Source organism: Peribacillus frigoritolerans, from assembly GCF_001636405.1.
In the GTDB taxonomy this organism is placed as follows: domain Bacteria; phylum Bacillota; class Bacilli; order Bacillales; family DSM-1321; genus Peribacillus; species Peribacillus frigoritolerans.
Genome location: NZ_KV440950.1, coordinates 1,986,366 through 2,044,036, shown reverse-complemented (window position 1 = coordinate 2,044,036; position 57,671 = coordinate 1,986,366). Strand labels below are relative to the sequence as shown.

49 protein-coding genes, 2 pseudogenes and 1 riboswitch (1 of these 52 only partly in view) are annotated in these 57,671 nt (G+C 35.9%); of the genes and pseudogenes, 16 read left to right on the top strand and 35 right to left on the bottom strand.

Translation table 11 applies throughout. From position 1 onward, the window contains the following. From A6755_RS09940 to cymR, 9 genes are all read right to left on the bottom strand, one after another. Positions 1 to 124 carry the 5' portion of a hypothetical protein gene (locus A6755_RS09940; protein ID WP_034311361.1) on the bottom strand. 92 nt of this gene lie to the left of the window's left edge, so 124 of the gene's 216 nt are visible here — the first part of the coding sequence; its start codon is at positions 122 to 124; its stop codon lies off the left edge, out of view. Further along, positions 114 to 572 (bottom strand): PRC-barrel domain-containing protein, encoded by a 459-nt coding sequence (locus A6755_RS09935; RefSeq protein ID WP_063590574.1) that lies wholly within the window; start codon positions 570 to 572, stop codon positions 114 to 116. Before A6755_RS09935 ends, A6755_RS09940 begins: the two co-directional genes overlap by 11 nt. A 139-nt stretch (positions 573 to 711) precedes the next feature. Next, positions 712 to 1,479 (bottom strand): TPM domain-containing protein, encoded by a 768-nt coding sequence (locus A6755_RS09930; protein ID WP_063590573.1) that lies wholly within the window; start codon positions 1,477 to 1,479, stop codon positions 712 to 714. After that, positions 1,479 to 2,048, bottom strand: coding sequence for a LemA family protein (locus A6755_RS09925; protein WP_377307279.1), 570 nt, complete (start codon positions 2,046 to 2,048; stop codon positions 1,479 to 1,481). Before A6755_RS09925 ends, A6755_RS09930 begins: the two co-directional genes overlap by 1 nt. A gap of 82 nt (positions 2,049 to 2,130) precedes the next feature. Continuing rightward, entirely contained in the window at positions 2,131 to 4,536 is a 2,406-nt protein-coding gene (recD2, locus tag A6755_RS09920; RefSeq protein WP_063590571.1) for an SF1B family DNA helicase RecD2, read from the bottom strand. Positions 4,537 to 4,572: 36 nt separating this feature from the next. Continuing rightward, entirely contained in the window at positions 4,573 to 5,238 is a 666-nt protein-coding gene (locus A6755_RS09915) for a tetratricopeptide repeat protein (RefSeq protein WP_063592505.1), read from the bottom strand. Positions 5,239 to 5,359: 121 nt separating this feature from the next. Further along, positions 5,360 to 6,475, bottom strand: coding sequence for a tRNA 2-thiouridine(34) synthase MnmA (mnmA, locus tag A6755_RS09910; RefSeq protein ID WP_034308651.1), 1,116 nt, complete (start codon positions 6,473 to 6,475; stop codon positions 5,360 to 5,362). A gap of 30 nt (positions 6,476 to 6,505) precedes the next feature. After that, positions 6,506 to 7,651: a cysteine desulfurase family protein gene (locus A6755_RS09905; RefSeq protein WP_063590570.1), complete on the bottom strand. Its 1,146-nt coding sequence runs from the start codon at positions 7,649 to 7,651 to the stop codon at positions 6,506 to 6,508. A gap of 60 nt (positions 7,652 to 7,711) precedes the next feature. Next, on the bottom strand, positions 7,712 to 8,131 hold the full coding sequence (cymR, locus tag A6755_RS09900; RefSeq protein ID WP_034308657.1) for a cysteine metabolism transcriptional regulator CymR: 420 nt from the start codon (positions 8,129 to 8,131) through the stop codon (positions 7,712 to 7,714). A 325-nt stretch (positions 8,132 to 8,456) separates the two neighbouring features. Here cymR and A6755_RS09895 point away from each other — a divergent pair, with 325 nt between their 5' ends. After that, positions 8,457 to 9,728 (top strand): replication-associated recombination protein A, encoded by a 1,272-nt coding sequence (locus A6755_RS09895; protein WP_063590569.1) that lies wholly within the window; start codon positions 8,457 to 8,459, stop codon positions 9,726 to 9,728. Between the two features lie 525 nt (positions 9,729 to 10,253). Here the strand turns inward: A6755_RS09895 and A6755_RS09890 are convergent. Together A6755_RS09890 and A6755_RS09885 are read right to left on the bottom strand one after the other, a co-directional pair. Continuing rightward, the gene (locus A6755_RS09890; RefSeq protein WP_063590568.1) at positions 10,254 to 10,778 is read right to left on the bottom strand and encodes a hypothetical protein; all 525 of its coding nucleotides are present in this window, start codon (positions 10,776 to 10,778) and stop codon (positions 10,254 to 10,256) included. A 142-nt stretch (positions 10,779 to 10,920) separates the two neighbouring features. Further along, complete coding sequence (locus A6755_RS09885; protein WP_063590567.1) at positions 10,921 to 11,130, bottom strand: hypothetical protein; 210 nt, start codon at positions 11,128 to 11,130, stop codon at positions 10,921 to 10,923. Between the two features lie 702 nt (positions 11,131 to 11,832). Between A6755_RS09885 and tagU the strand changes: the two genes are divergently transcribed. After that, positions 11,833 to 12,762 (top strand): polyisoprenyl-teichoic acid--peptidoglycan teichoic acid transferase TagU, encoded by a 930-nt coding sequence (gene tagU / locus A6755_RS09880; protein ID WP_063590566.1) that lies wholly within the window; start codon positions 11,833 to 11,835, stop codon positions 12,760 to 12,762. A 1,072-nt stretch (positions 12,763 to 13,834) separates the two neighbouring features. Here tagU and A6755_RS27915 read toward each other — a convergent pair. Together A6755_RS27915 and A6755_RS25960 are read right to left on the bottom strand one after the other, a co-directional pair. Then, a complete protein-coding gene (locus A6755_RS27915) occupies positions 13,835 to 13,966 on the bottom strand; it encodes a YwzD family small protein (protein WP_255294649.1) in 132 nt (43 codons plus the stop codon). A gap of 898 nt (positions 13,967 to 14,864) precedes the next feature. Then, on the bottom strand, positions 14,865 to 14,993 hold the full coding sequence (locus A6755_RS25960) for an anti-repressor SinI family protein (protein ID WP_084737604.1): 129 nt from the start codon (positions 14,991 to 14,993) through the stop codon (positions 14,865 to 14,867). A gap of 18 nt (positions 14,994 to 15,011) precedes the next feature. Then, a riboswitch (cyclic di-GMP riboswitch) is annotated at positions 15,012 to 15,095 on the bottom strand. A 1,014-nt stretch (positions 15,096 to 16,109) separates the two neighbouring features. Between A6755_RS25960 and A6755_RS09870 the strand changes: the two genes are divergently transcribed. From A6755_RS09870 to A6755_RS09825, 10 genes and pseudogenes are all read left to right on the top strand, one after another. Next, entirely contained in the window at positions 16,110 to 17,285 is a 1,176-nt protein-coding gene (locus tag A6755_RS09870) for an acyltransferase family protein (protein ID WP_063590565.1), read from the top strand. 74 nt (positions 17,286 to 17,359) lie between these two features. Then, positions 17,360 to 18,103, top strand: a complete 744-nt coding sequence (locus A6755_RS09865) for a YveK family protein (protein WP_054400157.1) — start codon at positions 17,360 to 17,362, stop codon at positions 18,101 to 18,103. Continuing rightward, positions 18,093 to 18,713: a CpsD/CapB family tyrosine-protein kinase gene (locus A6755_RS09860; RefSeq protein WP_063590564.1), complete on the top strand. Its 621-nt coding sequence runs from the start codon at positions 18,093 to 18,095 to the stop codon at positions 18,711 to 18,713. Before A6755_RS09865 ends, A6755_RS09860 begins: the two co-directional genes overlap by 11 nt. Positions 18,714 to 18,817: 104 nt before the next feature. After that, positions 18,818 to 19,370: pseudogene (locus A6755_RS09855) on the top strand (sugar transferase). Positions 19,371 to 19,392: 22 nt separating this feature from the next. Continuing rightward, positions 19,393 to 20,385: an NAD-dependent epimerase/dehydratase family protein gene (locus A6755_RS09850; RefSeq protein WP_063590563.1), complete on the top strand. Its 993-nt coding sequence runs from the start codon at positions 19,393 to 19,395 to the stop codon at positions 20,383 to 20,385. A 17-nt stretch (positions 20,386 to 20,402) separates the two neighbouring features. After that, complete coding sequence (locus A6755_RS09845; protein ID WP_063590562.1) at positions 20,403 to 21,869, top strand: oligosaccharide flippase family protein; 1,467 nt, start codon at positions 20,403 to 20,405, stop codon at positions 21,867 to 21,869. Then, positions 21,850 to 23,069: pseudogene (locus A6755_RS09840) on the top strand (O-antigen ligase family protein). The gene A6755_RS09845 and the pseudogene A6755_RS09840 overlap by 20 nt, the downstream one beginning before the upstream one ends. Further along, a complete protein-coding gene (locus A6755_RS09835; RefSeq protein ID WP_063590561.1) occupies positions 23,047 to 23,850 on the top strand; it encodes a glycosyltransferase family 2 protein in 804 nt (267 codons plus the stop codon). The pseudogene A6755_RS09840 and the gene A6755_RS09835 overlap by 23 nt, the downstream one beginning before the upstream one ends. Positions 23,851 to 23,855: 5 nt before the next feature. Further along, entirely contained in the window at positions 23,856 to 24,902 is a 1,047-nt protein-coding gene (locus tag A6755_RS09830) for a glycosyltransferase family 4 protein (RefSeq protein ID WP_063590560.1), read from the top strand. A 105-nt stretch (positions 24,903 to 25,007) separates the two neighbouring features. Further along, complete coding sequence (locus A6755_RS09825) at positions 25,008 to 26,549, top strand: glycoside hydrolase family protein (protein WP_063590559.1); 1,542 nt, start codon at positions 25,008 to 25,010, stop codon at positions 26,547 to 26,549. A 171-nt stretch (positions 26,550 to 26,720) separates the two neighbouring features. Here the strand turns inward: A6755_RS09825 and A6755_RS09820 are convergent, their stop codons facing one another. The 18 genes from A6755_RS09820 to A6755_RS09735 form a co-directional block, all read right to left on the bottom strand. Then, complete coding sequence (locus A6755_RS09820) at positions 26,721 to 27,644, bottom strand: hypothetical protein (RefSeq protein WP_063590558.1); 924 nt, start codon at positions 27,642 to 27,644, stop codon at positions 26,721 to 26,723. A 259-nt stretch (positions 27,645 to 27,903) separates the two neighbouring features. After that, positions 27,904 to 28,437 (bottom strand): acyltransferase, encoded by a 534-nt coding sequence (locus A6755_RS27910; protein WP_284108474.1) that lies wholly within the window; start codon positions 28,435 to 28,437, stop codon positions 27,904 to 27,906. Positions 28,438 to 29,118: 681 nt separating this feature from the next. Beyond that, a complete protein-coding gene (gene wecB / locus A6755_RS09810; protein WP_063590557.1) occupies positions 29,119 to 30,261 on the bottom strand; it encodes a non-hydrolyzing UDP-N-acetylglucosamine 2-epimerase in 1,143 nt (380 codons plus the stop codon). 379 nt (positions 30,262 to 30,640) lie between these two features. Next, on the bottom strand, positions 30,641 to 32,152 hold the full coding sequence (locus A6755_RS09805) for a glycosyl hydrolase family 28-related protein (RefSeq protein ID WP_063590556.1): 1,512 nt from the start codon (positions 32,150 to 32,152) through the stop codon (positions 30,641 to 30,643). Between the two features lie 144 nt (positions 32,153 to 32,296). Beyond that, positions 32,297 to 33,802 carry a lipopolysaccharide biosynthesis protein gene (locus A6755_RS09800; RefSeq protein WP_063590555.1) on the bottom strand — a complete coding sequence of 502 codons (1,506 nt, stop codon included), beginning with the start codon at positions 33,800 to 33,802 and terminating at the stop codon, positions 32,297 to 32,299. Next, the gene (locus A6755_RS09795; RefSeq protein WP_063590554.1) at positions 33,792 to 34,976 is read right to left on the bottom strand and encodes a glycosyltransferase; all 1,185 of its coding nucleotides are present in this window, start codon (positions 34,974 to 34,976) and stop codon (positions 33,792 to 33,794) included. The genes A6755_RS09800 and A6755_RS09795 overlap by 11 nt, the downstream gene beginning before the upstream one ends. 31 nt (positions 34,977 to 35,007) lie before the next feature. Next, positions 35,008 to 36,447 (bottom strand): oligosaccharide repeat unit polymerase, encoded by a 1,440-nt coding sequence (locus A6755_RS09790; protein WP_063590553.1) that lies wholly within the window; start codon positions 36,445 to 36,447, stop codon positions 35,008 to 35,010. Positions 36,448 to 36,483: 36 nt separating this feature from the next. Next, the gene (locus A6755_RS09785; RefSeq protein WP_063590552.1) at positions 36,484 to 37,665 is read right to left on the bottom strand and encodes a glycosyltransferase family protein; all 1,182 of its coding nucleotides are present in this window, start codon (positions 37,663 to 37,665) and stop codon (positions 36,484 to 36,486) included. Further along, positions 37,662 to 38,750, bottom strand: a complete 1,089-nt coding sequence (locus A6755_RS09780) for a glycosyltransferase family protein (protein WP_063590551.1) — start codon at positions 38,748 to 38,750, stop codon at positions 37,662 to 37,664. The genes A6755_RS09785 and A6755_RS09780 overlap by 4 nt, the downstream gene beginning before the upstream one ends. 18 nt (positions 38,751 to 38,768) lie before the next feature. Beyond that, positions 38,769 to 39,890 (bottom strand): glycosyltransferase family 4 protein, encoded by a 1,122-nt coding sequence (locus tag A6755_RS09775; RefSeq protein ID WP_084737599.1) that lies wholly within the window; start codon positions 39,888 to 39,890, stop codon positions 38,769 to 38,771. A 1-nt stretch (position 39,891) separates the two neighbouring features. Next, entirely contained in the window at positions 39,892 to 41,082 is a 1,191-nt protein-coding gene (locus A6755_RS09770) for a LegC family aminotransferase (protein ID WP_063590549.1), read from the bottom strand. After that, positions 41,079 to 41,738 carry an acetyltransferase gene (locus A6755_RS09765; protein WP_063590548.1) on the bottom strand — a complete coding sequence of 220 codons (660 nt, stop codon included), beginning with the start codon at positions 41,736 to 41,738 and terminating at the stop codon, positions 41,079 to 41,081. Before A6755_RS09765 ends, A6755_RS09770 begins: the two co-directional genes overlap by 4 nt. After that, positions 41,739 to 42,362 carry a sugar transferase gene (locus tag A6755_RS09760; protein WP_244889656.1) on the bottom strand — a complete coding sequence of 208 codons (624 nt, stop codon included), beginning with the start codon at positions 42,360 to 42,362 and terminating at the stop codon, positions 41,739 to 41,741. It lies immediately after the preceding gene. Positions 42,363 to 42,537: 175 nt separating this feature from the next. Continuing rightward, positions 42,538 to 43,431 carry a UTP--glucose-1-phosphate uridylyltransferase GalU gene (gene galU, locus A6755_RS09755; protein WP_063590546.1) on the bottom strand — a complete coding sequence of 298 codons (894 nt, stop codon included), beginning with the start codon at positions 43,429 to 43,431 and terminating at the stop codon, positions 42,538 to 42,540. A 22-nt stretch (positions 43,432 to 43,453) separates the two neighbouring features. Next, positions 43,454 to 45,274: a polysaccharide biosynthesis protein gene (locus A6755_RS09750; RefSeq protein ID WP_063590545.1), complete on the bottom strand. Its 1,821-nt coding sequence runs from the start codon at positions 45,272 to 45,274 to the stop codon at positions 43,454 to 43,456. A 298-nt stretch (positions 45,275 to 45,572) separates the two neighbouring features. Then, the gene (locus A6755_RS09745) at positions 45,573 to 46,346 is read right to left on the bottom strand and encodes a tyrosine-protein phosphatase (RefSeq protein ID WP_343929281.1); all 774 of its coding nucleotides are present in this window, start codon (positions 46,344 to 46,346) and stop codon (positions 45,573 to 45,575) included. Between the two features lie 133 nt (positions 46,347 to 46,479). Beyond that, a complete protein-coding gene (locus A6755_RS09740) occupies positions 46,480 to 47,157 on the bottom strand; it encodes a CpsD/CapB family tyrosine-protein kinase (RefSeq protein ID WP_244889655.1) in 678 nt (225 codons plus the stop codon). Between the two features lie 38 nt (positions 47,158 to 47,195). After that, positions 47,196 to 47,876, bottom strand: a complete 681-nt coding sequence (locus tag A6755_RS09735; protein WP_063590542.1) for a YveK family protein — start codon at positions 47,874 to 47,876, stop codon at positions 47,196 to 47,198. Positions 47,877 to 48,352: 476 nt separating this feature from the next. On the opposite strand from A6755_RS09735, the gene A6755_RS09730 reads away from it, so the two are divergent. Next, on the top strand, positions 48,353 to 48,652 hold the full coding sequence (locus tag A6755_RS09730; RefSeq protein ID WP_063590541.1) for a helix-turn-helix domain-containing protein: 300 nt from the start codon (positions 48,353 to 48,355) through the stop codon (positions 48,650 to 48,652). A 117-nt stretch (positions 48,653 to 48,769) separates the two neighbouring features. On the opposite strand, the gene A6755_RS09725 is transcribed toward A6755_RS09730, so the two are convergent. Beyond that, a complete protein-coding gene (locus tag A6755_RS09725) occupies positions 48,770 to 49,603 on the bottom strand; it encodes an SGNH/GDSL hydrolase family protein (protein ID WP_063590540.1) in 834 nt (277 codons plus the stop codon). Positions 49,604 to 50,264: 661 nt separating this feature from the next. On the opposite strand from A6755_RS09725, the gene A6755_RS09720 reads away from it, so the two are divergent. From A6755_RS09720 to A6755_RS09715, 3 genes are all read left to right on the top strand, one after another. Continuing rightward, positions 50,265 to 50,456, top strand: coding sequence for a hypothetical protein (locus tag A6755_RS09720; protein ID WP_034308728.1), 192 nt, complete (start codon positions 50,265 to 50,267; stop codon positions 50,454 to 50,456). Further along, positions 50,446 to 50,613, top strand: a complete 168-nt coding sequence (locus A6755_RS27020; protein ID WP_174878706.1) for a hypothetical protein — start codon at positions 50,446 to 50,448, stop codon at positions 50,611 to 50,613. The genes A6755_RS09720 and A6755_RS27020 overlap by 11 nt, the downstream gene beginning before the upstream one ends. Positions 50,614 to 51,194: 581 nt before the next feature. Then, positions 51,195 to 52,397, top strand: coding sequence for a glycoside hydrolase family protein (locus A6755_RS09715; protein WP_063590539.1), 1,203 nt, complete (start codon positions 51,195 to 51,197; stop codon positions 52,395 to 52,397). 95 nt (positions 52,398 to 52,492) lie between these two features. Here A6755_RS09715 and A6755_RS09710 read toward each other — a convergent pair whose 3' ends face one another. From A6755_RS09710 to galU (A6755_RS09700), 3 genes are all read right to left on the bottom strand, one after another. Beyond that, positions 52,493 to 55,459, bottom strand: a complete 2,967-nt coding sequence (locus A6755_RS09710; protein ID WP_063590538.1) for a CDP-glycerol glycerophosphotransferase family protein — start codon at positions 55,457 to 55,459, stop codon at positions 52,493 to 52,495. Positions 55,460 to 55,608: 149 nt separating this feature from the next. Then, positions 55,609 to 56,205, bottom strand: coding sequence for a serine O-acetyltransferase (locus A6755_RS09705; RefSeq protein ID WP_063590537.1), 597 nt, complete (start codon positions 56,203 to 56,205; stop codon positions 55,609 to 55,611). A gap of 142 nt (positions 56,206 to 56,347) precedes the next feature. Continuing rightward, positions 56,348 to 57,232 carry a UTP--glucose-1-phosphate uridylyltransferase GalU gene (gene galU / locus A6755_RS09700; protein WP_063590536.1) on the bottom strand — a complete coding sequence of 295 codons (885 nt, stop codon included), beginning with the start codon at positions 57,230 to 57,232 and terminating at the stop codon, positions 56,348 to 56,350. Between the last annotated feature and the right edge of the window lie 439 nt (positions 57,233 to 57,671).

Sequence of the window (57,671 nt, the reverse complement as noted above, 5' to 3'; positions counted from 1 at the left end):
CTTCGGACAGAGTCATTTCAATAAAGCAATTCCAACAATAATATTGATTTACGCCAATCTTCCCAACATCTTTACTGCGGCAATTCGGACATTTAATTTCCAAAATGGACACCTCACTGTTCATAAACTGAAACAATGATGGTATCCTTCCCTAATGCAGGCGGCTGTTTTGATTCTATCACTGTCGACTCCGAGAAAAACCCATCCGTTGTTTCATACGCTATAATCGTGCCCATTTCTTCCTTGAAATATACATCCTGCAGTAAACCAAGTTCTTCGCCCATTTCTGAAAACAGCATGCGTCCCAATACTTCGTCCTTCGAAAGGCAAATGGAATCCGCAGGCACTTTCCTTAAGGTTGAATCTTGTTGGCTGATGACGATCCCATCTGGACCGAATGAAGAAATATCGTCAAGTTTCAAATGAAAAGCTCTTTTGAACAATGCTTGCTGATGAACGACCAAGCCCGTTACCTGTCCCATTTCAGAAATTGATAAATCGTGGACCGTGCCGATTCTTTCTCCTTTGATTGTGAAAACCGGCATTCCTTTCAATAAAGAAAACGTCCGCAAGGTCATCCCGCCTTTCCGAACATTTTTATTATCTCTTTACTACTGAAAATAGATGTGCTGAAAGGTTTTCCATTGTTGGTCCAACACAGGGGCCTACATAAAAAAAAGACCGGTTTCCCGGTCAGATACACGTGCTTTTTTACCAGCCCCTGCTGGCACCTCCGCCGCCGGAACTTCCTCCGCCGCCGCCCCGTGGACCGCCGCTTCCGCCTCCACGGCCGCCGCCGCGACTTATGAATATCAAAAGGATATTGATTAGCGTTTGAAGGAAAAACCCTTTAAAGAACTTGGCATCGAGGATGAATACGATGATGACGACGATGATAATGAGGAAAATCTGTAAACCTGATGGCTGAAAGGTTCCTGACTCGGGCTGAACGGAGAGATCTTGATAAAACTCGTCACCTAGGTTGTATTCTTTCGTGACGTCATTATATACAGCCTTATAGGTCTCCGTCAGGGCAACATCATATTTACCCTCTTTCAGCGCGGGGATAGCCACATCATCCAAAATTTGTCCGGATTTTATATCGGTGATGGCCCCTTCCAAACCGTACCCCACTTCAATACGGATTTTCTGTTCTTCCATGGCCAGCACGATGAGGACTCCATTGTTCAGCTCGGCATCACCAAGCTTGAATGACCTTAATGCCTCGACCGAGTACTCCTCGATCTCGGATCCTTCCATCGAATCAACCGTCAAAATGGAAATTTGTGCTTTTGTGGCATCATCCAATCGTTTCCCAAGTTCGATGAGTTCCGATTTTTCCTGATCATCCAGGACTCCGGCGAAGTCCTGAACATATATATCCCCCACTGGTTCAGGAATGTTAGGTTGTGCTGCGGCCACGTTTGCTAAACTGAACGTGAGAATGAAGAATAGCGCAAACACAGCGAGTTTTTTCATTATTTATCGCTCCCGAAATCAACCTTTGGCGTTTCTTTTTCTTGATCGGTCACTTCAAAATATGGTTTGGCATCGAACCCGAACGCTCCTGCCATCATATTCTTCGGAAAGCGTTTAATCATCTTATTATAGTTGGTAACTTCATCATTATAGTCTTTTCGTGCTACCGTCAGCCGATTTTCCGTGCCTTCCAAACTATCCATGAGGCCCTTAAAGTTCTCATTGGCCTTTAAGTCCGGATAGTTCTCGACAACAACCAAAAGACGGCTCAAGGCCCCGCTCAATTCTTGATCGGCTTCAATCGCATCTTCGGTCGAATTGGCACCTGCCAGCTTCGAGCGTGCATCACTCACCGCTTTAATGGCTTCCGTTTCATGAGCGGCATAACCCTTCACCGTTTCAACAAGATTCGGAATCAAATCCGCTCTTCGTTTTAATTGGTTATCCACCTGTGACCATTTATTATCGACATCTTCACTGGCACTAACAAGTCCGTTGTAGGAAGATGCGCCATAAATGACCAATAGAACGACAACGACTATTCCGACTATCCAACCTTTTTTCATCAAATCCCCCCTGCTCACATATAAGTTATATCCTTATTAGTTCCACCAAAACCATGAATTTTAAACAAAATCAATCAAAAAGAACCTACATAAAATCATATGGCGTGACATTTTCCATCCCGATCATCGGGTCGGCATGCATAAGAATATCAAGATAACTTGCCTCTTGATGTACCTCTCCCTTTTCAACCGGCATTCCTTCTTCACTCAAGATCTCCCGCAGCTTTTCACGCAAAGTCGTTTTCCGGCGCATCTCATCATTACGCTCGATCCCTAAACGGAATGCATCTTCTTCACCACATAGGATCAAGAAATTTTTACTGCGGGTAATCGCCGTATACAATAAATTACGGCGGAGCATCCGGTAATAACTTTTCACTACAGGTAAAATGACGATGGGGAATTCGCTTCCCTGCGACTTATGGATGGAGCAGCAATAGGCATGTGTAATCTGGTTCAAATCCTGCTTCGTGTAAGTCACTTCGATGCCTTCGAACGATATGATCACTTTATCGACAGAATCGGTATTTTCTTTAGCGAATAATATTGACACGATTTCCCCCATATCGCCATTAAAGACACCCTCTTCTGGCTGGTTCACCAGTTGAAGCACCTTATCTCCGGTTCTATATATCACGTCGCCGAATTTTATTTCCCGCCGCTTTTCATTCGCATTGCTATTGAACACTTCCTGAAGCATTTTATTCAGTGCATCAATCCCGGCAGGCCCTCTATACATGGGAGCCAGCACCTGTATATCTTTGGACGTGAAGCCTTTCGTCCTGGCATTGGCAACCACTTTCTCGATCACTTGGGGGATTTGATTGGTTTGGCAGCGAATGAACGATCGATCTTCCTGCTGTTTCGTGACATCATCCGGAAGCCTTCCTTTTTTGATTTCATGGGCCAATTCAATGATCGATGACCCATCAGCTTGACGATATATATGTTCGAGACTGACAGTCGGTACACAATTCGATGCAAGCAAATCCTTTAAAACCTGCCCAGGTCCAACAGATGGCAGCTGATCTTCATCACCAACCAAAATCACCTGGACATTTTCCGGCAGAGCTTTAAACAATTGATGGGCCAGCCACGTATCCACCATCGAAACCTCATCGATGATCACGATACGGCCATCCAGCTGATTATCCTCATCATGGGAAAAGCCTTCACTTCCGTTCCACCCCAGCAAACGGTGGATCGTGACTGCGGGGAGCCCCGTCGACTCGGCCATGCGTTTCGCTGCACGGCCAGTAGGAGCCGCAAGTACGAATGGAAAGGGATCGCTTCCTTCTTTTTTATAATCGTTAATGTCCATGGATACACCATGCAGCTCTGCATATAGCTCAACGATGCCTTTGATGACTGTCGTCTTACCGGTACCCGGTCCCCCCGTCAAGATCAACATCGGTGATTGCAGGGCTGTCTGGATCGCTTCCTTTTGGGCCGGGGCATAGGAAACGTCAAGCCGCTCTTCCAGATCCCCAAGTGCCAGCAAGAACTCCGATTCGGGGAACTGGTCCTCATACTCGGTTTGAGCAAGCAGCCGCTTGATGTTCATCACGATTCCCTTTTCCGAATAGAATAGCGAAGGCGGATAAATTCGTTGATCCTCGACAACGATTTTCCCCTCTTGCGTCAATTCGATTATTTCCGAGGAAATGTTGGTGAACTCAATGCGATCCCGTTTATTTTCCTCCAGCAGCCGTTTGACCGCTTCCAAAAGCTGCTCGGCTTCTATGTAGATATTTCCGTCCTGGAGGCATTGGGATTCAAGCGTATACAAGCACGCAGCCTTGATTCGGTCGGGGTGGCTGCCGGAAATGCCCAGCTGATGCCCAAGCTCATCCGCCCGTCCAAACCCAATCCCTTCTATATCCTCTACGAGCTTATACGGATTACCCTGAACCATCGTGATCGTATCCTGCTTATACATTTGATAGATTTTCATCGACAGCTGAGGACCGAAGCCATATTGATTCAAGGCGATCATCACCTGCTCCAGACCTTGATGTTCGACTAATGTATCATAGAGGCCCTTTGCCTTTTCCCCTGATAGCTTCGGGATATCATCAAGCAGCGAAGGCTGAGCCAGAATTTTTGAAATGGCCTTATCACCCAGTGTCTCAACAATGCTTTCGGCTGTTTTTTTCCCAATGCCCTTGAAAAGGTCACCTGACAAATAACTGACGATGCCTTCCTTGGATTGAGGCAGATCCTTGCGAAAATGCTCTACATGGAATTGAAGGCCAAAACGCGGATGTTCCTTCATGGCCCCATAAAAAATATAGATCTCATCCTCATGCATCCTTGGAAAATAACCTGTTACGACCGCTTCCTTCTCTTCATAATCCAGATTCGTTTCATGCACACGAATTCTCACAACCGAGTACATATTTTCTTCATTATGAAAGATCGTCACTAAATGACTGCCTTTCATGAACTTTTTCTCTTCTGAAAACAAATCCAACGAATCTTGCTGGCTCAACGCTTCTCCCCACCTTTCCATGCATATGCTTTTTATTTACTCAGCATTCATTTCTTCCAACAGTTTCTTACCGTGCGCAGCAAGCATATGGTCAGGCTGTGCTTCCAAAGCCTTATCAAAATAAACCATCGAGGCTTTCGCATCCTCACGATACCCTGCAAACGCAACGCCTAAATTATAATAAGCATCCGCATGATTCGGATCCTGTTCCACAACTTTATTCAGTTGATCGATCAATTCATCATACAATTCCGCATTAGCAAGACATAACGCATATTGGAATCTTGCATCAACATCCTCAGGGCTCAGCTCCACCGTTCTCTGCAGATAAGGCATCGCCAATTTCGGTTGATCCAATGCCATCAATGTCAATCCAAGCATGAAATAAGCATCGCTGTTATCCAGTCCCAGACGGATGGCCTTTTCAAACATATCCTTCGCTTCGACCAGTTTAGAATCGGATTCATAATATAAGTTTCCTAATGAATAGTAGGCCGCTGCTGCATTTTCATCCAGCTCGATCGCCTTTTTGTAAAACTTGACCGCTTTATCCGTTTCACCAACGGCAGTCAATACATTCCCAAAGTTTATGTAAGCAACAGGCTCATTCGGGTTTTCCTCGATCGCCTCATTAAAAACTTTCGCCGCTTCTTCGTATTTCCCTTGCTGCATAAATTCAATACCTTGTTGATTCTTATCCATATCCATTCACACTCCATTTTTATATTAAAAAGTATAGCATAAGCCAGTGGCCGAATTCAGGCGGTCACCCGCAATCCAAAAGAAGTCCCCAACCGCAAACACAGCTGGGGACATGATTATTTTACCCTACGTAAGTCAGTTTTTCACCTTTTTTAAATACTTCATCAATCGTACCGCCGCCAAGGCACACTTCACCATCATAGAAGACGACTGCTTGTCCAGGTGTGATTGCGCGGACGGGCTCGTCAAAGATGACTTCGACATCACCATTGTCCAAGACCTTCACCTTAACACCGCTATCGTCCTGACGGTACCTGAATTTTGCCGTGCATGTGAATTCATCGGCAGGCGCATGTTCCGCTACCCAGCTGACATTGACTGCACGAAGGGAATTGGAATACAGCACATCATTATCAAAGCCTTGACACACATACAGTACATTGCGCTTCAAGTCTTTTCCCGCAACAAACCAAGGATCGCCGCTGCCGCCAATCCCCAGACCGTGACGCTGACCGATCGTGTAATACATCAATCCGTCATGCTTGCCCATAACCTTGCCATCCATCGTGACCATATCACCAGGCTGTGCTGGGAGGTAATTGCTTAAAAACTCTTTGAAATTGCGTTCACCGATAAAACAGATCCCTGTAGAATCTTTTTTCGTTGCCGTGGCAAGACCCGCTTCTTTCGCAATTTCACGGACTTCCTTCTTATCAATATGTCCAAGCGGAAACATGACTTTTTCCAACTGTTCTTGAGTAAGCTGGTTCAAGAAGTACGTTTGATCTTTATTATTATCGACACCGCGCAGCATTTTGTATTCGCCATCCCGGTATTCAACCTGTGCGTAATGACCTGTAGCCACATAGTCGGCACCAAGGCTTACCGCATGTTCAAGAAAAGCCTTGAACTTGATTTCCTTATTGCACATTACATCCGGATTCGGGGTACGGCCCGCTTTATACTCATCCAGGAAATAAGTGAAAACTTTATCCCAATACTGCTTCTCGAAATTGACCGCATAATAAGGGATGCCGATTTGATTACAAACGGCAATTACATCATTGTAATCTTCGGTTGCCGTACAGACTCCGTTTTCATCTGTATCATCCCAGTTCTTCATGAAAATCCCGACCACATCATAGCCTTGATTCTTCAATAGCAGGGCTGACACAGAAGAATCCACGCCTCCTGACATACCCACGACGACGCGGGTGTCCTGTGGTGCTTTTCTCATTCTGTCACCTCATTTATTTTAAAGTAAGAATTATCTTCTCACTAATCTATTAACGATTTTAACGGTGGTTTCTGCCGCCTGCCTTACTTCCTCTTCCGTGTTGTTCAGACCGAAGCTGAAACGGATCGAATTCTTCGTCCGCTCCGAGTCCTTCCCGAACATCGCCACAAGCACATGCGACGGATCGATTGACCCGGCAGTACAAGCGGATCCGCTCGATACAGCAACACCTGCCAAGTCCATATTTACGAGCATCGATTCCACATTCGTACCCGGAAAACTAACATTCAGCAAATGCGGCAGCGACTGATCCATGGATCCGTTAATTTCATATTGTACATCCGCCTCATCAAAGACGGCAAGCAATACGTCTTTGAATCGCTTGTATTGCTCCTTTTTCTTTTCCATCGTGCTTTGTGCAATTAAAACAGCTTCTGAAAAACCGGCAATTGCCGGCACACTCTCCGTACCAGCACGGCGCTTGCGTTCTTGTTCCCCGCCATATAAATGCGGGTTCAGCTTCAATCCTTCACGAATATAAAGAAAGCCGATTCCCTTGGGACCATTGATTTTATGCGCGGTTACACTCAGCAAATCCACACCCAGCTCACGAACGTCGATAGAGATCAAACCATATGCCTGAACCGCATCCGTATGGAAAATGGCTTGATGACCCTTGAGCACCTGCCCTATCTCAGCAATCGGCTGGATCGTACCCACCTCATTATTGCCGAACATGACCGAAACCAAAATCGTGTCGTCCCTCAATGCCGCCTTTAAATCGGCAATTGAAATAAGCCCCGCTTCATTCACAGGTAAATATGTGACCTCAAAGCCAGACTTCTCAAGGTATTGGCAAGTATGCAAGACCGCATGATGCTCAATCTCCGTCGTAATGATGTGCTTCCCTTGTTCTTTATAAGCATTCGCAACACCAATGATCGCCGTATTATCAGCCTCGGTTCCGCCGCTCGTGAAAATGATTTCATTCCGCCCGACCCCGATGCTTGCTGCAATACTCGAACGCGCTTCATCCAAAACATGGCGCGCCTCCCGTCCAAAAGCATGAATGCTCGACGGATTTCCGAAATCATTGCTCATGACCCTCATCATCGTATCGATCACATCCGGATGCATCGGTGAAGTCGCAGCATGATCTAAATATATTCTGTCCACTTTTTTGTCGCCTCCATTAAAAAACGCAAGCGCCTACATAATAGGCGCATTGCTAATCAATTAAATATAGTACATATAAGAATCGATTTCACCCGTATCCTTGTAGCTCGCCAAATCCATAAGCGTCGTATTATCCAATACATCCTTCACGGCATCGCGAATCCTGATCCAAAGCTGACGCTTCACCGGCTCCTCATCCTCGATTCCCTCAACAGGCGTAATCGGCCCTTCCAATACACGAATGACATCACCTGAAGTAATCTCCTGAGGATCTTTGGACAGGACATACCCGCCATACGCACCGCGGACACTCTTCACCAACCCTGCATTACGAAGCGGTGCAATCAACTGCTCCAAATAATGCTCCGACAAATTATGCGTCTGGGCAATCGATTTCAAACTCTTCGGGCCTTCTCCATAATGTTTAGCAAGCTCGATCATGATCGTCAAACCATAACGGCCTTTAGTAGATATCTTCATACATATACACCTCAAATTATTTATCCGTTTCTAAATTCTTTTGAAATTATAGCATATTCCCGCCGGAAATGCATTCACCCGCCCTTCCTTTGTCAAATTATCCTAATTGGAGAGATAGGAAAAGTGAAAATAAAGAATGAAATGTAAACCGTTCGAGGGGTATGATCGAATTATTCGCTCGTGAGGCTGGGTCGATTGATAAACCCTACATCACATTAAATCCCCATAGAGACTGCCATAATAGGAAATCACCCTCTTTTTATAGCATAATCAGCGCATTTCCCCCATCAGTTGTGATACCTTATATAAAAAGGAGAGGTGCGCAATGAATATTAAACCGCTTGCTTTCCGGATGCGGCCTCGATCGATTGATGAGATCATCGGGCAGGAGCATCTGGTCGGTGAAGGAAAAATTATCGCAAGGATGGTAAAAGCCAAGCAGCTTTCTTCCATGATCCTGTATGGTCCGCCGGGAATTGGCAAGACATCGATCGCAAGTGCGATTGCCGGAAGCACGAAGTTTGCGTTCCGGACGCTGAACGCGGTGACCAATAATAAAAAGGATATGGAAATCGTGGCAGCCGAAGCTAAAATGTCCGGTAAAGTGATTCTGCTGCTTGATGAGGTTCATCGGCTCGATAAGGCGAAGCAGGATTTCCTATTGCCTTATCTTGAAAACGGGATGATCACCCTGATCGGTGCAACGACCAGCAATCCCTATCACGCCATCAATCCGGCCATCAGAAGCCGGTGCCAGATTTTCGAGCTCAAATCATTGGTAACCGAAGATATAACCAAAGCGCTGGAACGGGCACTTCATGATGAAGAGCGGGGACTTGGTGCATATGAAACCGAGGTCAGCCTTGATGCCCTTACCCATTTCGCGACTGCTTCGAATGGAGATGTCCGCAGTGCCCTTAACGCACTTGAGCTCGCCGTCATTTCCACCGAACCCGATGAGTCCGGAACCATTCATATAGATCTGCAAATTGCCGAGGAATGCATGCAGAAAAAAAGCTTCTCACATGACAAGGATGGAGATGCCCATTATGATGTCCTGTCGGCTTTCCAAAAATCAATTCGCGGAAGTGATGTGAATGCCGCCCTTCATTATTTGGGTCGCTTAGTCGAAGCCGGAGATCTTGTAAGCATCGCCCGCCGCTTGGTAGTCATCGCATACGAAGACATAGCTCTTGCCAATCCCCAGGCTGGCCCCAGGGCCCTCGCTGCAGTCGAAGCCGCTGAACGACTCGGTTTCCCTGAAGCCCGGATCCCACTTGCCAACTCAGTGATCGAATTATGCCTATCACCTAAATCGAACACGGCCATTGTCGCAATCGATGCAGCCCTATCAGACATTCGCAGCGGCCATAGCGGCGATGTACCAGATCATCTTAAGGATGCCCATTACAAAGGGGCCACCGAACTCGGCCGCGGCATCGACTACCTTTATCCGCATGACTACGAGAATGGCTGGGTGAAACAGCAATACTTACCGGACAAACTGCGCAGCAAAAAATATTACAAACCGAAAAAGAGCGGGAAATTTGAACAAGCACTTGCCTCGGTCTATGAAAATATCGAGAAAAAGAAATAACTCCGGATCACTTCAAATCCGGGGTTTTTTTATTGAAAACTTTCAGCATGCCTCATGGTGACAAAACTGCCTCCCCATTCATCATCTCAATGATGCCATCTTTCACCACACTGACCATCCCACTAATCTAACGGACGCAAACTAAATTGAGCACGAACCAGTTTTTTGGTTTGTAAACAGAAAAGTGTACAGCCACATTCCATTAAAACTTATTTCTATTAAAATCCCAACTCCATGAATTTTCCAAAGAGATCCATTCAATATATTGACCATTATCCCGTAAAAAACCACCAGTAAACCATTGTGCTTTAATCATCCATAGGCAATATGTACAATTGTCAGCCAAACACTCCGGCTAGGTCCTTAAGAAACCGCTTAAGCTAAATTCCCTTTGAATTGCCTTGCTTGGCCAATTTTTCTCGTATCTAGTAAATGGATTACAATCCTAGCGTCAATTATGAGTCTAGCGGCATGTCCTTTTACAAAAGAAGGCACAACAACTCTTTGGTTGCTGTACCTGTATGGTCAATCTTCGTCTTTATAGATACCCTTCGATGCTTTAATCATATTATCCAGCCACATTTTCTTAAATATATTCACACGACGAGGAGTGCCATTTTCCTCACCCTCAGCTGAATTTTCAGTTTCTTCTTCTGTGGCCTCGGAAAGGATTTCATTTGAATTGCCTTCATCTGATGAACTTTCCGTTGAACTGCTTTCATCTGAAGAACTTTCCGTTGAACTGCTTTCATCTGATGAGCTTTCCGTTGAACTGCTTTCATCTGATGAACTTTCCGTTGAACTGCTTTCATCTGATGAACTCTCCGTTGAGTCACTTTCATCTGATGAACTTTCCGTTGAATCACTTTCGTACGAGGAGCTTTCCGTTGAATCACCCTCGTACGATGAGCTTTCCGTTGAATCACTCTCATACGAGGAGCTTTCCGTTGAATCACTCTCGTACGAGGAGCTTTCCGTTGAATCACTCTCATACGAGGAGCTTTCCGTTGAATCACTTTCGTACGAGGAACTTTCCGTTGTATATTCCATTTATTCTTTAACCTCCAAAATTTATTTATCCTCTAGGGATATCCGTACTGCATATATATGTTCCTACTTTCTAATAGGGACTTTGCTTATCACCCATTTTGAAGTAAATCTTCGTTCTAATTTAACTAGTTGTTAAATCTGATTAGCTTTCAGTTGAACTACTTTCATCATCTGATAAGCTTTCCGTTGAATCACCCTCGTCCGATGAGCTTTCCGTTGAATCGCTCTCGTACGATGAGCTTTCCGCTGAATCACTTTCGTATGATGAACTTTCCGTTGAATTACTTTCGTATGATGAACTTTCCGTTGAATTACTTTCTTCGTATGATGAACTTTCAGTTAAATATTCCATTTGTGCTTAGCCTCCAAGATTTATTTATTCTTTAAGGATATCCGTATTGCATATATATGCGCCTTCTTTCATGGAGGGACTTTGCTTATCACCCATTTTGAAGTAAAACTTCATACACCTGGATATATTTGATTAATCCATTTCACCTGATCAAATTCATTAGAGTCATAGTTTTTCTCATTCCAAACAAAAAAATAACCTCGGACTTCCCGAAGCTACTTTATTATTCCTTCATATTAGCTATGATGTCCTTTTAGCCAACCGATCACTGATTTCCCACTAGATTCTCGAAGACCCTCGACATTTTCCTTGGAGATGATCTCGCCAACCTTAATCAGAATGAATTATCCATTGGCCCCTTACACCCCATAAATCTTCCCCGCTTCAAACATCAAGGGCAGCAAAGCTTGCTGTAAAATCATGATTACCCAAGTACAATATAAAAAAGATATGCAACTCTAATAATCGCGAATCTAAAAAAGAAATAAACACTAGGCCAAATTGCACAACTAATAACCAAAGAAGTGTAGATTTTCCGATCAGCCACTCCTTTAGCATTAAACCTTTAATTGAAGAATTGTTCTAGTTGAGTTACACCAAAATATGCCAAAGGTATTATAAAATAGCAAAATATACTATTCTTTTACTATGAAATTAAATATAATAGATGAAGTGGTTACAAAAAGAGGAAGGAAGTAAACTATGAGACATGAAAAAAAGAAGAAAAAGAAACGGACATGGCTGAAGGTAGTCGGGATAATTGTCCTACTTTTTATACTTGCTGGGGGAGCCTTTGCCTACTCCGTATGGAATTCATTGACTAAAACCGTTGACACGATGCATACACCAATAGACCGTACCACCGATAAACGAACGAAAGACCTTGCACTGTCAGATCAAGAGCCATTCTCGATGCTCATGCTTGGTGTCGATGAACGTGATGGCGACAAAGGCCGTTCAGATACTATGATTGTCTTAACAGTCAATCCACAAAAGAAATCGGTCAAAATGCTAAGCATTCCGCGTGATACACGGACCGAGATCGTCGGTCATGGAACACAGGATAAAATCAACCATGCATTTGCCTTCGGCGGCGCGAAAATGTCCATGGATACCGTTGAAAACTTCCTGGATATTCCAATCGACTATTATATGAAGATCAATATGGAAGGATTTAAGGATATCGTTGACGCAGTCGGCGGCGTGACCGTTCAAAACGATTTGGACTTCACATCCGATGGCATTCATTTTGCAAAAGGTACGCATACCCTTAACGGGAAAGAAGCCCTTGCCTATTCAAGAATGAGACATGATGATCCGAGTGGTGATTTCGGCCGTCAATCCAGACAACGTGCCATCATCGAAGCAGTCATTAAGGAAGGTGCAAGCCTTTCCTCCCTGACGAAATACGATGAAGTCTTCGATGCACTCGGTAATAATATCCAGACGAATTTGACGTTTGATGACATGATGGACATCCAAAAGAACTACAGGGACGCAAGCAAAAGCATTACCCAATCGTCCATAAATGGAAACGGAACGAAAATCGACGGCATCTACTATTATATTGTGTCAGATGAAGAAAAAGAAAAGGTTCAATCCGAATTAAAAGAACAATTATCCATAAAATAAGAAAAAATGAAAGAGCTGTCCGGACCCGCATCCTGACAGCTTTTTCATTTTCCCCGTCCAATATTCTGACAAAAAACGAACACCAAATGTAGAGATTTGTTGGAATTTTTGTTGTTTATTAGGCATGAAAAGACGGTATAATCTAATATGAGCTGACAATCCCATCTTCCCCTTGCCCCTTTCATCACTTGACACTATTATTCTTTGGACCCGGAATTCCATCAACCGTCATTCATCAACTATAATAAATGATCCTAAACAAAAGGAGTGGATTTAAATGAAAATCAAAGCAGGCAGCTGGGCTATGCTAAGCAAACAGGACAAAATGTTTATTCTGAAAGCCATCAGTGACCGTTCAAGAATGAAATATGTTTCATGAGAGGTAGATCTTTTCGGCATTATTATGAGAGCAGCGCCTCTCCCTTTTCAATAAAACGAACTTGAGCCTGAAAAAGGAGAGGAATCTATTCTAACTGATAATCCATAACAAACACCATTCACCTTTTTCCTTTACGACATAGCAATTTTGTTCCAAAATAAACACCCTATAGCGAGATTTGAAGACCTGTGTAGCTCTGGTATTTCATAGGCCGATTTATACTGCCTCCCAACCTAATCCAGACACTAGTTTTTCACTTTCTTAAATATCGACCAACATTATCATACTGAAAGGTCTCTACTTCCATATTGTAAAAGTACAAGACAACGATGTTGCACATATTCTGCGCGATTATATCGTAGCTTCGAAACGCTTTTCAAATGCGTGGCCAATGAAAAATGATACAAGCTCCTCACCAGAAGAATACTCGTTAAGATCTTACATTTATTCATCGCCTTCATAGGTTTACTTACATAAACGACAAAAAAGAAGCATGTTATGAACATGCTCCTTCATAATATGTAGCCCTATGAGTTCTTCAGATTTATTAGCGGCTTCTTCATTGAAACAAGAAAAGAAGATTCCTAGTAAACCGCCAATCGTGACCAGGATGATATCCTGCCATAAAGGGGACGACCACCGGTTAGTTTTCAATACCCAACACCAATAAGCCCAAGACCAATTATCTACAAATCATATACTATCGGGTTGTTCAATGATCCCGCTTAGTTTCTCCTTAATCTCTTCCACAAGTTCATTTACAGTAACATCTTGTCCAGACTCACCCTTGGCAAAAGTGTCTTTTAAAATATCAAAAAAATCCATTCGAAATTTCCACTCCAATATTTAATTGAGCCACCATTTCATACTGTTGTCCTAATATTTTTTCAAAAATAAGGAATATAGCTCATTTATTTGATAATCACATATATCGTAGGAATTGGCAAGCGGAAACTCGTTTATCATTAGATAATTCACAGAAAATTAACAATTACTAAACATTAGTAGAAAGGATTACTAGTAAAACTAACTTATTTATGTGATTTAAAGGAAAACAAAAAAGGACCGATTCCTCAGCCCCATCGACACCCCATATTATACTTATCCCATAAGATAAGTTATTAATGAAATTAAAACTAAAATAATAGTAATATAAATCCCAATAAAAATTTTCTTCCTTCTCTGTTTCTTTTCATAAACTTCCTCGAACGTAATGAATTTATTTTTTGTCATCAAATAATCTCCTTTTACTTTGATGGCAGCTATCTACATCGCCACTTGCGAAGTCCCTTTGCTTGATCTCTATAATTTAGTATCGGCACAAAACCAAAGACTTTTAGGTATTATTAACTATTTTTTATAGGTTATATCTCCTAAATCTGTAAAAGGTTGCGTCTAACGCATTATGTACATTAAAAAATTCTATGAAAACATTTCAAATCCTGCCTAGGTATCATTTTAATAATCTAAATCTTAAGCACTCACTTTATAAAATTGATGATTATTTTTATCCAACCGCAAAATGCCAACCATAACGGTACACTAAATACAGTTCCCCACATTAATCCCTTCAAAAAGGCAATAGGTACATCCATAATAAAAATCCCCCTCAATAAGGTTGCATTTTTTTATTATTATCGCCATGTTCTTTATTCTGGATACCTTTTACGTTAATGAAAATAAAAAAAAGAAGACTGTATAACAGCCTTCCCTAACGTAATTATTATCCCTGATTTGTTTTTTCCAGTTCATTTTCCTTCATGAACTCCCGCACATCTTCAATAGATAATCCTAGATTTTTAGCCTCTAACATTAAATAAACCCATTCTTCCCGTTCATTGTTAGCTTCCATGATAAACCCCACCTAGCTTGTGGTAACACAGCCGTCTTAGCATGTAGCCTTAGACCTGTAATTTTGCGTCCCTACTTTTCAATAGGTTTGCCTTTCTCAAGTATATTTCACATTATGATCTTCCTATTTTGGTTCATGGAGTTAATTTTTTCATTCTTTCTTTTTAAGAAATCGTAAAAGCCCATGAATTTTTTCACTAAGTATTAAATACTATATTCATGTTAATTATACGTAAAATCCTGTCCATTAATTAAAATACTTTTCGTTAATTTCCGCCATCATTCTACAATATTCTTAAAATAATAACTAGATATCTAGGAACTTTTATCAATCACAACAAGTTGAATAGGGATTAATATTAAAACAAAGCATTACGTTAACTTTCTTCGCCGTTTATTAAAAACTTTCATAAAAATACTTCCTTCTTCTGTTTTAAAAAACTTAACTCCAACTAATTTTAAAGGTGTCCATATTTCTCTCATTTGGTATAAAGGCATTAAAGATCATCCTTTCTTCTATAAATTATTAATTGAGCTTTTTCTTATAAAAATGACAGGTATATATTAAATAGTAACATCCATCATTTTACATTTTTTGTTCCTTTATTTTATATTCTTCGATAGAATTAACAGGTTATATAATTAACATAACAAACAAAACGTTCTTTATAACGAATAGTTAAATTGAATTACCATCTTTACATTATTATGTCAATTGGTTTCTTAAATTTATTCTATTTGCATATTTAGTAGTTTATTTCCCTCTTACAGGAATAATAAACATCACCTGTATGTCTAATCCACAACTTGCTAACTAATCCCCAAACTTCCATATCTCACATAAATTTATGGTAGTGGGAACTGGGTTTATCCATTGGCCAAAGTCTTGAAATCTCTTATTAAGGCATTTGTGTTCCGACTTTCAACTATGCTCCTTTTTATTAATTGACAAAAGTTTTAATCACCCATTAAACATTTCATAATTGAGCTTAAAAATTAGGATATGATAGTTAGTTTTGTATTTTTCTGTCTATTCTTGTCTGTTTTAAAGAACTAACTATACTTTATTGAGAACAAATGCTATATTATAAAAAAAACGATTCATATGGAGGAGGATATGACTAGATATGAGGAATTCGACTCATTAAGGGGTTTAGCCGCTCTCATTGTGTTAATTGGGCATTATTTGATGGTATACCCTTCATATGCTAATTATCAGTATGGTTCAAACAGCTCCTACATAATTTATTTATTCAAGGAAACTCCTCTACGCCTTTTTTTCAGTAGTGGAAATGAGTCTGTCATTCTATTCTTTGTATTGAGTGGTTTTGTTTTGTATTTATCAGTTAATAGTGCTAAATTCCACTATTCTACATACTTAATAAAACGAGTGTTTCGAATTTATTTACCATATTTAGTAGCAATAAGCATGGCTATATTGGCTAAAATGTTTTTAAGCCAAATTGATTTGCCCTTTATCACTGACTGGTTTAATAAATCTTGGACAGGGCCGGATACTCCTTCCTTATTAATAGAACATCTTTTGTTCATTGGGAAGTACAATACAGACGCCTATAACAATGTTATATGGTCCCTTGTACACGAAATGAGAATTTCAATTATATTTCCTTTACTGATTTTTTTATTTATACGAAAAAAGCTTAAAGACTCTTTATTATGCCTTTTTGTTTTAATTTTTTCATCGACTTTGTTTTTGTATTTGTTTGGTTCTAATGTGGATATAACAAGCATTCTTCTTAGTTTCCACTACAGTACTCTTTTTCTAATGGGAGCAATAATAGCTAAATATCGACATGGGCTTTTTTCCTACACCTTGAAAATGAAAAAACCTGTAAAAATCGCATTGTTGTTGGGTGCAATTATCTGTTTTATGTACGAAGGCATCATTGGTGAAGTGGATTTTTTAAACAATTATATTTTCAGGGATTATGTAGTCTCGTGCGGTGTTTGCATTTTTATTTTCATGAGCGTGTCTTCCCAGAAAGTTTCAAAGATCTTGAGGTCTAGAATGCTAACTCTTCTTGGGAAAATTTCATATAGCTTGTATTTGTACCATCTTATATCCTTATTCTCATTGATGTACCTTTTCTATAACAAGCTGCCTACCGGTTTAATATTGATCTTTTCCTTTTTCTTTTCTTTTTTACTGTCTACAGCTTCCTATCTACTCGTGGAAGAACCATGTATGAGGCTCGGAGCGTACTTCACAAGAAACAAACAAGAAAAAGTAATTTCCAAAGACCGCATAGGTTTAAAACGCAAAATAGGATAATTCCTACTATTATATAAAAATTCTTTGCAAGTTGTGAACGTATTCTTACTATCTCTAAAAAAGTGGTGAAATCGATGAATGAAAAAGTAAAAATTAAAGATTTTATACGAATCTTAAAAAAGCGAATATTTATCATTATTCTATCTACCCTTTGTATTACTGGTTTTATTATTTTTTCGTCCATGTACCTTATGAAACCAACCTATCAGTATTCCACTCAAGTTCTGGCAGGATCATTAAGCATGGATGAAAAGGAAGCCTCGATAAACAAGGTTCAAGAGAATAGACAGCTTGCCCTTTCGTATATGGACATCATTAAAAGTCCGCAGATCATGTTAGGAGTTAAAGAGGAATTGAATCTTAAGACTTCTAGCTATGACTTACTTAAGCAAGTTTCCATTACTAATCGAGATAATTCACAAATCATCACGATTACCGTCAAGGATTCAAATCCTGAATCCGCTAAAGACATCGCCCAAACTGTCGCGAGGCATTCGATATCTAATTTTAAAGACATTACAAACGTTAAACAGATTAGTATTCTGAATGATAATGAAATGGGACAAGCAGAACTGCTTTTCCCAAAGCCGAAATTCATCATAGCCATTTCAATCGTAATAGGCTTTTTTGCTGGAATAGGCTTAGCACTTCTTAGAGAGCATTTTGATGATTCAACCTACTCCGATAGGGAGCTTGAACTTCTTGGAATTCCATTATTAGGGAGGCTGGATTTGAATACCAAAAGAATAAACAGAAAACGTAAAACAACTTATAAAACCTTACCTTCCACAAAACGGGGTGAATATAGTGAGTATTAAATTCACAAGGAAACAATCCTTTTACCTAAATGAAATCAATAAAGAGCAATTTTATTCAATATGTAACAATATCGAGTCCAACCTTCATAAAGACGATTCAATATTAATGATTACATCTCTTTCACAGTCACAGAATATTGCAAATGCTACCGCGTACTTAGCACTTGCCTTTTCTGAGCAGCGTAAACGGGTGCTTGTAGTGGATGCTAATCTGCGACAGCCTTCGCTGCATCATGTGTTTAATATTGATAATTCGTTCGGTTTGACCAACCTGCTTTTAAATGAGACGCCCATTAACGATCATGCTATACATATTAAGGGTCATCTATTCTGTATACCTACAAGCGAAGCCATTTATGAACCAGCAACATTATTAACATTAGAGACCCTTCCAACTCTGATTGAAGAGTGGAAGAAGGATTTTGACATCATTTTATTCCATACGTCAGACAGTTTAAATAAACCTGATGCAAATATCATTGCTAAATATTGTGATGGGATAATATTAGCGATACAAGAAGGAAGAGATAAGTTAGAGAAAATTGCCGGTGTGAAAATGCAATTTGAACGGGCAAATCTTGAAATTTCAGGATCAATGATCATTTCTTAATTCAGGGAGGATAACCAGTGGATTCGAAAGTCAGAGTCGATAGGCAGGAAGAAATCCTGACAAAACCACTATCGACATCAGCTAATTTTAATATAAAGCGCACTATGGATTTAATCATCTCGTTTTTTATGCTTATACTTACAGCACCTATTTTACTTTTATTCTGCATTCTTATCCCTATTGATTCAACTGGCTCCCCTTTTTTTTATCAGCAAAGACTAGGCCTGGATGGGAAGCCCTTCAATATAATTAAGCTGCGTTCCATGGGCATCGATGCCGAAAAAAATGGACCTAAGTGGGCAAGTGCAAATGATTCCAGGGTGACTAGAATAGGAGCCTTTATACGAAAAACACGGATTGATGAAATCCCTCAACTTATTAATGTTTTAAAAGGAGATATGTCACTCATCGGGCCAAGACCTGAAAGGGAATATTTCTATAAAGAATTTGAAAAGTTTTTGCCTGGCTTTAAAAAACCGTTTATATGTAAAACCTGGAATTACTGGATGGGCTCAAGTAAATGGGGGTTATGATTTATCACCAAAAGAAAAGCTGCATTACGACCTATATTATATTCAACACCGGTCATTTGCTATGGAAATCAAGATTTTATTCCGAACATTGACCATAGTCTTTACTGGTAATGGAGCTAGATAATCAAAAAAAGGGGTAGTAAAAAATGAAAAAAGTGCTAGTAACTGGGGGCTTTGGATTTATTGGTTCTCATATTGTTGATACATTAATCCGTAATAATTATGAAGTGGCTATATATGATAACCTCTCTACCGGATCTATTGGGAATGTCCAGGCCAAAGTCACTCCCTTCTTTGGAAATGTTGAAGATGAGGTCCTGCTTGAAAATGCTATGGAGACATTTAGGCCTGACTATGTCATTCATCAGGCTGCACAAGTAAGTGTACAACAATCCATTTCGGATATTACGAATGATGCACGAATCAATATCATGGGAACGATAAACATCGCTAAGCTTTCTCACAAGTATGCCATAAAAAAAATCGTGTTTGCTTCATCTGCGGCTGTATATGGAGATGCTGATGTCATGCCAATCACATTATCACATCTTACCTCTCCATTATCACCGTATGGTGCATCAAAAAAAACGGCAGAGGATTATCTAAAGCTCGCAAAAGAATTATACGATTTAAATTATGTGAATCTTCGATACAGCAATGTATATGGGCCAAGACAGACAGCTAGCGGCGAAGGCGGTGTTATATCGATCTTCACTAATCTTGTCATAAAAAATGAGCGGCCCGTCATTTATGGAGACGGCACTCAAACAAGGGATTTCATCTATGTAAAGGATGTAGCCGATGCCAATCTGAAAGCGTTGGAATATGAAGAAAGCGGCACCTTCAATGTCTCATCAACCACCAGTACAAGCATCAATCAATTATTCTCGATTATTCAATCCTTTGGCAGTAATGATTTATCTCCTGTTTATCAGCCAGCGAAAAATGGGGATATCAAAGAAAGCATACTCTGTAATAAAACGACACTTCAAAAATTGGCTTGGCACCCCACTCATTCACTTGAACAGGGTCTTACGAGCACATATGAATATTATTTAAACCAAAATCAGCCTTCTTTAACCAGCAAGACAATTCATTCACCTGCACCTCTACTCAAGCCAACGACTTTATCGTCATAAAATCGGGAGCGAATAAAGTGAATACTAAGAAGAACTCTATTTTAAAAAATATTGTCCATTTATTTTACAGTACCATTCTATCCAATGTTCTTAATGCGGCCACGCTCATTCTATTAGCTAATTATTTTAACTCAAAGAACTATGGAATTTTCAGTGTGGCATTGGCTCTCGCCATGGTCATGAATTTTTTTACGGACCTTGGGACAAGTAATACTTTTTTAAGGGAAGGATCGAAAAAGGAAAACCTAGGAAGAACATTTTCTTCCTATATTAAGATTCGGATTGTTTGCTCTCTTTTGACCTTTTTTGTTTTTTTTGCCGGCATTCATATTCTTTATCAAGAACAAAAAATTCTTTATATGATCTATAGCTTAATGATTCCAATGGTCATTGGCCTGGCGATGCAAAGTATAGGGATAACCTATTTTCAATTAACTGAAAGGATGCAATTCATCGCGTCGATAAAAATCTTCTCTTCTTTTGCGTTGATACTTTCAACCACGGTGAGTATGGGCTTAAAAGTGGATGTTCACCTAGCAGCCTTTTTATATGGATTCTCGTATTTAACCGGTGGATTTTACAGCCTTTATTTACTGCTGAAAAAAGCGGAAATACAATGGAAGTCTCCTTTTGAAAAACAATTATTAACGAATCTCAGTCCGTTTTTAATCAGTGGGTTATTTATTATGTTAACCCCACAATTGGGTCCATTGGTGCTGGAAAAAACACTGCCTTTAGCGCTTGTCGGCCTCTTTGCAGTAGCCTATCGGATTCCTTCTGCTTTATACCAAATACCAGGGGTCATCGCAGGCGCTTTTTTTCCGCTTTTATTTAAGCGATATAACCAAGGGGAGCTTGCAGAACACACAAGATTGAATATCCTGCAAATGAAAATCATGTCCTATATCGGCATGTGCATGACTATAACCTTATTCTACTTGGCCAACTATCTTGTTACCATCTTATTTGGACCCGAGTGGGGATCTGCGGTTCAGCCATTAAAAATATTGGCTTTTATCATCGTTCTGCAAGGCTTTAACATTGCCATTGCTGACGGTCTCACAACAAGGGGATTACAGAACCTGCGTACAATTGTCCAGTTTATAACCATCACCGTTGGTTTGGTTTCCTTCTATTTCATGAGCGTTAACTATGCAGTGGCTGGCTCAGCTTTTGCCGTCCTTACCATGGAAATTGTCTCATTCATTGGATATGTCGCTGCCAACCCAGAAAAAAGAGCGGTACTTTTCAAGGTCATCCTGCCGTATGGTACCTTCTTTTGCATTAGTTTCATCCTAATGCAAAACTTATTATCCAAGTATCCTTTTATAGCCATGATTTCAACCATAATTTTCGTCACTGCTCTAATTTTGCTGCTCGATAAGAGCATCAAGCAATTAATCGTTGGCTTTATTAAAAAGAAACCTGCTACCGAACATTTACAAGATGGGAGACAAAAAGAGAATGGAAAGATTGCTAATTAATAAAAACACCTCTATCTGGTCAGTCTTTCTCTTGTTATTTTTTATTACACTTAGTAAATATAATATCTCCATAGGTTTTTCATTAAAAATTTACATGATTTTTCTAGCCATTTTCTTTTGCATTCATTTTCGGGATTTTTATTTCCATACCCTTTATCATTATGAAATCCTTTTGCTCTTATTTTATTTCACCTATTGTCTGAGCGGCGCTTTTTCTCAGTATCCTGAATCGAGCATTCGGGTCATTCTAGGAGTGATACTCGTACTTGGCTGTTATTTCATCATGAGATATGTATTGGAGCTAACTTCGTTAAGTGCGATTGAGAAATCGATTGCAAATGTCGGAATCATCTTTAACGTCATTAGCCTATTATTATACTTCATTGGAATACAGGTGACAGGAAGATTTCCAACAGGTGTTGAGATTACATCATATGGATTATTATTGGACCGGGATTATCCAAGATTAATCGGTTTGCTGGATGATCCAAACATCTTCATTTTTTTAACACAATCTTTTTTTCCTATTATTTAACCAATTTAAAGGGATTCAAGCATTCAATTGGATTCCTCCTATGTATGATTACTTCCCTTCTGACTTTTTCTAGAGGCGGTATTTTAGCGCTTGTACTGGTGGTCGTTTTGTACATGCTGTTAGCTAATTTCTCAAAAAAAATCAAAATGTTAGCTGTTTCCTTATTATTTTTAGGGGTAATATATGTTGCTGGATCTCTTATCAATATAGATCTCAATGAAATCGTCACGAGTCGCATTTCTGACTTTTCAACAGATGGGGGCAGCGGAAGGTTTGAATTATGGGGGCAGGCGATCAACTACTTTATGTCAAATCCCCTTTTTGGAATTGGCGCTTTTAATTTTTCCGATTATTACGCTTTTGAGCATAATGAAAAGCTATATGTTCACAATACGTATTTAGAGGTTTTAGTAGAGTCTGGAATCATTGGTTTTCTTTTTTACCTTTCTTTTTTATTAATGCTTATCATCACTTTATTCAAGACTAAATTACATAAAGAAAAACCGTTCATTGTGCTTACTCTTTTTGCTTTCTTAATACAGATGATGTCCCTTTCACTCATGATTAATGAAGCATTTTTTTCCTTTTTAGCACTAACTTTAAAATATATTTCGGTATATGAGAAAAAAGAGGTGGAATGTAATGACCTACAGCAAAAAGGATGATAGACCTTTAGTTTCCGTGATAACTCCCTCGTATAACTGCTCGTCTTTTATCCCTGAAACGATAAAAACTGTCCAGGATCAAACCTATTTTAACTGGGAGATGATCATTGTAGATGATCAATCAAAGGATGATTCTGTTTCTATCATTAAATCCTATGCTGAGCACGATTCACGGATCAGACTTATTCCCTTATCCAAGAATGTCGGAGCTGCCCGCGCAAGAAATATAGCCATTAAAGAAGCCAACGGAAAATATATCGCGTTTCTTGATAGTGATGATTTATGGCTCCCAACTAAATTGGAAGAACAAGTCGCATTTATGCAAAAGGGAAATCTAGCATTCTCCTTCACCTCCTATTCTTTAATAGATGAAGAAGGTAAGTCTCTTGATGTTGAAGTAAAGGCACCTAAAGAAGTGGATTATAAGCATCTGATTGGAAATACAACAATTGGCTGTTTAACCGTGATGCTGGATAGGCTGCAATTCAAGCATATCGAAATGCCCGATATTCAGCCTGAAGATACTGCATTATGGCTGTTACTGTTACGACAAGGATATAAAGCGCATGGCTTACCAAAAGTCTTATCCAAATATCGGATTGTAAGTAACTCTACTTCAAGAAATAAATTTAAGGCTGCTTACCGATATTGGAAGCTGTTACGAAGCCAGGAAAAATTAAATTTCGTAAAAGCTAACTTCTATTTTAGCAAATACGCCTATAACGCATACAACAAAAACAGAGGTTCACAGCCTGCCTCTTTACTAAATGGAGGGAAATAAGGTATATGAACAATGTCCTGCTACTTACAGATAAACTCATAATTGGCGGAGCTGAGATGTATTTTTGCAAATTGGAAAACCATCTCCAGGATGAAAACATGACGTTTTACTCTGCTGCTGCGACGGGGGAATTGTACAAGCAAATTCATAACAAACAACAATTCATCCCTTTAAGCTTAAAGAATCACCTTGCCAACCTTAAAATACTGACTAAAGAAGTCAGCTTAAAACACATCGATGTCATTCATGCCAATAGTTTACGAATGCTGCTATATTCGATTGCCATCAAGAAACTGACTAGAAGAAATATCAAGCTCGTGTATACCAAGCATAATGTAACCATCCTAGAAAAAAAGATGCCCTTTCTATTTAAAAGAGTGCTGAATCAGCATGTGGAAGAAATTATCGCAATTAGTAATTTTGAACGGGATAACTTACTTCGGCTTGGTGTTAGGAAGGAGCTTATTCGGACGATTTACAATGGCGTAGATGTGGAGCACTTTTCTTTTAAACAACTACAGCCTAAAGAAACCTTCAATGTGGGAATTTTAGCCCGCTTATCAAAAGAGAAAAATCATGAACTTTTCTTAAAAATCGTTAATGAGTTAAAGGATGTACCTAATGTGATGTTTTATATTGCTGGAGATGGGCCGGAGCGGGAATTTGTAGAAAAAATGATTAAAGACTTAAAGTTACGCCATAAAGTGATGCTCCTTGGCAATGCCTCCAATCCATATGAATTTATATGCAATATGGACGTACTTCTTTTAACATCACTTAGAGAAGTTTTTCCGATGGTCGTCCTGGAAGCAATGGCAGCAGGAACACCAATCATGTCAGTCGATGTAGGCGGCATTAAAGAGGCGGTTGTGGACAATGAAACCGGGATTCTCATTTCACAGCATTCAGAACAGGAATTTGCCAAACAAATTAAAACGCTTCAAGATAGTGTAGATTTAAGACAACGCTTGGGAATTAAAGCAAGACAAAAAGTAGAAGAATCCTTCTCCCTCTCGAATATGATTCATTCTACACTCAAAACCTATCAATGAACAAAAAACAAACGATGACCTCGTTTGTTTTTTGTTTTTTATACCTATACATACTTTTTGGACAAGCATATGCTATATAACATCACCATAAAAGGAGTGTTATATATGGCAGACCCACTCAACCCCCCTGAGGATTGCCAGAACAGGAATGTCGCTAATATAGATTGTTTTGGAGCCGATCCCAATCTAGCTGATAATTCACCAGCCATTCAAGCAGCGATTGATTATTGTGTAGATAATAACTACTCTAAAGTTGTCATAACAGGGAAGAAACAATATACCCTCTCCTCCCCCATTATCATTAAGCAAAATGTCCATCTAGAAATTGATCCGACGATAACATTAATAATTAAAGGTAATTTCCAGGTTTTTGAACTGCAAAAGGATGCTTCCCTCTCCGGCGGGACGATTGAAGTAGTCGATACCAGCTTCAATTCATCCGTCATTTTCCTTTCCGGGGCGCAGCAAATAGAAATCCATAATCATACAGCTATATCCAATATCAATATTATTAACCGTACTACAACATATCAAGGTATAGCCATCCATCTATATTGCAACAAAGCATGGGATTTCATCAGTTTCTTTAAGGCAAACTCCCTCCAAATCACAAATTTCCATACAGCCCTCTATTTAAAAACTGAAAAACTATCAAATGTAGATACCCCATGCTGGATTAATGCCAACTCCTTCGAGTCCATTTTTATAGATGGCTGTCAGTACGGTATCGAGATTGTCGGAAACAGTGATTTACCTTACGAAATTTCCGGAAATATGTTTACCGGAATCCAAGTTCAATGCCGGAGCCAAACAAAGAAAGTCATCCGTTGTTCGGGTGCCTATAATATTTTTGAAGGAGTTATATGGGATACCTATCGTATGGATGCTCCTCCTCTGGTCATCGAATTCTCTTCTACATCTCATCACAACTACCTCTTTTCGAACCAAATAGCTACATCAATTCTAGACCGTGGCCAATACAATCGGTGCACATCGCCACATGAAGAATCGCTTCAAGTATATCCACCTCTAGCCTTAGGAAAAGCCCATCTGGTCGGGAATCAAGACGATATTTTAGTAAGTGCAAACGTCCGCTACGCTGTACGTCAGCTTACTGGAAAGGCTCCTTATGGAGGAAATATCAATAACTGTTTCAATTTACTCGATGAGCAAAGTGTAAATTACCTCGATGTCCCTAGTTCCCAACCGGTAGTGATTGAATTGGATTTTACCAAACAGCCTATTAAAATGCTAAATTGCTTTGGTATTTATTTTGGATGGAATGAAAGTCCCAGCCGAGTATTAATTGAATATCAACAAAGCTTAAATGGACCTTGGATAGTTGCAAAAAATCTCCCTTTTAATGCCGGTAATACTGTAATCTCAGAAGCAAGAGCAGAAACACTGTACAAGATTAGACTGACCTTAAGCGGATATACACAAGAGCACAAACGATTCCGGATTAATCGGATTTTCGCAAGATCATCGTTACAGCAAGGTGCAGCTTGGCTGCCGACTACAGGTGGAACATTATATGGAGATTTAGAACTTCAAAAAGGGAAAGCTGTGACAATGGCTTCACCAAACGGAACAAAGTGGAAAGTGACTATTAATGACCAAGGCCAAATTATCACTACAAAGCTATGACTACTAAATATAAAAAAAACTGGCATATATCCTCTTTATCCAAAGAGGAAAGAATTATTCCCCAGTGATAAAAATTAATAATACCAGTTAATTAATGGTCATAAATGTTATCTCCAAATTACATTACAGGGTGTGTGCATCCCTATTGGCTAATCACCCTTTTCGCTATTATTATTGATTCAAGATATTGGCCTGACCTCTGTCGATGATTCTACTCATAGGCAGTGATGGGATCTCAATGATAGTGCCCATGCTATTATCCTTAAGTTCAATAACCTCGTTTTGAAGTGTGATTTTGTCCAGATCCCAAACCATGCCCTCAAACTTATTGTATTGCCCATTTACCTTCATAATGCTCTTTGTTTTCCCTGAAGGCTGTATCTGTAAACTAGTAAATTGATTACCACTAACCTCATTCGGTACGGTAGAGTTACTATCTATGTAAATCATATTCACACAATCTTCCAATGATAGATTCAAAAAACGATTAGCATTGATCCAGGCCTTACCAGAAGACGGTTCTTCAGCTATTAACTTTACTCCAGTCTCCATCCCAGCAACCTTGACATTTTCAAAGTTCACGAAAGAAATCTCATGTTCCTTACCGCCAGCATATAAAGATACCCCTGTACCCTGATTACTCTCAGACCAATTAATGATATTTACATCCTTCACTTGCGTTTTGTTCCAGGTATTATAATATTTATACTTACCATCTAAGTATATGACCTCTGAGTCAAACTCAGCATCATTAATCACTACATAAGCACCTTCAAGGGAAGCATTCTGCTCAAGCTCAAGCACCCTGAAGTTCCCCTCAACAATGAACTTTGTTCCGTATCCAAATAGCAGCCTAACACCTTTCCTAACTTTGATAGGTGTTGAAATCGAATACTCCCTATCATCCAGCATTACCGTCTTTAACTTAGTGGCCTTTGCATGATCAATGGCAGTCTGAATCTTCGCAGAATCATTAGCCCCTTTAAAATCTTCAACGTATATCTTTTCTTTGTGATTTGATAGAGATTGTTTCTGCTGAAAAATGAAGATAACAATCAACAAAAAACAGAAGGAAAAACCTATGATTTTTTTCATGAAATTCATCCTTTTTTTAGTTTTTTTGTTGGTAATATGTCTATATTCTATTGATATAAGTAGGCCTATTTATAGGATTACTTCCATCTCCCCTTTAACACTTTCTACATAAAAAAAGCCGTTCTCTAATTAATAAGCGGCTTAGTCTATATTAATTATTTAAATTGTAGGTAACGCACAGTTTATTTCCAAAACTATCGATGATATTGAAAAAGAGGCAGAAACTTCAGCCTCCTCGTTCTAAACTTCATATTATTTCTTAAACGACCCAAGTGACTTCGTTCTTAATCACCTTTGCGGGATTGCCCCCGACTATACTTCCGCTGGGAACGTCACGTGTAACTACTGAACCTGCTGCTATCACTGCTCCATCGCCAATAGTTACCCCTTTGAGTATTGTTGATTTACAACCAATCCAAACATTATTACCTATCACAACTGGTTTTACGAAAATCTCTCCATTTAGCTGGTGATAGTCAGTGTCTGTAATAACAACATCCCAAGAAATAGCACAATCATTACCTATATTTACACTTTCCATACACAATATTTCAGATCTTCTATTAATAAAAGTGCGATCACCAACTACTATTTTTGCTCCTGGAGAATCTAAAAAGAATCCAACATTCTGATACAAACTTACATTATCACCCATATTCAATTCGGTATCTTTGTAGGGGCGCGAAATATTTACTTTCCCTAGCACAAAAAAACGCCGTCCACACTTGTCTATTTTTCTCCTTAAAACTAAACCTCGAGCTAACCAAGTTACAATTTTCAATTTTTTAGTCAATTGATACACACCCCATGTATAAAGAATATCATATTTTCCATTTATTTAACTTACATTTGAGAAAAATTTCCGGATTGGGACAACTATTACATTTATTCTGTAGAATAAACCCATATATGCTATGAGTGTCTTTAACTGTATATTTAAAGCTGTTGAGAAGTTTCTCAACAGCTTTAAATTCAGCTTTAAATCACAAATCATAAGCATTTTCAAAACTGCACTTAGAAAATGGCTTTTTCCAGCCTAGTTCATGATATATTTTTTTAGATAAAACTATAAGCTGACTAGGTCACATTCTCGGAGCACTATATATTCGCTTAAATTGCCGTACTTAATAATGTATATCTAATTCCACTACACAAGTTCAAAAGTTCAATAAGTCTGAAAAATAATCAGAACTGGGGTCATGGCTACCACCAATTAACGAAGATTTGAGCACCATCAGATTCTATATGTTTGAAAATCCTTGATCAATTATAAGGATGATCAGCTTGTTTGAATTTTCTCCGTTAAGAATTCAGAGTTTTATAAGTATCTGCTGTGGATAAAAGGATGTAATACTTCTCATTTGATTTTTCACAACAAACCATTAAACACCAAATGATAGGTAAACAACTGGCGTTACCTCCTTACATCCTCTTTTTAAAACAACAAAAGAAAGAATTGTCGCTATATATTCCCTCATTCAAATTCTTTAGGAGCTAAATCTATTTTACCAAAACGATGTAATATCCTTTGAACGATGCGAGATGATGCTTTCCCATCCCCATATGGATTTGTCGCTCTGGCCATGGTATTATACTCCAATTCATTATTTAATAATTCATGAGCTGCTTGATAGATAGTATCTTCATTAGTCCCCACTAGTCTTAGAGTACCAGCTTCAACTCCTTCAGGCCTTTCTGTTGTATCTCTTAAAACGAGAACAGGAACTCCTAGAGTTGGTGCTTCTTCTTGAACACCACCAGAGTCAGTCAATATAATATGTGAACGAGAAGCAAAGTTATGAAAATCTATTACTCCTAAAGGTTCTATTAGATGTATTCTCTCATCATTGCCTAGTAATTCATCTGCAATTTCTCGAACAGCTGGGTTAAGGTGAACAGGGTATACAACTTGTACATCGCTATTTTCTGTTAATAATCGCTTAATTGCTTTAAACATATTCTTCATTGGCTCCCCGAGGTTTTCACGTCTATGGGCAGTTAACAGTACTATTCTATCTAATCCTATCTTATCTAATAGTTCATGTTTATAAGAACTTGATACTGTAGTCTTTAAAGCATCAATTGCAGTATTACCTGTTACAAAAATTGCTTCTTCCTTTTTATTTTCTTGTATTAAATTCCCTTTAGATTGAGCAGTTGGAGCAAAATGCAAATCAGCTATTACCCCAGTTAATTGTCTATTTACCTCTTCAGGAAATGGTGAGTATTTATTCCATGTTCTTAAACCAGCCTCAACATGTCCTACTGAAATTTGATTATAAAAAGCAGCTAGACTAGCAACAAATGTAGTTGAAGTATCTCCGTGAACTAGAACTAAATCTGGTTGTACTTCTTTCATCACATTATCTAAACCTGATAATGCGTTAATTGTTACTCCTGTCAAAGTTTGTCGCTCCTTCATAATATTCAAGTCATAATCAGGTGTAATACTAAATACATCTAAAACCTGATCTAACATTTCTCTATGCTGAGCAGTAACAGTTACGATTGATTCAATAATTTCATTATATTTTTCTAATTCTAGTACTAGAGGTGCCATTTTAATTGCCTCTGGTCTAGTACCAAAAATTGTCATAACTTTAATTCTATTATTCATAGTTTACTCCTCATTACGTAATAAAGTTTGCTTTATAACTTTTCCCCGTTAGCTGACACTTTATGTTCATCATTGATATTGCTTGAAAGGGACTAGATCTGGAAACCCCTTTTAATTCCAGTATTTCAGTATCCAAATAATGTGAGTTCAATTCAGAATGATATCTCCAAAAAATACACTCTCTCTATAATCTTACTAAATACTATTTAAGGAAAGTAATAATTTGTAATTACAAATACTGCCTTAAAATCCAATACCCTTGAAATTATACGCTCTACGTTATAATCACCTTCATTCTTAATCTAGACACTTTGCAAGACTTATTACATAAAAGTATAATGATTGGAAAAGTATATTGATTTATCAAAAAGACTACTACTTATTGTATTTTATTTGTATTAACAACATTTGAGGTACTCAAATAAAAGCCATTTTCCGATATCTGACGATTATTTTGGAAAACTAACAATGTAGTAACCTTTCCGGCCGTTATTAGATACTTTGTCCCCTTTTGATTTATCCATTTAATAGTGTTATTATTTACACTGACATTATTAATATCTGAAAAATAAAAAACAGATTTTTGGAAGTCATTACTCATTCCGTATCCGCAATCAATTATAGTGTTATTAAATATATTAAAATTATCATGCATTCTCACATAATCAAATTCATATTGGACTGTGTCAACAGCACACCAAGGGAAATTAACAATGTGATTGTTATAAACATTCACATTAGAAACTTTGTTGTTTGCCCCAAAATGAATTGCTCCAACATTATTAAGATGAAAATATTCTTTTCCTGTATAGCCGTTATCTACAAATTTTATCTGATTGTTGTATATCTCGACATTTTTAATCGGACCATTCATAGAAGCGTTAATAAAAGGGGTTTCTTGCATAACTGTGACTATACCACCATGGCCTGCATAGTATCCTTCCGCAACGACCTCTATATCATTGTTAAAGATTTTTATCTTTTCCAAACCATTGTTGTAATTTATTGGCCAAAACCAAATCCCCCTATTAACACCTCTCAATGTATTATCAGATATATCTCTATATCCCATTTTTAAATATGCTCCGGGATTATATTTGGGGGGCACGACATTAATTCCAGCCTGAGCATTCTTAATAACATTACCTCTTACGATACCAAAGCCATGTGTTTCAATTCCACCTTCTAATTTCCATCTAGCTGGAGGGTCAATTTTGACTTTAAATGCCTCTATCTCATTATTTTCAATTTCATGATTTGTTGCTTCAACATAGATAGGAGATGCGTCATACCAAGTTTTCCCTTTGAGTTGCCATCGAATTTTGTTTCGTTTTAAAAAAACTCTTTCGCTACCATAATAGTCTTCTTGATCGGATACAGATATAACCCAGCCTCCAAATGCTTGAAATAAGTTATCCATAATAATAATATTTCGCGATTTACCTAATAGGGTTATACAATTACAGGGGATTTGGTTATTATTAGGTTGTATATCAGATGATAATTCATCCCATTGATCAAAAAATATGCCTGATATTGTAACATCTTCAACAGTATCTTCTAGTTTTTTAGATATTATTGAAAAATATCCATTTCCTGAATTAGTAAATATCCGTGGCAACCCTATACCTTTTAGATATACATTTGACTTTAAAAATATCTCTCCCCCTGTAACTTTGTAGTTACCTCTTGGTATTATTATTTTTCCACCACCTAATTTATGAACAATATTTATTGCATCTATAAATGCTTTAGTATCGTTTGAAATTCCATCCCCTTTTGCTCCAAACCATTTGATATTAATCCCTTTTAATTTAAACCTAAATATATAATTAGTAATAAGGATTAAAATAATGATAAAAATTAGAAGTATAAATTTTCTTCTTTTCATATTATCTCCCTCCAAAAAGTTTTTTGATACAATTAATAACACATCTATCATTCTGGGAGGAGTTGTAATCATAGAATCTGCTAAATGAGAAACCCAGTATCCAGCCTTCACATTTAGCACAATCACTAAGCAAATTTTATTAAATTATTTAGAAATAACATTGCGCATTCTTAAAAATAAATTTTTAATTAGGCCTCTATTTGTCAATTCCCCAAAAATCAAAAAGGTAGTTCCAACGACTATTGAAATAATAAACGAATAGACAATCCAACTAATCCAGGAAGAAATGGTTATGTTGGTAATACTATTAATCAACTGAGTGACTAAAAACAGTAGAAATATATTCATCAATATTTTAATAAAGGTTTCAGTAGGCTTTATATGTAAAATATTTTTACTTGAATATAAAATAATATCTAACGACCTGTAGATATAAGATGCGACACTGCCACAAAGTACACCATATAAACCTAAAAATTGTACCATAATAATGGATACGCATATATTAATACATGCCTCTATAATAGCTCTGTTCCGAGTTTGTTCATAATGACCGGAAGCTTCAATTAAAGAATTTAAAGGTATACGAACTGCATTAAAAAGGCCAACTACTATAAACATAATTGACAATATAGGATCAATATAATTAACATCAGTTACTCCGTTTGTATAAATTTGTATAAACGGTTCAATCGTAAGATATGCCACACAATATAACCATGCAGTAAACAAATAAAAAATTGATTCATAATTTCTAAAAATAGTTAGTAAAGCAGAATTATTTTCTTGATTTATTAGATTACCGAAACTTGAAACAACAGATTTAGAAAATAATTGCAGGATGGTTATTAAAGCACTGAAAACTAAGTTATATACTGCATATTTGCTAGCATCTTTCAAACTGCAAAAAATTGATATAATTATTAACGGACTATTAAAAACTAAGAGACCAGCAATTTGGTGATATAAAACGGACCATCTTTGTCCCATTTGAGAGAAATCAGGTTTCACATTGTACTTAATAAACGAATAGTTACGCGAAATATAAATCTTAGTCAGTAAAACTCTGATAAGCACGCTTATTGAATATATTGCCTGAACTATTAAAAAACTAAACCCAAGATTGATTGCATATATTTTAAGTATCGAAGCTATAATAACCGTTAACGTCATCACACTATTAATAATATAAGACTTCTGATCTGCTACAAGCAAAACTCGCATTTTACCGTATAAGAAATATTCAACTATGCTTCCACCAGACATGATTAATATTAATAATACAATTTGATAATAAGGAATAGATGACTCGATTAAAAATGGATAACTAATACTTCCTACCAAAGTGATTAAAAGAAATAAAAAACCTGATTTTCTATATAATTCATTGCATGCGGATAGTATACTGTTTATCTTTGTATAATCATTTTGCACTAGCGGCTTATACAATGCACTAATACCAGTTAATGCAATACCGGCCTCAACAATATTCATATAATTAACTACTTGAATAATCGTTACGGACAAGCCATTTACCTCAGATCCATACGAAGAAAGAAAAAGTCTTAATGTGATTAAATTGAATACCGCGTATGTGAATTGATATACAAATGAAGATAACAATGAATATAAAACATTTTTAGTTCTCATACTCTTCCTTCTCTATGATTTTTTCAAAATCTTTTATGCTATCTTGGTTCTGAAAATCATAAGACATTACATTATTTTTAAGGTTCATATATAAATCATTGTTTAGAATAAGATTTTTGACAGCTTCATAAACTGCTTCCCCGCTTTTTTTAACTATTATCCCAGTTACATGTTCTTCAATTGCTTCTCTTGCACAATTGAAATCCGTAGAAACTATGGGCACTCGTAAAACTAGTGCTTCCATAATCGTTACTGGAAGTCCTTCAAAATCAGATGTTAGAACAAGGAGATTTGCTTCTTTAATATAAGGATAAGGATTTTGCTTAAATCCTACTAATTCAATAAATCGATCTAAACCATTATCTTTTATTTGATTTTCAAGCCACAAATGATCAGGACCATTCCCAACAATAAACCATTTAAAGTTACAAACCCCGTCATTAACCAATAACTTGCAACATTCAATAATCCTATCAAAACGCTTTTGTACATTATCAAGTCTAGCAACAGTAACAATAATCATTTTTTCTTTATTTCCATAAGGTTTAATCTCTAAAGACTTCTGCTCTATTTCATTAATGTTAATTAAGTTGTAAATCAAATGGGATTTTCCAATTAAACGGGGCTCAATTTTCTCAAATCTATTTTTACAATCATTTGATACATTTATGATTGCATCAAATTCATTATAATTTCTAAAACAGTTTCGAGAATCAATACCTAAGACTTCCGGATTATTGTGTATCCATGTAATTTTCTTTTTTGTGTTTATTTTCCATAAAACAAATTTATCCCATAAGCCCGGCATGCCAGTATAGGATATCGCTAAATCAAAACCGTTTATCTTTTTAATACGTATTAATACTATTTTATATATTAAACTCTCTAATCCTATTTTTGATAAATAACGAACAATTCCCTTTACTATATACTTGAACTTATTTTTTTGCTTTAATTCATTTTTATGTGTTGCCATCATTTTGAGAAAATTATCTAAATAAATGGGTTGATTAATTATTTTTATATTATTATTTAACTGATTACGCATCTCCCCTCCATATTCCAATAAGCATATTGTTATATCAAATTTTCCGGATAATTCATTAACAAAGTTTATTAACGCCTTTTGCATTCCACCATTATTTAAGTTATTTACTACAAAAATTATTTTCATTTATATCACATCTTCTTTTTTTTTTAAAAAATCATGTTTTATCTGTTCTGTCTTTTAGTCTAATTTTAATCAGTTGATTTATTTTCACAGTGAACCAAAGTTGAAAATATTTATCAAAAACAAACATAAGTATTATAGTTGCATTTAAACCTAAGAATAAACTTAACCTAACAACTAAAAATACATTAACAAATAAAAGATCTAATGATTTAGCCTTACAAACAAATTTATCGAACGCAATAATAGCTAAACAATTTAAAACTGAGAATAATGGGGCACCTACAAATCCAAAATAAGCATATCCTTGAGATACCATTGGAACTATTTGTGTTATCGAGACATTTCCAGCCGGATCAGTTCCATTCATAAATAAGTTAAATATAAAAGAAGTGGTATTGCTTTGATTAAGATTTAAAAAATTCCCTAAATAACCCGTCCACACAAATAAATCGTTAAAAAAAGTGTTGAGATTTATTTGATTATTATATATATCTATACTTTGTAAGCCAATAGCAACATTCTCTGGTCCCGAAACGTAAATTTGAAGGTTATTAACAAAAAAAGATCCGTTGATTTCAGCAGTCCCTCCATCTGGCCTCCACGCCCGAGGGGCAAATAACCGAAAAGCACTAATAGTAAACAGCAAAATCAACCCAAAACTACTAATAACTATTAACATTGACTTTCTTTTTGTACTAAAACAGTACCATAAGGCAGCAATAACACAAATTAAATCTACTACTATATTTGTTCTATTTTCTCCAGTAAATATACATATATACAAGAATGATAAAAGTAAAGCCAATATAAAATAAATATTATTCTTGTTTTTCTCATTATATCTATATGCCAAAAACTTTAATAGAACTAAGTATAAAGCCATCTTACATATTAACAGTATTCTAATATCGATTCCTTTAAAATAACTAACTGTATTTAATTTTGAATCATCAATAGAAATAAATTGAAAATTATTTAACAATGAAGGGAAAAAAAGAATTAATAAAAAAGAAATAGTTATAATAAAAATATAAACAAAATTAACCCTGCCGTTTTGTATTTCTGTTAGGGAAAACTTAACTTTATTTTTTAATAACACCTTATTTCCCACGAAAACTACCACTAAAATACAAACTACTAATTCATAAACCATTAGTAATATTGCTTTATTTAAGTAATCATTTGAAAAGTGCGATATTACTAATGACGTTCCAGCTCTTTCAGTAAATACTATAAATAATGGTGTAATAGTATATCTAACAAATAATACTACGTATAATATCCCTAATCCTATATATCTAGTGGAAAGAACTGTTAATTTAGGAAAAATGAGTAGTAATATACTATACGTTAGCGGTAAAAAACCTATTAGATAATATTTATCTAAATTTACACTTAATAAAGAAACAAGAACTGCCGCTATCATGGAGAAGACTATAATAGCAGAGTGTAAAACTCTTATTTTTGACATAGGTTTAGATTACCCCATTCCTTACTTCCATTTAAACTAAAGTATATTACATATCTCCTTTGCAACATTTATGAAATTTAATTTTTCTATAGGAGAATTATTCACTGTTTTGTTTAATTCTTCAAAATTCATTATTGTGTCTTCTATAGATTCTATATTATTTTCACATACGATAAATCTATTAAAACTAGTGATGTACTCACTGAGGAATTGTTTGTTTTGTTCATTTCCGTCAATAATAAATATAACTGGTTTGTTTGTTGCAGCATAATAATAAAGCTTAGCAGGTACCTGTGTACCTTTTAAGTTACATACACCTATTAATATATCTACTTGTTTCTCTATTTCCTCTAGCTCATTAAATGGAACCCTAGATTTAACAGTTACATTTGTAGTGCTATCAAAGGGGGAGCTACTGTTTCCATACAAAAATAATTGTAGGTTCTTCATTTTATTCACGCCATCATATAATGGTTTCAGATTCCTGATATTTGGATTGTAGTCACCGAAATATCCAATTTTTATTTTAGAGTTAATTATTTTTTTATTATCAAAAATCTTTTCTTTTATATATGGAATTGATATAAAGTGCATTTTGTCACTGTAACTAGGATAAATTTTCTTTTGTTCAATTAAAGTCAAAGGGGAAACATAAAGGACTTTATCTGCCATCCGAATAAGTTTCTTCTCTATATACCTTATATAAGATTTGGGTAACTTCAGTTGGGTTGAAATATCCAATAAAATCGGATCACCGTATAATTGCATCCATTTTCCATATGAATTCCTTTTATGTTTTTGAATCCATTCTCCTAAAAGGTGTACCGATCTAGGATCAGAAGAAGTAATCATTAGATCGAAATATTCTTCAAATACATTTAATTCAGACAACCTTTTTGCAAGTATTTTGTAGTGATCAAATATGGAAAAGCTATGATATATTTTTCTAACTACATTTTTAGCAGAAATTTTCCTTTTTGATTTAATATTGTTATTATTTACTGTAATCGATGGTCGAGAATACCTAATAGGTACAATAGAAGCACGCTCTATTCCAAGAGATATTAATATTTCTTCATTTACTAATGAGTCTGAATGAGCACATAGTACAGTAACATCATGGCCAAGAGCCAAAAATCCTTTTATTATTGCAATATTACATATATTCGCTGAACTCGTAGTTGTAATGGGCGCTGATGTTATATACAATATTTTCACTTTAATCCTCCAATTTCAATAAATTCTTGAACCTTTGAAATAAAAAGTTCATCTTCTTTAACCACTTTAGAAAGTTCTTGATTACAATCCCTCTCAAATTTCAGCCTATCAATTTCCATATATTCATGATATAAGTCATTGGCAAAGCTCTCACTCTCTAAATCTGCATTTAACCCTATTCCAGATTTAATTGAACGTTGACCAGAATAAACTTTTGGATTAGCCCAGAAAGGAATCTTATAAATCAAGGAATCATAATATTTATTAGGCATTGCAAAAAGGTTCGCATAGCTTTCAATTCCATAATAGGCATTAATAATATCTGCATTAGCTAATAACTTTATCTTATCTTTTCTATCATACTTGCCTGTTATTTGAACATCTAATTTTCTTTCTTGACAAAAAGCCTTAAACTTTTCGTATGCTACTCCGTAACCATGATAAACAACCTTAAATCTGTCATCATTTGCTAATTTTAAGGCGATTTTTGAATCGATATCAAAATGTCTAATTGCACCAATAAATGAAACAGTTATTATCCCATCTCTTTCTTTAGGTTTATTAAATTCATTAGCCTGTTCAATTTCTTCCCGCAATATATTATGGGATAAAATATATTTATTTGATGAAGGCAAAAACATTTTAAACTCCTCAGAGGAAATAGTGGTAAAATATGAACTTTTTATTACCCTATTTTCAATCATTTTATAAGGGTAAAAATTCTCAAATGTATAATCTCTTATATCAAATATAAATTTATTTTTGTAATTCTTTTGTAAATAATCAAATAAAAATATTCCTGTTAGTGATGTAAGGACTATTAATTTATCATATTTCCTCTTATTTATATTTTTAATGACAAATCTTCTAAATTCTAAAAAGTCCTTTATTTTATCTTTGTGTGATAAATTTAGACGGGATGGTTTTTGAAAAACAATGGATTTGTATTTTTCTGGACAATCTGGGCTACCCAATCTATCCCAATATATTATCTCAAAATCCTCATTTTCCTGTTCAAGAATACTGATATATTTATTCATATACGGTGCAAAACTTGTATTTAGTAAAAAGATAATCCCTATCAATAAAATCCCTCTTTAATATTAAAAATAATTTTTATATGTTTTTGTAATTTCTTTAACAGAGTTTTGTAAAGAAAATTTATTTACTGATTCCCTTGCACTATTAGACATTTTTCTAAGCAGCAATCTATTCTCATATAATTGACTAATGTAATTTATCATTTCGTTTAAATTGCCTAATTCAAACAAATAACCATTTTCTCCATGGACAACTATTTCTTTATGACCCCTATTTCTTGAAGCAATAACAGGCAATCCACTAGCCATACTCTCAACCAAATTAATACCAAAACCCTCCCTTTTACTAGTTGGGATAGCTACATCGCATATTGGTAAGATCTTTTCTATATCCATTCTTTTTCCAGTTAAAATTATTTCTTTTTCAAGCCCATATTCTTTTATCGTCTTTTTATATTCGACTTCTTTAGGTCCACTTCCGATTAGAATTGCTTTAACTGTTTTACCTTGATCTTTTAGTTGTCTTACAGCTTCTATAATCATGAGCTGATTTTTATTACTGTTTAATTCTGCAACATAAACTAAAATAAAATCTTCTTCTAAAAAACCGAAATCTTTTCTAGATAAACAAAAATTTCTATCAACGTTGGAAAATCTTTCAATGTCCACGCCCATTCCTGGAACCTTATAAACTTGAGAACTATGCCCCATTTTAAGCTTTAATGCATGTTCATAATCTTCTGTATTTATTGTGATAATAGAATCAGTCCATTTGGCTACAATTTTTTCAATAGTGTAATAAACAATCCAGTTTTTCAACGGTGCACCTTTATAAAAGTGAAATCCATGAGCAGTATACATAATTTTTATATTATTAATATTTCTACATGCAAGTCTGGTCAAAAAAGATGCTATTGGAGTGTGAGTATGAACTAAATCATATTCTTCTGATATAACTAACTTTTTAAGTTTTTTATAAGCAATATAATTATTCTTGTTTAGAGCTGAACGTTGAAATTTTATGTTGTGAATATCACACCCTAAATCTATTAATTCTTTTTTAACTTCTCCAATAACATTACAAGCAATATCAACTTCATTGCCTTTTTCAATAAGTAGTTTTATGTGTGGAACTAGAAATGCATTAATAGTATTGGATACCGTGGTAACAAATAGTATCTTCAATTCAATTTCCCCTCATCATTTCCACTGTAAATTTTTTTAATTCTTTGATTACTATTTTAATATCTTCACTAATCAGATTGCTGCTACATGGAATATTAAGAAGGTTTTGCTCATAATAATATGCCTTATCAATTTTATAACCTTGGTTGTTTAAGTATGGTTTTTGTTTGTGAATTAATCCCCACAAAGGTCTAGTTTGTATATTACATTCATTTAAAGTTTTTAATAACCTATCTCGATCCACCCCATATTTTTCTTTATCTATAATTATTGAATAAAACCAATAATTAGCTCTTGTATCTGCTCTAAAAGGCAATATGGTAAGACCTTCTATGTTTTCAATAGCTTCTTTATATAGGTTATAATTTTTCTCTTTTGTTTCTATAAAGTGTTCTAGTCTATCAATCTGGTCAGTACCGAAAGCTGCTTGAATGTTGGTCATACGGTAGTTATAACCAACGTTATCATGCACGAAATATAAGGGATCTGTCTTAGCTTGAGAAGAAAGAAAAGCTATCTCTTCTAGTAACTCTAGTTGGTTAGATACCACCATGCCTCCCCCACCGGTTGTAATAATTTTATTGGCATTAAAGGAATAAACTCCTATATCACCAATAGTTCCACAATGTCTATTTACGTATTCCCCTTCCAAATAAAAAGACCCCAAAGCCTCAGTTGCATCCTCTAAAACTTTCAAGTTATATTTCAATTTAATTTTCATCAATCTTTCCATATTCGCGGGATTTCCAAAAACATGGACAACAATGATAGCTTTTATTACTTTTTTAGACTTTTTATTAATAACTTGTCCGCCTACAAATTCACATTCATATTCTAAAAACTCTTCTAGCTTATCCATGTCCATATTAAGACTATCATCACAGTCCATAAAAACAGGCTCTGCACCCATATATTTTATAGGATTCACTGCTGCTATAAATGTTAAAGTTGGGACGATAACTTCATCATCATGTTCTACACCAAGCACTTTTAAAGCAAGATGTAAACCTGCAGTCCCACTTTGACAAGCTATTGCTCTTTCCATTCCCACATATTTAGCCATTTTATTTTCAAATTCCTGAATAAATCTTCCTCCAGTCGACACCCAACCCGTTTCAATTGTTTCTTTAACGTTCTCTAGGATCTCTAAAGATAGGTTTGGAACTGAAAGAGGTATTGTTTTATTAATCATAACGCCCTCCTGAATCCATGTTCTTTAATTTTTTTTGCAGGAACACCGACATATAAACTGTTTTTTTCAACATCCTCAATTACTACTGAACCTGCTCCAATATAAGAATTCTCATTAATTGTTTTATTTTGAATAATGCAGCTTCCCGTACCTACAGTTGAATAAGATTTTATTTTTACATTACCTGAAATATTGCATCCTGGCATTAAAGTAGAATAATCGTCCAAAACAATATCATGGCCTAAAGTACAACTAATGTTTATATTACAATGATTACCTATTTCACATTCTGGATTAATAATGACTCCTCCGCATATCACGTTTCCTTCACCCATAGTTGTATATTTGCTAATAATCGCTTTAGGGTGAATAAGATTAATCCATCTTACTTTTAATAAATTTTTACTAAGTTTCTCTCTTACCTTACCATCAGCAATTGCAATAACAGCGTATATAACATTATTTTCAGAGATACACTTTAAATAATTTGTATCTCCAATGATTTTATATCCAAGTACTTCTTTCCCCAATTTACTTTTATCATCATCAATTATTCCTACTAATTCATATTCTTTTTTATGAGTATTTATTTCTTCCACAATCTCCAGAACTTGTTTACTAAAGCCGCCACTTCCAATGATGTATAGAGGTTTCACTTATTGATTCCCCTCCCCAGAGAACTTGTTATTTTGATTTTGTATTTCCTTATCAAAATTTATTCCTTCCCTTACAAAAACCTTTTTTATAGTTAATATAAGGACTTTAATATCTAAAAGTATATTAAAATTGTCAATATACCTTATATCATAATCAAATTTCTCTTCCCATGATAAACCATTTCTACCATTAACTTGAGCTAACCCAGTAATCCCTGGTCTAACCTCATGTCTTCTTGCTTGCCTTTTATTGTATAGAGGAAGATATTCAACTAGTAAAGGTCTTGGCCCTACTAAACTCATATCACCCTTTAATACGTTGATGAGCTCTGGCAATTCATCTAAGCTTGTACTTCTTAAAACTTTTCCGAATTTAGTATGTCTTAGTTCATTAGGTAAAAGATTTCCGTTTTTGTCTGTTGAATTTAACATAGTCCTAAATTTAATCATTTTAAAAACTTTCCCGTCTTTCCCAGGTCTAGCTTGAACAAAAAATATGGGACTACCGAGCTTTTTCACTATCATTATTGAGATGATTAAAATGATTGGGCTTAACCCTATTATCCCAATAAAAGAAAGTGAAATATCCAATGTTCTTTTTATGATTAGTTGAAATTGTCTCAAATAAGGCACCTACTTTATGCTTTGATTTTTAGATAAAAACTCTTCTTTTGTGTAAGGGAATAAACAAGTGACATTATCCTTCATTTACTTAAAATAATATCTTCTATTTTTCAAAATAGTTCGCACATACTATAAAAAATCATTTAAGTAGGGCGGTACAACATAATTTCTAAATTTATTTTTGTATTAAACTCGACCTTTTTTCATTGATTTTTAACTCCATAAATTCCAATAATTCATTTCTAAGTTCCTTATCCTGAAGTGCAAACTCAATCGTAGTTTTCACAAACCCAAACTTTTCCCCAACGTCATATCGTTTTCCTTCAAAATCATAAGCAAAAACTTGCTGTAATTGGTTTAACTGTTGAATCGCATCCGTTAACTGAATTTCCCCTCCTGCACCAGCTTCTTGTTGATCAAGCATACTGAAGATTTCTGGAGTAAGGATATACCTTCCCATTATTGCCAAATTGGAAGGAGCTGTTCCTAATGCTGGTTTTTCTACAAAGTTTGCAACTTGATATAGCCGTCCATCTTGAAAAGCAGGGTCTATTATCCCATAGCGATTGGTTTCTTCCTTAGGTACAGTCTGAACTCCGATAATTGAATTATTTGATTCCTCAAACTGATTCATCAACTGCTTTAAGCAAGGAGTTTCACTCTGTACAATATCATCACCTAAAAGTACGGCAAATGGCTCGTCCCCAATGAATTTACGTGCACACCATACAGCGTGACCTAATCCTTTTGGTTCCTTCTGTCTAATGTAATGGATATTAGCAAGGTTAGTGGAGTATTGTACCTTATTGAGCAACTCTACTTTTCCTTTTTCCATTAGATTCTGTTCAAGTTCAGGAGCGTAATCAAAATGATCTTCAATCGCCCGTTTACCTTTTCCAGTAACAATTATTATATCTTCTATTCCTGATGCAACAGCTTCCTCCACTATGTACTGAATCGTTGGTTTATCAACGATTGGCAGCATCTCCTTTGGCATCGCTTTAGTAGCAGGCAAAAAACGAGTACCTAATCCTGCTGCAGGAATGATTGCTTTTGTGATTTTCTTCACTTATTAGTCCTCCTACTTTTGGCTATTTCACTGCCGCGAAAGCTTTGTTCTTTCTTCGATTTGCTAAATTTATTACAAATTCTTTAAGTTCTGTTATGGAAAAATTATCATAAGAGTTTAAAAGATACTGTATTTCCTCTTCCTGCTCCAGAACCGCTTTCCCTATAAATATTTTAGGAAACACAGCTTCACTATGAACCTCTTTTTCTCCTAATAGCTCCTCATACATTTTCTCACCTGGCCGAATTCCTGAGAATTCGATTCCAATTTCGTCTATGGAATAACCTGATAACTGGATAAGGTTTGTTGCTAATTCAACAATCTTAACAGGTTCACCCATATCAAGAACGAATATTTCTCCGCCTCGAGCCAAAGAACTTGCCTGAATGACTAATCTGGATGCTTCAGGTATAGTCATAAAATACCTTGTCATATCTGGATGTGTGACCGTTACTGGTCCACCTGCCTGGATTTGCTTTTTAAATAAAGGAATGACACTTCCCCTGCTGCCTAAAACATTTCCGAAACGAACCGCAACAAATTTTGTTGAACTATTTTTTGCTAACTGCTGGATGATCATTTCAGCTATTCGCTTGGTTGAACCCATGACGTTTGTTGGGTTAACGGCTTTATCAGAAGAAATCATGACAAACGCACCAACACCAAAAGTTTCTGCCGCTTCTGCAACATTCTTTGTACCAAAAACGTTATTCTTGATTGCTTCACGAGGGTTGTATTCCATTAGTGGAACATGTTTGTGTGCAGCCGCATGGTAAACAACATCAGGTCGGTAGGTTTCCATCACTTCAAAAATCCTATCTCGATCTTGAATATCTGCAATGACAGGTATGATTTCGATTTGATTGGCATATAGCTTTTTCAGTTCCATGTCAATCTGATAAATGCTATTTTCACCATGTCCTAGTATTATAAGAGTTCCAGGAGAGAACCTGCATATCTGACGGCAAATCTCCGAACCAATAGATCCTCCAGCTCCAGTTACTAATATGGTCTTACCAGTTACATATTCAGAAATACTATTAATATCTAATTCAACAGGCTCTCTTCCTAAAAGATCTTCCACTTCTACTTCTTTAAACTGATTAACGGCTACTTTCCCTAACATAATATCTTCAAGCATCGGCATGATTTGTGTTTTTGCATTAGTTTTTACACATTCCTCAAAGATGACCTTCAATTCTTTCTTACTTAATGAAGGAATTGCAATGACAATATTATCTATATGATATTTTTCCACCATTTCGGGGATATATTTTGAGTTACCGACAACAGGTATTCCTAATATATCTAGCTTATCTTTTTTCGGATCATCATCAATGAATGCTACTGGTTTAAGTTCAGTATCATGATTATTTAGAAGCTGACGTACAACCATGGTTCCAGCAGATCCCGCTCCGATTACCAATGTGTTTCTGGTTTCCTTTTGATTATTTATCAAACGGTCACGAAGCATTCTCCACGAAAACCGGGAACCGCCAATTAGGATGACATGCATCATCCACGTCAATGCCATGGCCCTTACATAAACATCTTGAAAAACGATTAACTGAATGGCGATAACTGTGATAACCGATAGGCTTACGGCTTTAACGATGGACAATAACTCTCCAATACTCGCATATTCCCAGGCCTTTTTATACAGTTTATAAATAGAAGCAAAAAAATGATGGCTGATTAATAGAGATACTGATGTGACTAAGAGCGTTGGTAATTTAAATATTTCCAAATAGGGATACAAGAATAAATAACTTACATATATGGCCGATAATACTATTAATGAGTCTAATAGGGCCAGAAGTGTTAATCGTTTTCGGTAGGCCAACCACATTTCCCCCTTAAATAATGTTTGATTTACTCTCTATTAAAAACAGTTTTAATGAATTGTATTCCATTTCACATGATTTTCATTTTTTAAATAAAATAAATATGCTGTGTAAGTTCCTTTTTGCTTTTTTTATGTCCTTATAACCTAAAGGCTATTTGTCGTTTGAACAGACACTAACCAAAATGAAGGTAATTTATCAATCTATAATGTTCATACTAATAACTATATAACGTAGAACTTTACATGAAGACAAAATTTTTTTATTGTTTGTAAACGCCCCTAATTATCAATCTTTTTAAAAAATCCCTAAAATTTTCTTTTTGAATGGTACTGGTTTTTCAACAGCAGGACTTTGGTCCTTTAATAACTGTTCTGCGTTTTCTTTAAAATAAAATGTACGCTGCATTCCGTATGTTTTTGTGATTGTTTCATAGGCTTGTTGTAACGTGAACCCTCTAGAGCCTATATTATGTGCATCTGTTGCAATAAAGTGAGCCAGATTATGTTCAATTATTTTTTTTGAAAATGATCTAACATTTTTTCCAAATTGACCGATAATACTACCAGAGGTAAGTTGAGTTAAGGCACCCTCTTGAACCAACTCAAATAAAAGTTTATGATTCTCGATCAATTCCTTATTTCTTTCCGGGTGAACGATAATAGGTTTTATTCCTTTTAGCTGCAGCTCGTAAATCACTTCTTGGGTGTATGTAGGGACGCTTCCCGACGGAAGCTCTAGTAGCAAATACCTTCCGTTATCGTCTAGCGTTAGGATTTCTTCCTTTTCAAGTGTAGTAAATATGTCCCGGTGTATTCTTACTTCTTGACCTAGATGAATAATAAGAGGAATATTGTTTTGTCGTAAACTCTCATTTAATCTCACTGCACGGTTAATGATATCGTTCTTAACATTTACATATTTCTCATTTAAGTGATGAGGCGTGGCAAAAATATCGGTGATTCCTGTTTCTACAGCTTTTCTTGCCATATTCAAGCTTTCCTTCATGTCCACAGATCCATCATCAACCCCTGGGAGAATGTGACAATGTATGTCAATCAAATTTCTCACACTTCCTTTTATAAAAATGGGATAATCGGCTTAATCACTAAGAAACCAGATAGGAATTAATACCCTGACTAATAGTAGCATATAAAACTGCCATCAAACAGGGTGTTATTTTGTCGAAAAATGTTTTAATTCATTAAGATTGATAATAATAATAATTGCTGTTATCCGTTTCAACACCATTCAAAACTACTCCAAGCAAGGCTGTATTAGCTTTCACTAAAAGCTCCTTTGCTTTCACTGCACTTTGTTTGTTTGTCTTGCCGCTCGCCACTACCATTATCACGCCATCACATTTATTGGAAACAATCTGGGAATCCGGCACTACCAGAACTGGTGGTGTATCAAAAATGATATAATCATACATTCCTTTTAGTTCATCAATCGCAGTTTCTATCGCTTTGGAATTTAATAACTCTGAAGGATTAGGTGGTATAGGCCCACTTGTTAAAATGTCTAAGTTTGAAACATTTGAATTCAAGATAGTTTTTCTTAAGTCTATTTTCTTTGTCAATACGCTAGTAAGTCCATGTATATTACTAAGGTTAAATGCATAATGAACCGATGGTTTCCTTAAGTCCGCATCCACGAGTAATACTTTTTTCTCTTCTTGAGCAAGCACAATCGCTAGGTTGGCAGCTGTCGTCGATTTCCCATCATTAGGCTCCGATGAAGTAACCACAATCGTTTTGATTTCTTTATCTACTGAAGAGAATTGTATGTTTGTCCTAATTAATCGATATTGTTCAGTAATAGGCGATTTAGGATTAGTCTGCGCAATTAAATTCACTTGTTTATCATCTTTACTTCTCAAAAATCCCACTTCCTTTCTTATTGTCACTGAATGGTTCTTTATTTATGTTGCGATATTTTTTGAATAGATCCAAGTAATGGCAAGTCAAGGAGTCTCTCTATATCATCCTCGTCCTTAATCGTATTGTCCAAATACTCTAGTAGGAATGCCAAGCCTATTCCAGCCATCAATCCCACCACAACTGCAATAGCGATATTCAATAGTGGATTAGGTTTTACAGGTGTAGGGTTCTCCTTAATTTCTGCCTTAGCAAGTACGCTAACATTATCGACGTTCATGATATCCTTGATTTCCTTTTGAAAAATTGAAGAAACCGTGTTGGCAATCTCAACTGCCTTGGCAGGATTACTATCTTGAACCGTTAATGAGAAGACTTGCGAATTTTCTTGACTGTTAATAGTGATTTTTTGACTAAGTTGATCTACGCTTTGGTCTAGTTCAAGCTCATCAATGACCTTCTCCAAAATGGCAGGGCTTTTTATGATCACACTGTATGTATTGATCATATCAATATTCGATTTGATTTGAATCGAGTCCAATTGGTTTTCCGATTGTTTCTGATTAACCAGGATCTGTGTTGAAGATTGGTAAACTGGTGTTAATAAAAAATAAGAAATTGATCCACTAATCAAAGCGGCAATTAATGTTAGCAGCATGATTAGCTTCCAACGTTTCTTTAATGTTTTAAAAATATCTTTAATACTAATAGTTTCTTCCATTTCATCCTCCTGATATGTTAAAAATGACCTATTGCATTATACCATAATATTACCTATTATTATGTATTTTCAAGGAAATTTACATGAAACTTACAATGAAAGAATTCTTTTCAAATGCCTAAGTAATTTTACAAAAAAGAAAACGCTAATACAAAGGAAAAAAATTCTAAATTTCAAATATTGTATTAATGACCTGTAAATAACTCATATTCCAGAATATTTGCGCCTGAAATTTCATTAAACCTAAGTATACACCTACTACCATATTTTGTTAGGGTCGCGTGCGATTTAACAATATTTACCATAATGAAAACCTAACTAAATGCCTACCAACACAGGAAAATTCGTTTATATATATAATTGTGTCAAGTATTTTAGTGCCTAGTTATCATTAAAAATGAAAGGGAAATGTGTAAACTGAAAGTGATAGTTTAAATCAGTATGTAATTTTATATTAATGGTTAGGTGTGGTCACAATGATAGGTTACCGAGTTAAGTTGCTTAGGGAAGAAAGGAAAATGTCAATAAGTGAACTCTCCGCAAAATCCGGCGTTGCCAAATCCTATATAAGCTCACTTGAAAGAAACCTTCAAACAAACCCTACTATTTTAGTTTTGGAAAAGATCGCTAAAATCCTTTGTATTAAAGTGGATGCTCTGTTGAATGAACAAGTAGACAAGGTCATGGATGAAGAGTGGATGGAAATCATGCAGGATGTTATGGGTTCAGGTATATCGAAAGAGGAAATGCGCGAATTTATTCAAGGTAGAAAGTGATGTCTTTAAGGCTTGAGAAATTATGATACCGCTTTCTTTTCGTACAATGAATAAAATTAAAGGGGGAAGCGTGGATATAGCCACGTTTCCCCCTTTTATTATATATACTACTTTAACTTAAAATATTCCTGCAACACCTCGAACCATATGTAATGCCCTTCCTTGATCATTGGGATGGATATTATCATTCGTCAGTATATCAGCCAATCTCATATTCTTTTCACTTAGCTTCTTTTCTATCTTTTTTTTCTTATTCAGATAGTTCCATTTATTCGTATTGATGACATGTTCGGAAGCATGAATATAATCTAAATAATTCAAACCTAAACTATTCTCCGTTTTACCATTGGCGACTGGGCTTGGTGAAATGATAAGAATCTTTGCATTAGGTAGCTCTTTCTGTAACTTTGTCATGATGCTTTCCAAATCTTTTTTTGTCTGTTCCAAGCTTAATGATTGATAATGATTGTTGATCAACGAATTTTCAAAAATAATCAGATCGGGATCATCTTGTATGACCGCTTCAATTTTCTTTCCTTTTATCAAATCCTCTGTTGAATATCCCTCATGTCCATGATTAATGAAACTTAGTGTTTCTAAATCATCACGATCTGCTCGCAGACTCTTCTCTAAGCTTCTAGCCCAACTATTGGAAGTCTTACTTGCCCCGGTTCCTGAGGTACCGTTACTTCCCAATAGGGAAACAATAACCCTTTCTTGCGTTAGCGACTTATAATGCAGGTAATCTATTAACGGCTGCTGTTTATTATTTTCCGGATTTAAACTTTGGATTAATGCTTCCCTTTCTTCTTTTTCCTCTTCTTTCACTTTTGTTGCAGCTTCTCTAGCCTCTACCCCTGCTGCCTGACTTATGTTTTTCCAATGCAGATGGCCAAAAACCAGCACTGCTAAGCAAATTCCAGCGATCATGACTAAACCATATTTCCTCATCTTTACCTCCCATAATAATTGAATATTAGTAACTGACATGGAAGTCATATAAAATAAAGCAAACTCTTATTTGAGTACCGTTACAGAAACTCTACTCCACTTTTTTCGATTATTTTTCTCTCATTAATTATAACTATCAGATTTTCAGCATTAATGAATAATTTTCCAATTTATTCAGACAACACTCGACAATTAGTTTTTATGTCCTCCGACAGATTCAACTGATCTGCTTAATCTTTAGGATTAAATTGTAAAGTAATTGCTTCAAATGACTCATATCCAAAGAAAACGCTTTCATTTATAATTATCACAAGAAAACCAAGCCGAGAGGTGTGTTCTATATGATAGGTGAAAATGAAGGGAATTTCTTTAAAGGACTTTTGTTTGGTACATCTTTGAGCATACCGTTATGGATTTCTTTTATTGGTTGGCTAAAATTGATCATTAATAGTTTATTTTAGAGCCCTAGGGCTCTTTTTATTTTGCTTTGGTAGAGACGAACTCTGCGAGCATTAAACCTAATACTAAAAACGAATCCCCTTCAATTTTTTAACCCCATGTAAACTATGTTATGGTTTTATTTGTTTTAAGTAATGTTATTGTATTTCCTGTTTCCTTCTCTCTTTTTCGTTGTATGATAGAAAAAAAAGGAGTTTTGGGAATGATTATTCTGCAGTATATTGGAAAAGCTTTTTCATTCATGCATAAGGATATACCGGAAACTCATGTTAAATGCCATGTTTGTGCAGGTACAGGCGCTTACGATATTTATACAGATTGTCTTACCTGTAACGCTAAGGGATTAATAAGTAAAGTTGAGTATAATAGGAGGCTTGAAGAGGGTGAGATTTAAAGAATTTCATGAGGTCGATATATGTAAACCAGAAGCAATATTGGCTATTGCTTCTTTTTTTTGTCCAAAAAAAGTACCGTTTGCCCTCACCTTAAAAGGGTATATTCATTATCAGGGGGATACTGACAGCAATTACTCATGTTGGATTGGCTGTTAACTGATTTGGATACTGCGATTATGTGGTATGAGCAGATGTAATAGTTAGGAAGTGTTTAATACTAGGATAATGTTATAATAGACCAACAAAGGAAAGATGGTCGAAGAACTTTATCCAATTTGGAAATAAAACGATCTCGTATACACTCACGAGAAGCCAACGTCTCAAAACTTTATATATTTCTGTTGATTAGCATGGCGTGCCTGTCAAATCTCCTTCTAATATAGATGTAGAATAGATTTTTACATAAAACAGCGTTTGGATCGTAAAACACCTATTGGATTCCAATGATATTCAATTTACTATATCCTGATCGTTTTCTTCCATGGCAACTCAATACACACAAAAAGAATTCGTCTCTAATGAGGAACAATGAATTCACGTGTTTACATATAGAAAGAGATGAATTACTCCTAGCTTCATCGTCATAAGAAGATTTTCATAAGAATCGTAAGGCTGGTGTAGGCAAATTGCTCAATAAATTTTATTCCATTAGTGAAAGCAAATAAACCATACCTCTCCAAGACTGCATGATGCAAGGAATTATCGGTAGCATACCCAAAGAATGAAGGTTGAAAAAATTGAAGAAAATATCAGTCATCTTAGTTATTATTGTAGGCTCCGTAGTGCTGTTCAAATTGTGGAATCCTTTTGCACCTCCCACCCCAGATAGGTCTTCAGAAAAGACAATCGAGCAATCTACAATTCAGAAACCTTTTACGGAAGAGATATTGCACCTTTTGCAAAAAGACTATAAAACAATCCCAGTATCAATCCCACACGGAAGTGATGCGAGTAAACAGATTCAAAAAGCATTGAACACTGCAAGAGAATCGGATACACCTATTAAAGTAATATTGCCTAAAGGGAAGTACACACTGAAGAAATCATTACACATTTATAGTAATACATGGCTTAAGATTCCATCTAAAACAATTCTGCAAAAAGCTGACTCAAATAATGACATTATGTTGTTGAATGGAGATTTTAAAGCTACCTACCATGGTTATAATGGAAATTCCAACATTATTATAGATGGCGGGATTTGGGACGCTGGAGGAGCGAATATAAAACTCCAAACTCCTTCTGTGTTTGGTTTTGCCCATGGTCATAATATCCTTATCCGGGATACCGTGTTAAAGAACATAGTAGGTGGCCATGCAATAGATTTAGCAGGCAATAAAAATGTTCTCATACGAAATAGTAAGTTTTTAGGATCTCGTTCGAGTAATGATGATTACACAGAAGCCATTCAGATTGATGGGATGATATCTGATAAAGCATTTCGACGATTTGGGAGTGTAGACTTTACTGTAACTAAAAACGTTAGGATAGAACATAATTATTTTGGGAATTCGCACGTAAGAAATATGAATCCGTGGGGGGTTGGCGTAGGCAGTCATTCAGCGTCCCATAATAGACCATACACAAACATTCAAATTATAGACAATACCTTTGAAAAAATGACATATGCAGCTATACGAGGACATAATTGGAAAGACGTTCTTATAAAAGAAAATCAATTCATAGAATGTGCACTAGGAATTCAGATTGATAGTCTAGGTAACTATTACTATCCGAAAAATGGAAAGGATAAAAGCTCAAAAGGGGCATTAGTGATTGCTAAGTTTAAAATACACAATAATGAATTCGTAGATACATTAGGTTCCCCAATAGTTCTATATGGAAAAACTATAGAATTTAGAAAGAACGTAAATGCTTCTTCAAATTCATTTATAAATTCACCCCCAAAATCATTAGAAACAAATACTGCAGCTGATTAGCCGGTACCTAGCCCCATAGATAAAAGCCCCTAGTTCAAATCCTAGGGGCTTTTATTTTTACCGTTAAAATTTAAAACTAACGGCATTTCAAGTTTTTATCTTAATATATTTAACATGCTCATGCCAATCCGTCCAACAATTGGATTTTGCTTGTACTTTCTCCAAACATATTTAAGAAGGTAACTTCTTTTCAAGACTTTTAGAATTCCATCCGATTTAACAAGTGATTTTTCACGTTCACTGATATACTTATAAATCCTTGAGCTGTTATCGTGATCAACATGTTTAAAATAATTGTTTCTAATTGAACTGAATTCTTCTTTTTCTTTAAACCCATTGTTTATATAAACTCTTAATTTATCAACTAACTCTGAAGAGTTGTAAGCAACCTCTCCAAAAACATCATTTCTTAAATCCATGTAGCTACCCTGATTCTCTATATACTTATCCAAATCAAAATGAAAGAAGAGAACGGGTTTCTTTTGATAATATGTCTCCCAAGCTACACTAGAGTAATCTGTAATCAATAAACTTGAACGCATAATTAAATCATTAATTTTTGCCTCACCAAACTGTATAACATTAATATGCTCATGAGAACTAGTGAAATTTGCAACGTACGGCATAAATTTCGGATGGACATAGAAGTTTAATGTGATATCATTTTCCTTTAATAATTGGGAGAGCTTTTCTGATTGAATTAAACTGTTATATTCATGAAAATAATCTGATAAAACAAATTTATCATCCTCTACCTCTTCAAGCCAATTTCTCCATGTAGGCATTAAGAAAATCTCTTTTTTTGTATTTTGAAGCGATTTATCCTCTAATGCATCCCATCTTGACAGGCCTGTAACAATGACGTTTTCTTCATTGTATCCAAAATAGCTTTTTACGATTTCTTTTTCAAAATCAGAGGATACTACAAATAGGTCTGCACCGTTGGATGAATTTGCTTTAAATGTATTATCGACTCTTTTCAAACCTAGTACTCCATGTTGTAAAAACACATATTTCTTCTCATTTAAAAATTCACGGATAGCTCCTTGGGAAACCCTCCATGCATACCCGTGTCCTTTTGTCTCCGAAGATACAATTAGCTTTGATCCAAGTAACAGTAGGAGGTGTTTGACACTCATAAAATAAACGATGCGCTTTTTATAGGGGGCTAAATTTTTTTCATCAGCTGATCCCTTTTTAATCACATAGTATATCTTTTTATTATAATGATTTTCATAACAATATTTGAAGAAATAGAAACTATTATCTTGAGCCGTTTCGGAATATTTTTCATGAATAAGCCAAATTGGCTTCCATGCAAAGTACCAACCCAAAAGAATGTATAGGAAATAGGCCGTATACTCGTTACTCTTATGCTTGAAAGACTCAAATTCACCTATTTGTCGATAGGTTAAACTCAAACAATCATTCATAGTAATATAGGGATAAATCATATATTCATCCGGGGTATTTATCGTATATCGAAACATACCATGTTTCAATTTTTTACTAATTAAATAATTATCATTGTTAAGACGTACATGGCGTTTATCACCATTACCTAGAGTAATTGTAATGAAAAAATCCCAATAAAATTGCTCTAATTCTAACTGACTAATATTTAATTCTGCTTTGACCTTTCTACTATACTTGTCCTGTGACACCTCTTCAGCACAAGGGACCTGAATTACCTGGCTCTTATCCTGTCGTAACCTCAGTGTTACATGGTCTACTACAAAACTATTTGTTTCTTTTACATGAATAGAGGCAGTAAGTTGTAGTAATCCTTCCTTATTCATAGATACTTCATGAAGTTTTGTTTTTGCAGGATACTTTGAATTCATATACTGTTCTTCAGTACAAAAATATAATGAGAACTCGTTATCTTTTGTCAGATATGGTGATATACCTACGGCTTCATTTAGCATTAAATACCCTGCACGCTTATCTTTCTCTGACAAAGGCGTAACGTTGTAGTTTCCTATCCGTCTGTTCACTTTCACGTGATCATGGGAGAGTTCCATATACAAATCCCAACGGCTTATAACAGCAATCTTTTCTTTCAACTGTGAAGCCGGAATGATGATTTGTTCTTTCCCCCCGAATACGGTCCTTTTTACATCAAGTGTTATTATTTCAGGCTCTTGTCTTTTCTTTAGATAAAATTCAACCTTATTTGCATGCTTCAATTCTTTTGACGATATATCAAATGTTATATATCCATCCTCAACCCTTAGATTTTCTGCATCCACTTGCCCTTTAATATGTTGAATAATCGTGGACATTTGTTTTACTTGTTTTCTTACAAGAAACTTCATTTCATCATCTTGGTATTTCACTTGAACATTTATACCATAGCGTTCTAGTATATGGCCTTTGGTCATTTGTAAATATAAGTTCCATTTTCCTTTTAGTGAAACCGAATGAAGGTCTTTTTTACTGACTATAAGAGTTTTTCCATCAGTATCTATATTCATGGGAAGAACAAAAACACTGTCCCCACTTTTCATAACAAGTCTCGTATCTTTTATGTTATTATTTAAAGTCTCAGAAAAGTTGAGGAATACTTTTGTATCTGTTTCTTTTACACTCAATACTTGTTTAGAAAGACGTATAACATTATAACTAATGTCTTCCAGTTGCAGCATATTAGCGCTGTGGATAGATAAACCATTTTTTTCTGTTAGATAAGGAATAAAAGCCTGTGTTCCATTATTAATAATGGGCTTTAAATAGCGCATTAATTCAGATGCTGCACGTGCAGCATATAGGCCTATTCTCTTCTTACGAACATCTTTATTGCTTTCAACTTCAATAAAGAAGTCCCAACGTCCCTTGTCTAACCCTTCAAGTTCCTTTAAAGGAATTATAATTACGTGCTCCTTTAAAAACGCTTTACGCTTGTAAGATACAATTCTTTTCTTATTACTATACCGACTTTGAATTTGAAGTTGAAATGTATCTATATTATCTAAAATTTCTTTAGCAAAAGTAATTTGTAGATTTACCCCATCCCAGGTGACATGATTAAATGCCAGTTCATTTTCTTTTCTCTCACGCATTTTGATACTCCTACTCCTCCTTATTTTCCCCATAGCCATACACCTATTATCTTTTGTATGATTAGCTCTAATTGTAAAGGGAAGCACTGATGTTGATTGAATTTTCTGATATGATTAACATTGGCTCATATGAAGAGATAGCAAAAATTTTATTTTTTATTCATGTATTTCTTTTTCACTTTGTCATATGCTCTTACAACTTGAGTTTCTGTATTTCTAGAAATTATTTTAGCTGGAATACCTACAACTGTGACATTATCAGGTACGTCTTTGGTTACTACTGAATTAGCACCAATTGCAACATTGTTGCCGATTTTGATACCCCCAAATATCTTTGCGCCAGGTCCTATGTACACATTATTTCCGATTTTAGGAACCTGACCTTTATGAACTCCAATATTAACTCCAGAATGAATTTCACAATTCTTACCGATTCGAGCCTTCTTATTAACAATTACAGAACCACTGTGAGGTATCTTTAACCCTGGACCGAAGGACACTGGATGTATTGATATTCCTAGCATAGATCCTACCTTTTTAAGTTTTCTCAATGACATGTTATATCTCCACATGGAAAATGAACTGTTTAATTTCTTAGTCTTTAAATACTCTGATTTTCTAAGCAGACGTTGGAAATAAAGTTCAGGATGCATTACTTTATAGCTGTACTTCCACTTTTTCAACTTTCTTGCTACTAAATCAGATTCTAGATAAATGTAATAATCGTCACGATTCTTTATTGCCAAAATGCTCTCTCCTTGATGATAGGTTACTTTTTCACTTTACTCTTTACGTTTTTTCTCTAATTCCCACACGAAGAAAAAGCCAGTAGTAACTAGCCTGATACCTCTAGAAAGTCTCCGTGCGGACAGAGAAATATAAATTTAATTAGTTAACCTGTAACTGCTCTTCTTTTTCTAAAATGCCTTTTATATATCCGAGAAGTTCTTTCTTTAACTCTTCATTTTGCAATGCAAATTCTATAGTAGTTTGAATAAATCCTAATTTCTCTCCAACATCATATCTTGTACCTTCGAAATCGTAAGCGAAAACTCTTTGGATTTGGTTTAATTGTTGTATTGCATCGGTTAACTGGATTTCTCCACCTGCTCCAACCTCTTGTTGTTCTAATAACATGAAGATTTCAGGTGTTAATATATATCGTCCCATAATTGCTAAGTTAGATGGTGCTGTACCTGGTGAAGGCTTTTCTACAAAGTTCAGAACTTGGTAACAATTACCTTCTTTCATTAGAGGATCAACAATTCCATAACGATGTGTCTGATTTTCAGGTACTGTTTGTACACCAATTACAGATGAAGAAGTTCTTTCATACTCATTTATGAGTTGTTCCAAACAAGGTGTTTCAGCCTGGACAATGTCATCTCCTAGTAGGACTGCAAATGGTTCATTTCCAATAAATTTACGGGCACACCATACTGCATGACCAAGACCACGTGGTTCTTTTTGTCTTATATAATGAATATTTACCTTGGAAGACGCTTGTACCTTTTCAAGTAAGTCATTTTTCCCTTTTTCTAAAAGATTCTGTTCCAATTCGACAGCGTAATCAAAATGATCTTCAATAGACCGCTTTCCTTTTCCAGTTACAATAATGATATCTTCAATTCCAGATGCTATTGCCTCTTCCACTACATATTGAATGGTAGGCTTATCTACAATTGGCAACATCTCTTTTGGAATGGCTTTGGTTGCAGGTAAAAATCTTGTTCCGAGACCTGCAGCTGGAATAATAGCTTTTTTAACTCTCATCTTTTGGTTCTCCCTCTCTTGTCTATAAGTAAAATCGTAATGTTTTTTATCTTTTGCTTGGAAAAGAACCATATGTTGTTCAACCGTTATATAAGCTCGAATATGGTTGTATATGAATCTTGTTTTAGTCCCCAAAAATATCCCCAGTATTTCTAATAAATGGAAAAATATCTCGAATTTGAGATAGGTAACTCAACTTTTCATTAGTTTCAGTGTTTATTTATTCGTACTTCAAGGCATCTTAAAGTAGCTCGAACAACTGCTCCAATGAACAGCAAAATCGAGTTCGTTGACTTCGTCACAAATGTTACCCTATAGCTAGAGCCTTGATAAAGTTCTGTAGAGTTTAAGTTTTTAAGGTGAGAAACTTGAGTAGATAATATAATCTGCAAAATTTTTAGAGTCTTTAACTATATGATAATGCGATTTTTTACCGTCC

Bases quoted from the DNA above. Each gene is read 5' to 3' on its own strand.
- tagU (WP_063590566.1), top strand. From the start codon at position 11,833: ATGAGACATGAAAAAAAGAAGAAAAAGAAACGGACATGGCTGAAGGTA.
- A6755_RS09795 (WP_063590554.1), bottom strand. From the start codon at position 34,976: ATGAAAATAATTTTTGTAGTAAATAACTTAAATAATGGTGGAATGCAA.
- A6755_RS09895 (WP_063590569.1), top strand. From the start codon at position 8,457: ATGAATATTAAACCGCTTGCTTTCCGGATGCGGCCTCGATCGATTGAT.
- A6755_RS09725 (WP_063590540.1), bottom strand. From the start codon at position 49,603: ATGAGGAAATATGGTTTAGTCATGATCGCTGGAATTTGCTTAGCAGTG.
- A6755_RS09865 (WP_054400157.1), top strand. From the start codon at position 17,360: ATGAATGAAAAAGTAAAAATTAAAGATTTTATACGAATCTTAAAAAAG.
- A6755_RS09735 (WP_063590542.1), bottom strand. From the start codon at position 47,876: ATGGAAGAAACTATTAGTATTAAAGATATTTTTAAAACATTAAAGAAA.
- A6755_RS27915 (WP_255294649.1), bottom strand. From the start codon at position 13,966: ATGGATTTTTTTGATATTTTAAAAGACACTTTTGCCAAGGGTGAGTCT.
- cymR (WP_034308657.1), bottom strand. From the start codon at position 8,131: ATGAAGATATCTACTAAAGGCCGTTATGGTTTGACGATCATGATCGAG.
- A6755_RS09720 (WP_034308728.1), top strand. From the start codon at position 50,265: ATGATTATTCTGCAGTATATTGGAAAAGCTTTTTCATTCATGCATAAG.
- A6755_RS09835 (WP_063590561.1), top strand. From the start codon at position 23,047: ATGACCTACAGCAAAAAGGATGATAGACCTTTAGTTTCCGTGATAACT.
- galU (WP_063590536.1), bottom strand. From the start codon at position 57,232: ATGAGAGTTAAAAAAGCTATTATTCCAGCTGCAGGTCTCGGAACAAGA.
- A6755_RS09800 (WP_063590555.1), bottom strand. From the start codon at position 33,802: ATGAGAACTAAAAATGTTTTATATTCATTGTTATCTTCATTTGTATAT.
- A6755_RS09850 (WP_063590563.1), top strand. From the start codon at position 19,393: ATGAAAAAAGTGCTAGTAACTGGGGGCTTTGGATTTATTGGTTCTCAT.
- A6755_RS09825 (WP_063590559.1), top strand. From the start codon at position 25,008: ATGGCAGACCCACTCAACCCCCCTGAGGATTGCCAGAACAGGAATGTC.
- A6755_RS09885 (WP_063590567.1), bottom strand. From the start codon at position 11,130: ATGGAATATTTAACTGAAAGTTCATCATACGAAGAAAGTAATTCAACG.
- A6755_RS09805 (WP_063590556.1), bottom strand. From the start codon at position 32,152: ATGAAAAGAAGAAAATTTATACTTCTAATTTTTATCATTATTTTAATC.
- A6755_RS09830 (WP_063590560.1), top strand. From the start codon at position 23,856: ATGAACAATGTCCTGCTACTTACAGATAAACTCATAATTGGCGGAGCT.
- A6755_RS09730 (WP_063590541.1), top strand. From the start codon at position 48,353: ATGATAGGTTACCGAGTTAAGTTGCTTAGGGAAGAAAGGAAAATGTCA.
- A6755_RS09930 (WP_063590573.1), bottom strand. From the start codon at position 1,479: ATGAAAAAACTCGCTGTGTTTGCGCTATTCTTCATTCTCACGTTCAGT.
- A6755_RS09890 (WP_063590568.1), bottom strand. From the start codon at position 10,778: ATGGAATATACAACGGAAAGTTCCTCGTACGAAAGTGATTCAACGGAA.
- wecB (WP_063590557.1), bottom strand. From the start codon at position 30,261: ATGAATAATAGAATTAAAGTTATGACAATTTTTGGTACTAGACCAGAG.
- A6755_RS09870 (WP_063590565.1), top strand. From the start codon at position 16,110: ATGACTAGATATGAGGAATTCGACTCATTAAGGGGTTTAGCCGCTCTC.
- A6755_RS09770 (WP_063590549.1), bottom strand. From the start codon at position 41,082: ATGATTAATAAAACAATACCTCTTTCAGTTCCAAACCTATCTTTAGAG.
- A6755_RS25960 (WP_084737604.1), bottom strand. From the start codon at position 14,993: ATGGAAGCTAACAATGAACGGGAAGAATGGGTTTATTTAATGTTAGAG.
- mnmA (WP_034308651.1), bottom strand. From the start codon at position 6,475: ATGAGAAAAGCACCACAGGACACCCGCGTCGTCGTGGGTATGTCAGGA.
- A6755_RS09710 (WP_063590538.1), bottom strand. From the start codon at position 55,459: ATGCGTGAGAGAAAAGAAAATGAACTGGCATTTAATCATGTCACCTGG.
- A6755_RS09915 (WP_063592505.1), bottom strand. From the start codon at position 5,238: ATGGATAAGAATCAACAAGGTATTGAATTTATGCAGCAAGGGAAATAC.
- A6755_RS09820 (WP_063590558.1), bottom strand. From the start codon at position 27,644: ATGAAAAAAATCATAGGTTTTTCCTTCTGTTTTTTGTTGATTGTTATC.
- A6755_RS09790 (WP_063590553.1), bottom strand. From the start codon at position 36,447: ATGTCAAAAATAAGAGTTTTACACTCTGCTATTATAGTCTTCTCCATG.